Genomic DNA, 56032 nt, shown 5'->3' with positions numbered 1-56032 from the left:
GTTCCAGGTCTGCGGGTTCTGCAGCACCGTGAAGTACTGGCTCCAGCCGCCCGCCGCGGCGCGCGCGACGATGGCCGAGAGCGGCAGCAGCACGAGCAGGCTGAACCAGATCATCGCCACGCCGAGGCCGAGCCCGGCGCCCGGGGTGAGCGTGCTCCGGGGGGTCGTGCGCCGGGTCCGGCCTCCCTGGGGGGAGGCCGGACCGGCGTTGTCGATCGTCGCCCCGGACAGGGCGGCTGACATCAGCTCTCGCCCTCCTTGCCGGTCTCCTGCTGGAGCTCGGTGATGATGCCCAGCGGGTCACCCTCCTCGCCGGTGCCGAAGAACTTCGGCGCGGCCTCGGCCCAGCCACCGAAGTTGTCGTCGATGGTGTAGAGCGTGCCGGGGGTCGGGAACGGGTCGCTCGGGTCGTTGGCGCCCTCGATCTCGGGGATCTCCACGCCGTCGACCACCGGGCGGAAGCCGAAGGACGCGTAGTCGGCCTGCGCCTCGGGGCCGGTGAGGAAGGTGAGGAAGTCCGACGCCTCCTGCGGGGCGTCCGTGGTCACCGCGGCCGGGTTCTCGATGAGCAGGGTGTCGTCGGGGACGACGTAGTCGAGGTCGGCGCCGTTCTGCTTGGCGAGGATCGCCTCGTTCTCGTAGGAGAGGAGGACGTCGCCCGACCCGTCGGTGAAGGCGGTGGTCGCCTCGCGGCCGCTGGCCGGCAGGGCGATGATGTTGCCGAGCAGCGAGGTGATGAAGTCGCGGCCGGCCTTCTCGTCGTCCTGGCCGCCGGTGGCGTGGGCCCACGCGGCGAGGATGTTCCAGCGGGCGGAGCCCGAGGAGCCCGGGTTGGGCGTGATGACCTCGACGCCCGGCTTCACCAGGTCGTCCCAGGTCTGGATGTTCTCGGGGTTGCCCTTGCGGACCACGAACACCACGACCGAGGAGGTGGCGATGCCGTTGGTCTCGTTGTCCTTCCAGTCGTCCGCGACGAGGCCGGCGTCGACCAGGCGGGTCACGTCGGTCTCGAGGGAGTAGTGGACGACGTCCGCGGCCGAGCCGTCGGCCACCGCGCGGCTCTGGTCACCCGAGGCGCCGTAGGACGGCTCGAACTCGACGCCGTCGCCCTCGGACGTGGCCTGGAAGTCCTCGAAGATGCCCTCGTTGGCCGCCTCGAGGATCGAGAACCCGCTCAGGCGGAGGGCGCTGTCGTCGCTGCCGCTGCCGCCGCCCGACCCGTCCGAGGAGCAGGAGGAGAGGGCCAGTGACGCGACCAGGACGGCCGCGAGAGCGGCACGTGAACGGATCTGCATGAGGGGTACTCGTCTTTCTCGATCGGTGAGCAATGTCGAGAAAGATACATGACTTTATTGACCGTGGTGGCATTGTCTGGACAAGTGGCGCGTCGGGGTCGCATGACCCGTGTCACACGTCACGCGGAGGGCCCGTCCCACTTCGCAGGCACGGCCGGTCGGCGCGGGCCCGGCGGCTATCGTTGACGCTTGTGGTAGCCCCCGAGAAGCAGGTCAAGCAGCTCGACCGCGTCATCATCCGGTTCGCGGGAGACTCCGGCGACGGCATGCAGCTGACCGGAGACAGATTCACCCAGGAGACGGCCGCGTTCGGCAACGACCTGGTCACCCTGCCGAACTTCCCGGCCGAGATCCGGGCGCCCCAGGGCACCCTCCCGGGCGTCTCGTCGTTCCAGGTCCACTTCGCCGACCACGACATCCTCACCGCGGGCGACGCGCCCGACGTGCTGGTCGCGATGAACCCGGCGGCGCTGCGCGCCAACCTCGGCGACCTCCACAAGGGCGCCACGATCATCGTCGACACCCACGACTTCACCGCGCGCAACCTGGCCAAGGCCGGCTACGTCGAGAACCCGCTCGACAACGACTCCCTCGCCGACTACGCGCTGCACACTGTCGACCTCACCGGCATGACGGTGGAGGCGGTCAAGGAGTTCGGCCTCTCGCGCAAGGACGCCTCGCGCGCGAAGAACATGTTCGCCCTCGGCCTGCTGTCGTGGATGTACGGCCGCCCGACCGACCCGACGACGACGTTCCTCGCCAAGCGCTTCGCCAAGGTGCCCGACATCCGCGACGCCAACATCACGGCGTTCAAGTCGGGCTGGAACTTCGGCGAGACGACCGAGGCCTTCGCGGTCCAGTACGAGGTCAAGCCGGCCACGCTGCCGCCCGGCACCTACCGCAACATCACCGGCAACCTCGCCCTGGCGTACGGCCTGGTCGCGGGCGGCGTGCAGTCCGGCCTGCCGGTGTTCCTCGGGACGTACCCGATCACCCCGGCCTCCGACATCCTCCACGAGCTCAGCAAGCACAAGTCCTTCGGCGTCACGACCTTCCAGGCCGAGGACGAGATCGCCGGCGTCGGTGCCGCGATCGGCGCCTCCTACGCCGGCCACCTCGGCGTGACCTCGACCTCGGGCCCCGGCGTGGCGCTGAAGTCCGAGGCGATCGGCCTGGCCGTCATGACCGAGCTGCCGCTCGTCGTCGTCGACGTCCAGCGCGGCGGTCCGTCGACCGGCCTGCCCACCAAGACCGAGCAGGCCGACCTGCTGCAGGCGATGTTCGGGCGCAACGGCGAGGCGCCGGTCCCGGTCGTGGCGCCCCAGTCGCCCGGCGACTGCTTCGCGGCCGCGGTCGAGGCGACCCGGATCGCGGTCACCTACCGCACCCCGGTGCTGCTGCTCTCCGACGGCTACCTCGCCAACGGCTCCGAGCCGTGGCGGGTCCCGACGGTCGAGGAGCTGCCCGTGATCGACCCCGCCTTCGCCACCGAGAAGAACCACGGCTCGGGCGACGAGGCGGAGTTCTGGCCCTACCTGCGCGACGAGGCCACCCTGGCCCGGCCGTGGGCGATCCCCGGCACGCCGGGCCTCGAGCACCGCATCGGTGGCCTCGAGAAGGGCGACGGCCACGGCAACATCTCCTACGACCCGGCCAACCACGACTTCATGGTCCGCACCCGCCAGGCCAAGGTCGACCGGATCGCCGACTCCATCCCGCCGCTCGAGGTCGACGACCCGTCGGGCCGGGCGAAGGTCCTGGTGATCGGCTGGGGCTCGACCTACGGCCCGATCGGTGCGGGCGTACGCCGCGTGCGCAAGGCCGGCCACGACGTCGCGCAGGCCCACCTGCGCCACCTCAACCCGTTCCCGTCCAACCTCGGCGAGGTGCTGAAGGGCTACGACAGGGTGCTGGTGCCCGAGATGAACCTCGGCCAGCTCTCGCTGCTGCTCCGCGCGAAGTACCTCGTCGACGCCGTCGGCTACAACCACGTCCGCGGCCTTCCCCTCAAGGCCACCGAGCTCGCCCACGCGATCGCGGAGCTGGTCGGCCAGGCCGAGGGCATCGACATCGACCTCGGCGTGTGGGGCGAGCCCACCCAGAAGGAGCACATCTGATGAGCACCTCCCCCCTGACCGGCACCCCTGTCGCGCTGGGCCTCCCCGGCCTCCGCACCGGCACCGAGCTCGTCCCGACCACCGACGAGAAGCAGACCGGCAAGGACTTCACCTCCGACCAGGAGGTGCGCTGGTGCCCCGGCTGCGGCGACTACGCCGTGCTCAAGGCGGTCCAGTCGTTCCTGCCCGACCTCGGGCTGCGCCGGGAGAACATCGTGTTCGTCTCCGGCATCGGCTGCTCCTCGCGCTTCCCCTACTACCTCGACACCTACGGCATGCACTCGATCCACGGGCGCGCCCCGTCGATCGCCACCGGCATCGCCACGGCCCGCGAGGACCTGTCGGTCTGGGTGGTCACCGGTGACGGCGACGCGCTGTCGATCGGCGGCAACCACCTGATCCACGCGCTGCGCCGCAACGTCAACATGACGATCCTGCTGTTCAACAACCGGATCTACGGGCTGACCAAGGGGCAGTACTCCCCGACGTCCGAGACCGGCAAGGTCACCAAGTCGACCCCGATGGGATCGATCGACCACCCGTTCAACCCGGTCTCGCTGGCGCTCGGCGCCGAGGGCACCTTCGTGGCCCGGACCATCGACTCGGACCGCAAGCACCTCACGTCGGTGCTCGCCGCGGCCGCCGCCCACCGCGGCACCTCGCTGGTCGAGATCTACCAGAACTGCCCGATCTTCAACGACGGCGCGTTCGACGCGATCAAGTCGCCCGAGACCAAGGCCGACGCGATCATCCCGCTCGTCCACGGCGAGCCGGTCACCTTCGGCGCGACGCTCGAGGACGGTCGCGGCGCGAAGGCGCTGGTGCGCGACACCGTCGGCGGCGGCGTGAAGGTCGTCGCGACCACCGACGTCGACGCGTCGGACGTCCTGGTCCACGACGCCCACAACCCCGACCCGACGACGGCGTTCGCGATCTCGCGCCTCACCGACTCGGGCTACCTCAACACCTCGCCGATCGGCATCTTCCGCCAGGTCGAGCGCGCGACGTACGACGACGGCGCGCGCGAGCAGGTCGCGGCCGCGTCCCAGGGCGTCGGGGGCGGGAACGACGCCGCCGACCAGTCCGCACGGCTGGCGGCGCTGATCGGCGGCGGTGACACCTGGACGATCGTCTGACCGAGGGTCAGACGGGTCGGGCGGGTCGGGTCAGTCGAAGTAGAGCGTCCAGACCTTGCCCTTGGTGTTGGCGTAGCCGTTGGAGCCGTCGACCTTCGAGCGCCACTTCCAGCGGCCCTTCGCGGGCGCGAAGAGTCGGGTCTTGAAGGTGCCCGACGCGTCGGTCTTCACCTTCTTCACGACCTTCCACTTGCAGGACCCGCACGCCTTCTTGAGGATCTTCACCTTCTGCTTGGCGTAGGGCAGCACCGTGCCGTCGGCCTGCGGCTCGCTGATCGTGCCCTTGAGCTTGAAGGCGTTGTAGGTGACCTGCTTGGGCGGCTTCTCGTCGATGACGCGCTTGACCCCAGAGCCGGCGCTGGCGCCGGTGCTGAGCGCACCCATGACGAGAACGGCGGCGACGAGCGCTGCCAGGACGGCGCGGAACATCCGCATGATGGAACTCCCCCTCGAGAGACAGTGACGAATGACCCGGGGTCCCAACCCCAGGACGCCCCCCATCGTAGGGGAAACGGCGCACCTAGACTTCGCGAGTGCCAGACTCCCGACGCGGACTGCTCCTGGGCGCGTCGGCGTACACGCTCTGGGGTGTCTTCCCCCTCTACTGGACCGTGCTCGAGCCCGCCGGCGCCGTCGAGCTCCTGGCGCACCGCATCGTGTGGTCGGTCCTGACGATGGTGCTGGTCCTCGTCCTGTGGCGACGGGTGGACGCCTTCCGCGCGCTCCTGCGCGACCGGCGCAAGGTGCTGCTGCTCGCGGCCGCCGCGGTGGTCATCACGATCAACTGGGGCGGCTACATCTGGGGCGTCAACAACGACCGCGTCGTGGAGACGTCGCTCGGCTACTTCATCAACCCGCTCGTGACGGTGCTGATGGGGGTGCTGGTGCTGGGCGAGCGGCTGCGGCGGCTGCAGTGGGTCGCGATGGGGGTGGCCCTCGTCGCCGTGGTGCTGCTGGCCGTCGACTACGGCCGTCCGCCGTGGGTGGCGCTGGTGCTGGCCTTCTCCTTCGGCACCTACGGGCTGCTGAAGAAGCAGGCCGCGGTCGAGGCGGTGGAGTCGATCACCCTCGAGACGCTGGTGATGGCGCCCGTCGCGCTGGCCTACGTCGCATTGCTGGCCGAGACGGGGCGGTCCAACTTCGGCTCCCACGGCCTCGGGCACGCGCTGCTGATCACCACCACCGGCATCATCACCGCCGTCCCGCTCATGCTCTTCGGTGCCGCGGCCATCCGGGTGTCGATGGTGTCGCTCGGGCTGCTGCAGTACCTCGCGCCGACCATCCAGTTCGTGCTCGGCCTGGTCGTCTTCCACGAGGACATGCCCGCCAGCCGCTGGATCGGCTTCTCGCTCGTCTGGGTCGCGCTCGTCGTCTTCACCGTCGAGGCGCTCAACCACCGCCGCCGCCAGCTGCGGCTGGTCGCGCGCGCCAGCGCGGTCTGACCCGGACCTCTCTGGCCGAACCCGCGTCCCGAGCCGACCCCCGGACCTAGGCTCTCCGCCATGGGAGACCTGGTCGCGCACTACGAGGCGCTGTTGGACGAAGTCGACTCGACCTTCCTCACGGACGGCGGCACGGTGCTGGTGGCCAGCGGCGCCACCGTCCCCGAGGTGGTCGAGGCGCTCGGCGGCGTGGGCATCGAGGACGTCCCGGCGCACGAGCTCGACCCGGAGCAGTTCGCGTGGAGCGCGTACCTGCTGACCGAGGTCGAGGGCGGCGTGCTCGCGACCGAGGACACCGGTTACGCGGACCCGCCGACCGCGGTGCTGGTCGCCCTGTCGCGTGACGGCCGCGCGGCCGCCGTCGTGCGCGACAACATCCAGGCCCACCAGCGCTTCGGGTGCGCGCGCGACGGCGTGCTGCTCTTCGACGAGCACGAGTACGTCTACCTCGACGACCGCTCCCGCGTGCCCGCCGAGCTGCGCGAGCTCTTCGACCGGGCCTGGGTCGACCTCGACGACGATGCGGCGGTCGACGACGGCGCCGAGGACGGCACGGCCGTGGGGATGGCGATGGCCGAGGTCGTCACCGGCCTGCACCTGGTCGCGGACGACGCTCGCCGGCTCGCCTCCGACGACGCCACCGTCGTCCTCGTGCGCGTCCTGCAGTACGCCGACGAGCTCGAGGGCTGACGCGGGTCGCCGGTCGGCCGGTCGGCCGGTCGTCCGGTCGTCCGGTCGTCCACAGCGTGCTCATCGGCCTGCTCGGCTGTCGGTGCCCGCCGCTAGAATCGAACACATGAGCGAGGCGCTGGCAGCACCCGAGGGACAGGTCGCAGACGACGACCTGGACGCCTCCGCGCTGCTCGCCTCGATCCGCGACTCACGCCAGCACGAGCATGCCGAAGCGGCCCGGCAGCTCCGTCTCGCTGCCCGGTGGGCCGACCTCCACCCGCCCGAGTCGGTCCACCACGCCGCGACCTTCACCAGCCGCGGCGCCGGCACCGAGCAGGAGGAGCCCATCGCCGGTGACGGCTGCCCGCTGGTCGCGGAGTTCTGCATCCCCGAGCTCGGCGCCGTCCTCGGCATCTCGACGGTGGCGGCCAAGAAGCTCGTCGGGCACTCGCTCGAGCTGCGCCACCGTCTCCCCCGCCTCTGGGACCAGGTCCACGCCGGACGCGTCCCCGCCTGGCGGGCGCGTGCCGTGGCCGAGACCACCATCCACGCCGTGCCCGCTCTCACCCCGGATGCGGCCGGCTGGATCGACGACCAGGTCGCCGCGGTCGCCGGACGTGTGGGTGCCGCGCAGCTCGACCGGCTCGTCGCCGAGGCCGTCACGCGCTACGGCCTCTCCACCGATCCGCGCCCGGACGACGAGGCAGGCGAGGACCACCGGGACTTCGAGGACGACCGCTACCTCGGCACCGACCCTCGCCACGTCACCTTCGACTCCCGCCACCTCCACTACGACGGTGTCATGCGGATGGAGGCCGAGCTCGACCTCGCCGACGCCTACGACCTCGACTCCGCGATCCAGCACGGCGCCGACGTGTTCAAGGCGCTGGGCTCGACCGCGTCACTGGGTGCCCGACGAGCCGCCGCCCTCGGCGACCTCGCCCGCACCCAGACCGCCCTCGACCTCCACACCCAGAACCAGCCGACCCAGAGCCAGCCGACCCAGAGCCAGCCGACCCAGAGCCAGCCGACCCAGAGCCAGCCGACCCCGCCCGAGCCGTCCGACACTTCTGAGCCGACCGAGCCGTCCCAGCCGACGGGCGACGACCTCCCCGCCGCCCGCGAGGTCGTGCTCCACGTCCACCTCGACGCCACCCTCCTCACCGACGACACCGACGACACCGGTCACGTCGTCGAGACCGTGTTCGGCCCGACCGGACGACTCGAGAAGGGTCAACGGCTCGTCCTGCTCGACCAGGTCAGGACCTGGTGCACCACCTCACGCACCAAGGTCACCCTCCGCCCCGTCATCGACCTCAACGCCGAGCTCACCAGCCCCGGCTACCCGATCCCCGACCGCCTCCGCGACCACGTCATCCTCCGCGACCGCACCTGCGTGTTCCCCTGGTGCACCCGCCCCGCCCGCGGCTGCGACATCGACCACATCACCCCCTACGACCACCGTGCCGCCACCGAGGGACGACCCCAACCCGGACCGACGGCCACCTCCAACCTCGCCGCCCTGTGCCGGTCCCACCACCGCCTCAAGACCCACACCCTCTGGCGCTACCAGCAGACCAGCCCCGGCGTCTTCACCTGGACCAGCCCCCACGGCCACCACTACCTCCGCGACCACCACGGCACCACCGCCCTCGACCCACCTGACAGACCCGGCGCAGCGCCAGAGCGACCATGACCCCGCCCCACACCCCGTCACCCACCCGGTGACGGGGCCAGAGGCGTGTTCCGGGGGCTTCGGATGTTTCGCGGCACGCTCCTGCGGAAGGAGTACTCCGTGGCTCGCTCGTGCGCGAGTCCGTGACGTCGAGGAGACCCGTGAGGACCGAGAACCACGCCTTCGTGGACGGTGACGCCGGGCGTTGCGGCGCCATCCTCCGTCACGTGGGGCCCCGGAGCCTCCGGACGCGCACCGTGTTCAGGACGGGCGACGACGCCCCGGTCTACCTGGTGGACCACGTCGTGCACCACGACGGCGACGTCCGCGCGTGGACCGGATTCACCTACGACTCCCCCACGTCCGGCATCCGGCGCGTCGGGACGCGCGGAACGGACGGCACCGTGCACGTCGACGGCAGGCCGCACCCGCACCTGTCGGGTGCCATCGGCGGCTACGGAGAGCACCTGGTCCTGGCGCAGATGCTCGGCGAGCAGCAGGACGCGACGTCCTGGCTCCAGTTCGACGAGAGCGAGCCGGAGGCTGCCGCGCAGCGAGCCATCCTGCGCCGGGAGGGGCTGGAGACCACGACCCTGCTGGACGGCTCCACCGTGTCGGCCGAGCGCGTGCAGCTTGCCGTGGACGGACGCGCGAGCAACGCGCACTGGTGCGTCGACGGCGTGGTGGTGAAGTCCGACTGGTGCGGCGCCCACTCGTACCTGTCCCACGACCTCGACGCACTCCGCGCCGGGCTCGACCCCGGGGTGGCAGCGCGGATCGAGGAGTTCGCGGCCCGCTAGCCCACGACGACGCCGAGACGGGTGGCCGCTGCACGGACCTGCGCCGCCACGTCGTCCGCGTCGACCTCGCGGTCCGTCCGGACCGTGACGAGCTCGCCGACCCCCAGCGGGCCCGGTGACAGCCGGTCCGCCTCCGTGAGGGAGGCCAGGTGGTCGGTCGGAGTACGCAGGTCGTCGAGGTGCCCCGGATGGCGCCGCCGTCCGGCGAAGCGCCCGGCCGCCACCTCGACCGGGCAGGCGCAGTGCACCTCGACCAGGTGATCGGCCGCAGCGCAGAGCCGGTCGGCCGCTCCTGGGTGCCACCAGCTGACGAGCACCGCGAGGCGGGCGTCCGACGCGAGGCGGAACAGCACCTCGTCGCTCGCACGGCTCAGCCGTCGTCGGTCCTCCGGGCCGGCGCAGCCGAGCGAGTCGAAGAGCCCCTCGAGGATCTCGTCCTTGTCGAGCAGCGGCACCCCGAGCCGACCTGCGAGGGCGCGCCCGAGGGTCGACTTCCCGCTTGCCGGGAGACCGGAGACCACGATCAGGAGCCGCGCGACCGCACCCCCATCCTGTCAGCCCCGGCCCCACCCGCGCGGTAGACATGGAGCGTGACGGGGCTGACGGTGGTCGACGAGGCGACGGGTGCGGACGGTGCCGAGGTGTGGTCGGTCTACGACCCGGTCTTCGGCGACCAGCCGGACGAGGCGACCTGGCGCGAGGCCGTGTGGGAGCGCCACACCGCGCGGGAGGGCTTCCGGCTAGCACGGGCGTACGCCGACGGCCGGGCGGTCGGGTTCGCCTACGGCTACACCGGGCGCTCCGGCCAGTGGTGGACCGACCGGGTCCGCCAGACACTCCCGCCCGAGGTCGCGGCCGCCTGGCTGGACGGCCACTTCGAGGTGGTCAGCGTCGGCGTCCTCGCCGAGGCCCGCGGCCGCGGCACCGGCCGCGCCCTGCTGCGGGCGCTGCTCGCCGACCTCCCCCACGACCGGCTCCTGCTGATGACCACCGCCGACGCCGACGATCCCGCACGGCGGCTCTACGCAGCAGAGGGCTGGGAGGTCGTCGGTCCGGGCACCAGCGACGCGACCGTCGTGATGGGACGGCTGACCGGTGCGTGAGGCCGGCACCCGACCTCCTGCCGCTGAGCACCTCGACGGCGGCGCCGGCTGCGCGCTCCGTCCGGCCCGAGACGAGGACGCCGAGATGCTGACCCGGTGGCTGGCCCACCCCGCCGTGCACCGCGGCTGGGGCGGTCGGCCGCTCGGCCTCGCCGAGGTCCGGGCGAAGTACACCGGGCGCCGCGCGCCTGCCGTCCTGTCCTGGATCATCGTGCGGGACGGCGCGCCGTGCGGCTATGTCCAGGCCTGGCGCGGACCCGACCGCCACGGGCTCGACATGTTCGTCTCCGCCGGCGCCCAGGGTCGTGGCACCGGGAGGAGAGCCGCTGCCCTGCTCGCCCGACACCTCGACCGTCACGGCTGGCGCCCCCTCACGGTCGACCCGGCGGCCGACGACCCCGCCGCCTTCGCGATGTGGACCGCAGCCGGGTTCGTCCGATCCCGGGATCGCGACGTCGGTCCCCCGGACGACGCGCCCGCGCGCCTGCTCCTGGCCTGGCCGGACTGCTCGGCAGAGCTGCCCTAGCCGACGGCGGTGCGTCAGGCCGAGCGGGTCGCCACGACGTCGGCGAACGACTCCAGCGCGGTGCGCACCGGGCCCGGGTCGAGGACCTCGAGCAGCTTCTTGGCCTGGGCGGCCTGGCCGAGGACGTGCTCGCGCGCCCGGTCCATCGCGGGGTGCGCCCGCAGCAGCGACAGCGCCTCGGCGTGCTCGGCGTCGTCGGTCAGCGGGCGGCCGAGCAGCTCGAGCAGCCGCGCGTCGGCCGGGTCGCTGGAGGCCTGGGCCATCAGGACGGGGAGCGTGGGGACGCCCTCGCGCAGGTCGGTGCCCGGCGTCTTGCCCGACGTCTCGGACTCCGAGGCGATGTCGAGGATGTCGTCGGAGAGCTGGAACGCCGAGCCGACGATCTCGCCGTAGGCCGCGAGCGCCTCGACCACCTCGGGGCGGGCCCCGGCGAACATCGCGCCGTAGCGGGCCGAGGTGGCGATCAGCGACCCCGTCTTGCCGGCGACGACGTCGAGGTAGTGCTCCAGCGGGTCCTCGCCCGGGCCGGGCTTCACGGTCTCCTGGATCTGCCCCTCGACCAGGCGGGTGAAGGTGCGCGCCTGGATCCGTACGGCCTCGGGGCCGAGGTCGGCGGTGAGCTCGGACGAGCGGCCGAACAGGAAGTCGCCGGTGAGGATCGCGACCAGGTTGTCCCAGCGCGCGTTGGCCGTGTCGGCGCCGCGGCGCAGGTCGGCCTCGTCCATCACGTCGTCGTGGTAGAGCGACGCCACGTGGGTGAGCTCGACGACGCACGCGGCGGTCTCGACCTCGGTGGCCTCCGGGTGCGGACCGGTCTCCGCGGCGAGCAGCACCAGCAACGGCCGGAACCGCTTGCCGCCGGCCATCATCAGGTGCGTGGCGGCCTCGGTGACGTAGGGCGTACGCCCCTGGCAGTGCCGGGCGAGCTGCTCGTCGATGCGGGCCAGCCGGTCGACGAGCCGCTGCTCGAGAGCCGCGTCGACGACGGGGAGGGCGAGGGACGAGTCGGTCACCTGATGAATTCTCCCGCAACCGCGGCCAGGTCGAGCACCGGGCCCGGCAGGACGCCCAGGACGAGGGTCACCGCGGCACCGACGGCGATCGTGGTCGCGGTGAGGACGGACGGGTACGCCACGGTCGGGCCGTCGCCGACGGGCTTGTCGAAGTACATGACCTTGATGACCCGGACGTAGAGGAAGACCGCGATGATGCTGGCCAGGATCGCCGCCACCACCACCGGCCAGGCCCCGGCCGCGAGCGCCACCGAGAAGACCGCCAGCTTGCCGACGAAGCCCGCCGTCAGCGGGATGCCGGCGAGGGCGAGCAGGAAGAACGCGAAGACCGCCGCGACGACCGGCGACTCCTTGCCGAGCCCGGCCCAGCGGTCGAGGGCCGTGGTCTCGCCGCCGCCGTCCCGCACCAGGCTCACGACCGCGAACGCGCCGATCGTGGCGAAGCCGTAGGTCGCGAGGTAGAACAGCACCGCCTGCAGCGAGGTGATCTCCCCGTCGGCGAGCTGCGCCGAGCCCTGCAGGCCGACCACGCCGACGAGGATGAAGCCGGTGTGGGCCACCGACGAGTACGCCAGCAGCCGCTTGATGTCGGTCTGCGTGGTGGCCAGGATCGCGCCGACGAACATCGACAGGATCGCGACGACCCACATCATCGGCTGCCACGACCACCGGTCGGCGCCGAGCGCGACGTAGAACAGGCGCAGCAGCGCGCCGAAGGCCGCGACCTTGGTGCCGGCGGCCATGAACGCCACCACCGGGGTGGGCGCCCCCTGGTAGACGTCGGGGGTCCAGGCCTGGAACGGGACCGCACCGACCTTGAAGAGCAGGCCGACCGACAGCAGGCCGGTGCCGATCAGCAGCAGCGCCGAGCTGCCGACGTCGTTGCGCACGGCCTCGTTGATCGCGCTGAAGTCGAGCGAGCCGGCGTAGCCGTAGATCAGCGCCGCGCCGTAGAGGAAGAAGCCGGACGAGAACGCGCCGAGCAGGAAGTACTTCAGCGCCGCCTCCTGGCTCAGCAGGCGGCGACGGCGCGCCAGGCCGCTGAGCAGGTAGAGCGGGAGGCTGAGCACCTCGAGGCCGACGAACATGGTGAGCAGGTCGTTGGAGGCCGGGAACAGCATCATCCCGAAGACCGCGAACATCATCAGCGGGTAGACCTCGGTGTGCTCGCGCTGGGCGGCGATCGCGGCGGTCTCCGCGTCGGTGCCGGGGACCGTGGCGGCCTGGCCGGCGAAGGCCGAGACGCCGCCGTCGAGGTGGCGCTCGGCGAACAGCAGCACGCCGCCGATGGCGAGCGCGAGGACCAGCCCCCAGAGGAACAGGCTCGGCCCGTCGACGGCGATGGTGCCGCCGACCGCGAGGATGCCGCGCGCGGCGCCGTCCTCGTAGGACTTCACGTCGCCGGCGACCAGCACCACGCCCACGAGGGCGACGACGAGGGCGACCAGCGACAGCGCGACCTGGGCGGGATACCGGGCGGCGCGCGGCGCGAACGCCTCGACCACGACCCCGAGGCACGCCGCACCGAAGACGACGAGCAGGGGCAGGAGCTCGAAGTACTCGACGCTGGGCTTCACGAACTCGATCACTGCTGACCACCCTCCTGGCCGAGGCCCACGCTCACGAGCGAGTCGTGGACGTAGGGGTTGATGACGTCGAGCAGCGGCATCGGGTAGAAGCCGAACAGCACGAGCGCGAGCACCAGCGGCGCCACGATCCCGACCTCACGCCGGTCGAGGTCGACGACCGGCGCCACGTCGACGCGGTCGGGGCCGGTCATCGTGCGCTGGTACATCCAGAGCGCGTAGATGGCGGCGAGCACGATCGCGAGGACCGCCACCGAGCCGACCAGCCAGTGGTGGTCGAAGGCGGCGATGATCACCATCATCTCGGAGACGAACGGCGACAGGCCCGGCAGGCCGCAGGCCGCGAGGCCGGCGATGAGGAACGCGCCCGCGAGCTTGGGCGCGTGCTTCTCCACGCCGCCCATCTCGCGGATCGAGGCCGTGCCGGTGCGGTGGATGAGGAACCCGGCGACCAGGAACATCAGCGCGGTGGCGATGCCGTGGTTGACCATGTAGAGGATCGCGCCGGCCCCGCCGGTGGCGCTGAAGACGAAGATGCCCAGCACGATGAAGCCGAAGTGCGACAGCGAGGTCAGGCCGATCAGGCGCAGGACGTCGTCCTGGCCGATCGCGAGCAGCGCGCCGTAGACGATCGAGATGAGCGCCAGCACCACGACCAGCGGCGTCGCCCACTGCGAGGCGTCGGGCAGCAGCCCGAGGCAGTAGCGCAGCATGCCGAAGGTGCCGATCTTGTCGAGCACGCAGACCAGCAGCACCGAGGTGCTCGGGGTCGCCTTCTCGGAGGTGTCGGCCAGCCAGGTGTGGAAGGGGAACACCGGCGCCTTGATCGCGAAGGCGATGAAGAAGCCGACGAACAGCCAGCGCTGGGTGGTCGGGTCGATGTCGAGCGCCGCGAGGTCGGAGAGCAGGAAGCTGGGGGCTCCCGCGTCGGCCGAGACGACGTAGAGCCCGATGACCGACGCGAGCAGCACGAGGCCGCCGGCGAGCTGGTAGATCAGGAACTTCGTGGCAGCGCGGCCGCGACCCTCGCGGCCGAAGCCGCCGATGAGGAAGTACGCCGGGATCAGCGTGGCCTCGAAGACCACGTAGAACAGCAGCACGTCGGTCGCGGTGTAGACCGCCAGCGACATCGCCTCGAGCGCCAGGACCCAGGCGAAGTACGACTTGGCGCCGTTGTTGCCGGGCTCCTCGCTCTCGCGCCAGGAGGCGAGCATCACCGGCGGCACGATGGCGACGGTGAGCAGGACCATCAGCAGGCCGAGGCCGTCGACGCCGAGGGCGTAGTGGACGCCGAGCGCCCCGATCCACTCGTGGGTCTCGGTGAGCTGCATGCCGGCGCCGACGTCGTAGCGGCTGGCGACGACGAGGCCGTAGACCAGCGCGGCCAGCGCGAAGCCCAGGCCGATGGTGCGCGCGAGGGCGTGGGGCGCGAGCGCGACCACGAGCGCGCCGACCAGCGGCAGCAGGACGAGAACTGTGAGCATCATCCGAGGTTCACCGCCAGGAGAGCGAGGACGACCAGCAGGGCGCCACCGAGGAGGGACAGGGCGTAGGAGCGGACGAAGCCGTTCTGGACGCGACGCAGCGTCCGGGAGATGCCACCGACCGCGGCGGCTCCGCCCATGACGGCACCGTCGACCCCGCCGCGGTCGACGCGCAGCAGGCCGGCGACCAGCGAGGATCCGGGTCGCACCACCACCGCGTCGTTGATCGCGTCGCCGTAGAGGTCGGCGCGGGCCGCGCGGGTCGCGAAGGAGACCTCGGTCGGCGCGGTGCGCGGGACGTCGCGCTTGCCGACGAGGAACCAGGCGGTCGCGACCCCGGCCGCGACGACCGCGGTGATGATCAGCGTGATCACCAGCGCAGGCAGCGGCGGCTCGTGGTGCTCGACGGTGCCGGTGACCGGCTCGAGCCAGGTCTTGATCCAGTCGCCGAGCAGCAGCACGCCGCCCAGGACCGACAGCGCGGCCAGCACGATGAGCGGGAACGTCATCACCTTGGGCGACTCGTGCGGGTGGACGTTCTTCTCCCAGCGCTTCTCGCCGAAGAAGGTCAGCAGCATCAGCCGCGTCATGTAGAACGCGGTGATGCCGGCGCCGACGAGGGCGAGGATGCCGACGAGCAGGTTGTCGGCCAGCGCGGTCTCGATGATCCGGTCCTTGGACCAGAAGCCGGAGAACCCGGGGAAGCCGATGATCGCGAGGTAGCCCATCGCGAAGGTCAGGAAGGTGACCGGCATCGCCGAGCGCAGCGCACCGTAGTGGCGCATGTCGACGTCGTCGTCCATCCCGTGCATGACCGAGCCGGCGCCCAGGAACATGTTGGCCTTGAAGAAGCCGTGGGTCAGCAGGTGGAAGATGGCGTACGGGTAGCCGGCGGGGCCGAGGCCGGCGGCGAGCATCATGTAGCCGATCTGGCTCATCGTCGATCCGGCGAGCGCCTTCTTGATGTCGTCCTTGGCGCAGCCGAGGATCGCGCCCCACAGCAGCGTGACGGTGGCGACCACCACGACCGCGGTCTGCGCGACCGGGGTGAGCTCGTAGATGAAGTTGGCGCGGACCACGAGGTAGACGCCCGCGGTGACCATGGTCGCGGCGTGGATGAGCGCCGACACCGGGGTCGGGCCCTCCATCGCGTCGAGCAGCCACGACTGCAGCGGGACCTGGGCGGACTTGCCGCAGGCGCCGAGGAGGAGCAGCAGGCCGAGCGCGTTGAGCGTCGCCTGGTCGGCCTCGCCGGCGAGCTCGCTGACCGCACCGAAGTCGGTGGTGCCGAAGGTGGCGAACATCAGCGCGATCGCCAGCGTCAGGCCGATGTCGCCGACGCGGTTGATGACGAACGCCTTCTTCGCGGCGGCGGCCGCCGACGGCTTGTGCTGCCAGAACCCGATGAGGAGGTACGACGCGAGGCCCACGCCCTCCCACCCGAGGAACAGGCCCACGAAGTTCGCCGACAGGATCAGCGTCAGCATCGCCGCGACGAAGAGGTTGAGGTAGCCGAAGAACCGGCGGCGGCGCGGGTCGTGCGCCATGTAGCCGATCGCGTAGACGTGGATCAGCGAGCCAACGCCGGTGATCAGCAGCAGGAACAGCGCCGCCAGCGGGTCGTAGAGCAGGTCCATGCCGACGCGCAGCGAGCCGGTCTCGAACCAGGTCCACAGCTGCTGGCCGACCTGGCGCTCCTCGGCGTCGCGGCCCAGCAGCGTGAGGAACAGCGTGAGGCTGAGCACGAAGGAGAGCGCGGCCAGGGCGGTGCCGAGGAGGTGGCCGTGCTTGTCGACCGCGGCGCGCAGCGACGCCGGCAGGAACGGGGCGACGCCGAGCAGCACCACCGCGCCGAGCAGCGGCAGGGCGATGACCAGCCAGAGCAGGTCGAACACGCCGCCGCTGCCCATGTCGGGCGCGACCACAGGGGCGTGCGCGCCCTCGTCGGCCAGGGGCAGGCCGGTGAGGAGCACCGGGTGGGACAACAGGTTCACGAGCGCTCCCTCAGTACTTCAGCAGGCTGGCGTCGTCGACCGAGGCCGAACGTCGGGTGCGGAAGATGGTCATGATGATCGCGAGGCCGATCACGACCTCGGCGGCTGCCACGACCATCACGAAGAAGGCGGTGATCTGGCCGTCGAGGTTGCCGTGCTGGCGGGCGAAGGCGACGAACGCGAGGTTGCACGCGTTGAGCATCAGCTCGACGCACATGAACACCACGATGGCGTTGCGGCGGGTGAGCACCCCCACGCAGCCGATCGTGAAGAGGATCGCGGAGAGAACGACGTACTGGGTCACTTCACGTCCTCCGTCGTGCTCGCGGGAGCGCCGTCCTTGCCGGACGTCTCGGGCGCGGTGCCGGGGTCGCCGATCTGGCGGCGCACCTCGTCGATGTCGTCGGCGAGCGCCGGGGCGGAGCGGACCGTGCCGCGGGCGGCGAGCACGCGCGACACCGACGACTCGGCGGCGGTCCCGTCGGGCAGCAGGGCGGGCGTGTCGACCGCGTTGTGGCGGGCGTAGACACCCGGCGAGGGCAGCGGGCCGGGGTGCTTGCCGTGCTCGGCGTAGTCGCGGATGCGCTGCGCGGCGAGCTCGGCCTGCGTCGCCTTCGGGGTGAGCCGCTCGCGGTGGGCGAGCACCATCGCGCCGAGCGCGGCGGTGATCAGCAGCGCGCTGGTGGCCTCGAAGGCGAAGACGTAGCGCGAGAACAGGATGTTGGCGATCGCCGGCACGTTGCCGCCGGTGTTGGCCTCGTCGAGGCCGACGGCCGTGCCGAGGGCGACCTGGCCGATCCCGATGACCAGCACGGCCCCGAAGACCAGGCCGAGCAGCACCGCCATCACCCGCTGGCCGCGGATGGTCTCCACGACCGAGTCGGAGGCGTCGACGCCGATCAGCATCATCACGAAGAGGAACAGCATGAGGATGGCGCCGGTGTAGACGATGATCTGGACCGCGAAGAGGAACGGCGCGTCCAGGACGGCGTAGAGGAACGCCAGGCTGATCATGACCACGGCCAGGAGCAGCGCGGCGTGGACGGCCTTGCGGACGAACAGGATGCCGAGCGCCGCCGCGACCATGATCGGGGCAAGGATCCAGAAGGTCATCGAGTCGTCCCCCTGTAGTAGTCGCCCTCGTCGTCGCCGAGGCGCATCGGGTGCGGCGGCTGCTCCATGCCCGGCAGCAGCGGGGCGAGCAGGTCGGACTTCTCGTAGATCAGGTCGGCGCGGTTGTCGTCGGCCAGCTCGTACTCGTTGGTCATCGTCAGCGCGCGCGTCGGGCACGCCTCGATGCACAGCCCGCACAGGATGCAGCGCAGGTAGTTGATCTGGTAGACGCGGCCGTAGCGCTCGCCGGGGCTGAACCGCTGGCTGTTGCCGTCGGCGTCGGGGGCGTCGCTGTTGGAGGCACCCTCGACGTAGATCGCGTCGGCCGGGCAGGCCCAGGCGCACAGCTCGCAGCCGATGCACTTCTCCAGCCCGTCGGGCCACCGGTTGAGCTGGTGGCGCCCGTGGAACCGCGGCGCGGTCGGCATCTTCTCGAAGGGGTACTGCTCGGTGACGACCTTCTTGAACATCGTCCGGAAGGTGACGCCGAAGCCGGCGATCGGGTCCCAGAGGGACTCCTTGACGCCCTTCGAGGGCTGGTTCGGGTCACTCATGGTTCTCCTCCGCTGCTGCGGTGACGGTGGTGCGACCGGTGGTGAACGTCAGCGGGGCGGCGCCACCGCGCACGGCTCCGCCGGCGGGCATCGGCGGCACCGGGAAGCCGCCGGCGAACGCGTCGTGCGGCTGCTCGGGCTCGGCGACCGGGGCGGGCTCGTCCTTGCCGTCGCCGAGGAACATCAGCCCGACGGTGAGCACGAGCAGCACGGCGATCGCGGCGACGAGGTAGGTGCGGTTGATGTTGCCCTCGAGCGAGATCACCCGGATGGTCGCGACCGCGACGATCCACGCCAGCGACACCGGGATCAGCACCTTCCAGCCCAGCGCCATGAACTGGTCGTAGCGCATGCGCGGCAGCGAGCCGCGCAGCCAGACGAAGAGGAAGACGAAGCAGAAGACCTTGCCGAAGAACCACAGCAGCGGCCAGTAGCCGGAGTTGGCGCCGTCCCAGATGTTCTCGATGCCCCAGGGGGCGGCCCAGCCGCCGAGGAAGAGCGTCGTGGCGATCGCGGACACGGTGGCGAGGTTGATGTACTCGGCGAGGAAGAACAGCGCGAACTTGAGGCTGCTGTACTCGGTGTGGAAGCCGCCGACCAGCTCGCCCTCGGCCTCCGGGAGGTCGAACGGCGCGCGGTTGGTCTCGCCGACCATCGCGATCATGTAGATGACGAACGACGGCAGCAGGATCAGGCCGAACCACAGCCGGTCCTGCGCGGCCACGATCTCGGAGGTCGACATCGAGCCGGCGTAGAGGAAGACCGCGACGAGCGCGAGGCCCATCGCGACCTCGTAGGAGATCATCTGGGCGCTCGAGCGCAGGCCGCCGAGCAGCGAGTACGTCGAGCCGGACGACCAGCCGCCGAGCACTATGCCGTAGATGCCGATCGAGGCGATGGCGAGCACGAAGAGCACCGCCACCGGCATGTCGGTGAGCTGCAGCGGGGTGCGGTGGCCGAAGAAGTTGACCTCGGGCCCGAACGGGATCACCGCCCAGGTCACGAACGCCGGGACGGTCGCGATCACCGGGGCGATCAGGAAGACGACCTTGTCGGCCGCCTTGGGGACGATGTCCTCCTTCAGCGCCAGCTTGACGCCGTCGGCGAGCGACTGCAGCAGGCCGAACGGGCCGTGCACGTTGGGGCCGACGCGGTGCTGCATCCGGGCCACGACCCGGCGCTCGAACCAGATGTTGAACAGCGTCAGCAGCACGAGGATCACGAAGATGAAGACCGCCTTGAGCGCGATCACCCACCACGGGTCCTGGCCGAACTGGCCCAGCTCCGCGTCGGGGAGGTCGGCCGCGAGGGGCAGGATGCTCATCATGAGGAGGCTCCCTTCAAGGTGACCGTGCTGCCGGGTGAGGCGAGGTCGGCCAGCACGCCGCGTCCGAAGGACCGGGCCGGGACCCAGACGACCTCGTCGGGCAGGTCCGCGACCTCGACGGGCAGCGTGACGCTGCCGCGGTCGCCGGTCAACGTGGCCGACTGCGGGCCCGCGCTGGCGTCGTCGACCAGGCCGAACAGCGCGTCGTACGCCGCCTGGTTGACCCGGGCGACCGGGCGACGGGCGGTGGCGCGCAGGTGCTGCTCGCCGTCCTGCATCGAGCCGAGGTCGACCAGCTGCTTCCAGGTGGCGAGGGCGAAGCCGCCCGCGCGCGCCTTGGGGGCGCGCGGTGCCTTGCCGGCGTCGACCGCGGGACGGGCGCCGTCCCAGGGACCGAGCGCCTCCATCTCGGCGCGCGCCTCCGCGACGGTGCGGAAGCCGAGCGCCCGGCCGGTGCCGAGCGCCTCGAGCTCCTCGGAGATGCCGGCGAGCACCCGCAGGTCGGGCAGCGACGCCGGGTTGCTGAAGACGGCGTCGAACGACCGGGCCCGACCGTCCCAGGTCACGAACGTGCCGGCCTTGTCGGTCACCGGTGCGACGGGGAGCACCACGTCGGCGACGCGGGTCACGTCGCTCTCGCGCAGCTCGAGGCTCACCACGAAGCCGGCGGCGTCGAGCGCGGCGCGGAAGGCGGCCGGGTCGGCGGTGTCGTCGGGGTCGACGCCCGCGACGACCACTCCGCCGAGGTCGCCCTTGGCGAGCGCGGCGACGATCGCGTTGCCGTCGCGACCGGCCTTGGCGGGCAGGTCCACGCCCCACGCGGCGCCGACGTCGACACGGGCCGACGCCTCCGCGACCGGGCGACCGCCCGGGAGGAGGGTGGGCAGCGCGCCGGCCTCGACGGCACCGCGGTCACCGGCGCGCCGGGGCACCCACGCGAGGCGGGCACCGGTCGTGGCGGCCAGCGCGGCCGCGGCCGAGAGCGCACCGTGGGTGGCGGCGAGCCGCTCACCGACGAGGATCACCGCGTCCCGGGTGACGCCGTGCTCGGCGTCCTTGAGCGACTCGATCGCCTCGACCTCGGCGCCGGGGGCGGCGGGGACCAGGCGGCCCTTCATCTTGCGCAGCCCGCGCGAGGTCCACGGCGCGACCGAGACGACCTGCGTACGACCCTTGCGGGCCGCCTTGCGCAGCCGCAGGAAGATCGTCGCCGCCTCGTCCTCGGGCTCGAGGCCGAGCAGCACGACGACGGGAGCCGCCTCGAGGTCGGCGTAGGTGACGTCGCCGGACAGGGCGACGTGGGCGGCGAGGAAGCTGGCCTCCTCGGCGCTGTGCGGGCGGGCGCGGAAGTCGATGTCGTGGGTGCCGAGCGAGACCCGCGCGAACTTGGCGTAGGCGTAGGCGTCCTCGGCGGTCAGGCGACCGCCGGTGAGGACCGCGGACGCTCCCGCGTCGCGCAGGCCGCGGGCGGCGACCGCGAAGGCCTCGGGCCACGACGCCGGGCGGAGCACGCCGTCCTCGCGGACCTGCGGGTAGGTGATCCGGTCCTCGACCTGGGCGTAGCGGAACGCGAAGCGGTCCTTGTCGCTGATCCACTCCTCGTTGACCTCGGGGTCGTTGCCGGAGAGCCGGCGCATCACCTTGCCGCGCCGGTGGTCGACGCGGATCGCGGCGCCGCAGGCGTCGTGCTCGGCCACGGCGGGCGTGGAGACGAGGTCGAAGGGGCGCGAGCGGAAGCGGTAGTCGGCGGAGGTGAGCGCGCCGACCGGGCAGATCTGGATGGCGTTGCCGGAGAAGTAGCTCTGGTAGGGCTCGCGCTCGTAGATCGCGACCTGCTGGAGCGCCCCGCGCTCGGCGAGCGCGATGAACGGGTCGCCGGCGACCTGCTCGGAGAAGCGGGTGCAGCGCGCGCACAGCACGCAGCGCTCGCGGTCGAGCAGGACCTGCGCGGAGATGTTGATCGGCTTGGGGAAGGTCCGCTTCACGCCGCCGTTCTCGGCGAACCGGCTCTCGCCGCGGCCGTTGCTCATCGCCTGGTTCTGCAGGGGGCACTCGCCGCCCTTGTCGCAGACCGGGCAGTCGAGCGGGTGGTTGATCAGCAGGAACTCCATGACGCCCTGCTGGGCCTTGTCGGCCACCTCGCTGGTCGCCTGGGTGTTGACCACCATGCCGTCGGCGACCGGCAGCGTGCAGGAGGCCTGCGGCTTCGGGAAGCCGCGACCGTTGCCGGCGTCGGGGATGTCGACCAGGCACTGGCGGCAGGCGCCGACCGGGTCGAGGAGCGGGTGGTCGCAGAAGCGCGGGATCTGCACCCCGACCTGCTCGGCGGCGCGGATGACCAGGGTGTCCTTCGGGACGCTGACCTGGACGCCGTCGATGGTCAGGGTGACCAGGTCCGTCTTCTCCGGGGTGGTCGTCATGCGTCTGCTCCCACGGGGGTGCTGGTCGGGAAGACGGTCGAGGCGGCCGGGTCGAACGGGCAGCCGCCGTGGGTCAGGTGCGCGAGGTACTCGTCGCGGAAGTGCTGGATCGAGCTCGAGATCGGGCTCGTCGCGCCGTCGCCGAGCGCGCAGAACGAGCGGCCCAGGATGTTGTCGCACTGGTCGAGCAGCAGGTCGAGGTCCTCCTCGCTCCCCTGCCCCTTCTCCAGGCGCGCCAGGGTCTGGGTGAGCCACCACGTGCCCTCGCGGCACGGGGTGCACTTGCCGCAGGACTCGTGCTTGTAGAACTCGGTCCAGCGCAGCACGGCGCGCACCACGCACGTGGTCTCGTCGAACAGCTGCAGGGCGCGGGTGCCGAGCATGGAGCCGGCAGCACCGACGGACTCGAAGTCGAGCGGGACGTCGAGGTGCTCGGGCGTCAGCAGCGGGGTGCTGGAGCCGCCGGGCGTCCAGAACTTCAGCTCGTGGCCCTCGCGCATGCCGCCGGCCAGGTCGATCAGCTGGCGCAGCGTGATGCCGAGCGGCGCCTCGTACTGGCCCGGGTTGGCGACGTGGCCGGACAGGCTGAAGATGCCGTGGCCCTGCGACTTCTCGGTGCCCATCGAGGCGAACCAGTCGGCGCCGCGGGTGACGATCGCCGGGACGGACGCGATCGACTCGACGTTGTTGATGACCGTCGGGCTGGCGTAGAGGCCGGCGACGGCCGGGAACGGCGGGCGCAGCCGCGGCTGGCCGCGGCGGCCCTCGAGGCCCTCGAGCAATGCGGTCTCCTCGCCGCAGATGTACGCGCCGGCGCCGGCGTGGACGATCAGGTCGAGGTCGTAGCCCGAGCCGTGGATGTTCTTGCCCAGGTGGCCCGCGAGGTAGGCCTCCTGCACCGCACGCTGGAGGCGGCGGATGACGTGGAGCACCTCGCCGCGGACGTAGATGAACGCGGTGTGGGCGCGGATCGCGTAGGAGCTGACGATGACGCCCTCGACCAGCGTGTGCGGCGTGGCCATCATGAGCGGGATGTCCTTGCAGGTCCCCGGCTCGGACTCGTCGGCGTTGACGACGAGGTACTTCGGGCGGGGGTTGTCCTGGGGGATGAAGCCCCACTTCATGCCGGTCGGGAAGCCGGCGCCGCCGCGACCGCGCAGGCCGGAGGCCTTGACGGTGTCGATGACCTCGTCGGGCGTCATCGCGAACGCCTTGTCGAGGGCGGCGTAGCCCCCGCGCTCCTCGTAGGCGGCCAGCGTCCAGGAGCGCTCGGCGTCCCAGTCGTCGGTGAGGACCGGAGTCAGGGTGTCGGTCACTTGCTCTCCCCCTTGTCGGACGGGGCCGTCCAGCCCCTCTCCCGGGCGATCTTCAGGCCCACCAGCGAGGCGGGACCGGCGGAGGGGCCCTCGTCCGCGCGGTCGTCGGGGAAGCCGGCGAGCACGCGCTCGGCCTCGCGCCAGGTGCACAGCCGCGGTCCGCGGGTGGAGTGGACCTCCTTGCCCGCGCGCAGGTCGTCGACGACCTGGACGGCCGACTCGGGGGTCTGGTTGTCCATGAACTCCCAGTTGACCATCATCACCGGGGCGTAGTCGCACGCCGCGTTGCACTCGAGGTGCTCGAGGGTGATCGTGCCGTCCTCGGTGGTCTCGTCGTTGCCGACGTCGAGGTGCTCCTTGAGCCGCTCGAAGATGAGGTCGCCGCCGAGCACCGCGCACAGCGTGTTGGTGCAGACGCCGACGTGGTAGTCGCCGACCGGCTTGCGCTTGTACATCGTGTAGAAGGTCGCGACTCCGTTGACCTCGGCGGCGCTGATCCCGAGGATCTCGGCGCAGGCCTCGATGCCCTCCGGCGTCACCTTGCCCTCGACCGACTGCACGAGGTGCAGCATCGGGAGCAGACCGGAGCGCGCCTCGGGGTAGCGGGCCGCGACCTCGCGCAGCTCGGCCCAGGTCTTCTGGTCCAGGGTCATCGGTCGACGCCTCCCATGACGGGGTCGATGGAGGCGATCGCGACGATGACGTCGGCGACCATGCCGCCCTCGCTCATCACGCTCGTCGCCTGCAGGTTGGTGAAGGACGGGTCGCGGAAGTGGGCGCGGAACGGGCGGGTGCCGCCGTCGGAGACCACGTGGGCCCCCAGCTCGCCGCGGGGCGACTCGATCGGGACGTAGGCCTGGCCGGCCGGGACCCGGAAGCCCTCGGTCACCAGCTTGAAGTGGTGGATCAGCGCCTCCATGGACTCGCCCATGATGTGGCGGATGTGGTCCAGGCTGTTGCCCATGCCGTCGCTGCCGATGGCGAGCTGGCTGGGCCAGGCGATCTTCTTGTCGCCGACCATGACCGGCGCGCCCTCGAGCCCGGCGAGCCGGTCTGCCGCCTGCTCGACGATCTTCAGCGACTCCCACATCTCGTTGAGCCGGATCCGGAACCGGCCGTAGGAGTCGCAGGTGTCCCAGGTCTGGACCTCGAAGTCGTAGTCCTCGTAGCCGCAGTAGGGCTGGGTCTTGCGCAGGTCCCAGGCGTAGCCGGTGGAGCGCAGCACCGGACCGGTGATGCCCAGCGCGAGGCAGCCGGCGAGGTCGAGGTGGCCGACCCCGTCGAGGCGCCCCTTGAAGATCGGGTTGGCGTTGCAGAGCGCGGCGTACTCGGGCAGCCGCTTCTTCATCAGGGCGATGAAGTCACGGATCTCGTCGAGGGCACCGGGCGGGAGGTCCTGGGCGACGCCGCCGGGGCGGATGAACGCGTGGTTCATCCGCAGGCCGGTGATCAGCTCGAAGAGGTCGAGCACGAGCTCGCGCTCGCGGAACCCGATGGTCATGACCGTCAGGGCGCCGATCTCCATGCCGCCGGTCGCGATGGCGACGAGGTGGGACGACATCCGGTTGAGCTCCATCAGGAGCACCCGCATGACCTGCGCCTTCTCGGGGACGTCGTCCTCGATGTCGAGCAGGCGCTCCACGCCGAGCACGTAGGCGGCCTCGTTGTAGAACGGCGAGAGGTAGTCCATCCGGGTGCAGAAGGTGGTGCCCTGCACCCAGGAGCGGTACTCCATGTTCTTCTCGATGCCGGTGTGGAGGTAGCCGATGCCGCAGCGGGCCTCGGTCACGGTCTCGCCCTCGAGCTCGAGGATCAGCCGCAGCACGCCGTGGGTCGAGGGGTGCTGCGGACCCATGTTGACCACGACCCGCTCCTCGGCGGACTCGCCGATGCTCTGCGTGACCGAGTCCCAGTCCTGGCCCGTGACGGTGAACACCTTGCCCTGGCTGGTGTCGCCGGGGGCCGCGTAGAAGTCCTGTTCGGTGGTCATGTCAGTTGTAGCTCCTGCGCTGGTCCGGCGGCGGGATGCTGCCGCCCTTGTACTCCACGGGGATGCCGCCGAGCGGGTAGTCCTTGCGCTGCGGGTGGCCCGGCCAGTCGTCCGGCATGAGCACCCGGGTCAGAGCGGGGTGGCCGTCGAAGACCAGCCCGAACATGTCGTACGTCTCCCGCTCGTGCCAGTCGAGGGTGGGGTAGATGCTCACCAGGCTGGGCACGTGCGGGTCGGAGTCCGGCGCGCTGACCTCGACGCGGATCCGCCGGTTGTGGGTCATCGACGTCAGGTGGTAGACGGCGTGGAGCTCGCGGCCCGTGTCGTCCGGGTAGTGCACGCCGCTGACACCCGAGCAGAGCTCGAAGCGCAGCGCCTCGTCGTCGCGGAGCATCTGCGCGACGAACGGCAGGTCCTCGCGACGGACGTGGAAGGTGATCTCGCCGCGGTGGACCACGACGGACTCGATGGCGGTGGTCAGGTCGGTCGCGCCCAGCCGCGCCTCCAGCGCGTCCGCGACCTCGTCGAACCAGCCGCCGTAGGGACGCTGGGTCGGCGCCGGGAACACCGTCGCGCTGACCAGGCCGCCGTAGCCGGACGTGTCGCCCGAGCCCTTGACGCCGAACATGCCGCGGCGCTCGCCGACGGCCCGCACCTCGCCGGTGGGGGCGGGGACGTTCTCCGGCGACTGCTCCGGAGCGGGCTGCTCGACGCCGCTGCCGGTGCCGGTCTCGGCCTTGGCCTTCTCGAGGTTGCGCTCCTCGGCAGGGCGGGCCGACTCGTTCCGGTCACTCTTGTCGTCGCTCACCGCAGCAGGCCCTTCATCTCCGAGGTCGGGAGCGCGCGCAGCGCGGCGGTCTCGAGCTCCGCGATCTCGTTGGTGCGGTTGACGCCCAGCTTGGTGGACTGGACCTGGTCGTGGAGCTTGAGGATGGCGTCGATGAGCATCTCCGGGCGCGGCGGGCAGCCGGGAAGGTACATGTCGACGGGCACGACGTGGTCGACGCCCTGGACGATCGCGTAGTTGTTGAACATGCCGCCCGACGAGGCACACACGCCCATCGCCAGCACCCACTTGGGCTCGGGCATCTGGTCGTAGATCTGGCGCAGGACCGGGGCCATCTTCTGGCTCACCCGGCCGGCCACGATCATCAGGTCGGCCTGGCGCGGGCTGGCGCGGAAGACCTCCATGCCGAAGCGGGCGAGGTCGTACTTCGGTCCGCCGGTCGTCATCATCTCGATGGCGCAGCAGGCCAGGCCGAACGTCGCGGGCCAGAACGAGGCCTTGCGCATGTAGCCGGCGACCCCCTCGACGGTGGTCAGCAGGACGCCGGACGGCAGCTTCTCTTCGAGTCCCATGGGTGCTTCCTCAGTCCCAGTCGAGGCCGCCGCGGCGCCAGACGTAGGCGTACGCGACGAAGACAGTGGCGATGAACAGGACCATCTCGACCAGTCCGAACAGGCGCATCGCGTCGAAGTGGACGGCCCACGGGTAGAGGAAGATGATCTCGATGTCGAAGACGATGAAGAGCATCGCGGTGATGAAGTACTTCACCGGGAACCGGCCACCGCCCACGGGCTGCGGCGTCGGCTCGATGCCGCACTCGTAGGAGTCGAGCTTCGCCCGGTTGTAGCGCTTGGGTCCGGTGAAGGCGCTGATGACGACGGAGAAGACCGCGAACCCCGTCGCGATGAGTGCCAGCGCCAGGATCGGCGTGTAGAGCTGCATCGCTTCCCTTCCGGTGCCTGCGCCCATGACCGGGTGGACATGTGACCTTGTGAATGTCTTCACGAGTGGCGCGTGCCACAGTCTAGGACTCCGGTGCGGCGTGCGTCACGTCGGGGTGGTGACCTGGCTCACGTGTCCTGACCTGCGGATTTAGACAAGAGTGACGTGTGTTAATTCGCCAGCAGGGCGCTGCGCGAGGCGTCGGTGACGACCACCGACGGCAGCGGCAGCACTCCCCCGCCCGGCCGGTGCGCCACGACGAGGTCGCCGCGCCCGCGCAGCGCCACCACCGGCCCCACCGGGACCGTGGCCTCACCCTGCTCGCTGCGCACCAGCAGCTCGGTCCCCCGCCACTCGGCCTCGACGGGGATGCCCGGCGGGAACGCGCGGTCGAACTCGCGGCGGCTCGCCGACGCCTGCACGAGCAGCCCGCCCACGTGCGCGACGAGCACGGTCGCGGCCACCGCCCACGCGCCCAGGAGCGCCATCGCGACGACCGCCAGCCCGGCCGTCCACGAGTCGACGTCGCGCCAGAGCCGACGGGCGACGATCCGGGCGGCCGCACGACGCCCGAGGCCGGGCGGGACGACGACCACGCCGGGGCCCTCCGGCGTCGGCGCCGGCACGCCCGCACGGCTGCGGAGCAGGTGGACGTCCGCGTGCTCGGGCAGGAGGTGCGAGTGGTCCCGGCCGAGGTCGATCCGGACCATCGCGCCCTCCCGCCGCACGCCGGTGACCTGCGGCAGCGCGATCGCACCCTGGACCTGGGTCAGGCGGTGCGGGCCGACGACGGTCTCCACGACCGAGCCGACCGGGTGGAGGGCGCGCAGCTGGCGGCGCAGCTGGACGACCTGGACGACGACGAGCACGACCACGAGCAGCGCCGAGAGGACGGCGCCCCGGTCGAGGGCCACTCCGGTGCCGACCCCGGCCACCGCAGCCGGCACCGCCCACCACGCCATGTCTCGGACGAGGCACCGCGTGCACTGCGACACCAGCGCCCGCTGGTCGTCGGCCGTCAGCTCGTGCGTGGTGCGGACGACTCCCCCGGCGTCGGTCATCCCCGTGGCCCCTCTCAGGCGGTGGCGCGGTGCAGGGCGACGATGCCGCCCGTCAGGTTGCGCCACTCTGGCGCCTGCCAGCCCGCCTCGGCAAGCATCGCGGCCAGGCCGGCCTGGTCGGGCCAGGCGCGGATCGACTCGGCCAGGTAGACGTAGGCGTCGCTCGCCGAGGCGGTGACCGACGCGATCGCCGGCAGCGCGCGCATGAAGCCGTCCATGTAGAGGCTGCGGAACGCCCCGTTGGTCGGGGTGCTGAACTCGCAGACGACGAGCCGCCCCCCGGGTCGCGTGACCCGGCGCATCTCGCGCAGCCCCTTCACCGGGTCGACGAAGTTGCGCAGGCCGTAGGAGATCGTCACCGCGTCGAAGGTGTCGTCGAGGAACGGGAGCCGCGTGCCGTCGCCGGCGACGAACGGCAGCGAGGGCCGGTCCTTCTTCCCCTGCTGCAGCATCCCGACGGAGAAGTCGCACGGCACGGCGGTGGCGCCGACCGCGTGGAACGGCTCGCTGGAGCAGCCGGTGCCGGCTGCGAGGTCGAGGACCAGGTCGCCGCGACGGGCACCGACCGCCGCCACCATCGAGCGACGCCAGCTGCGCTGGATGCCGGCGGTCATCAGGTCGTTGGTGAGGTCGTAGCGCCTGGCCACGGTGTCGAACATGCGTCGGACGTCGGTCGGTTGCTTGTCCAGGTCAGCGCGGGCCACGCGCCGAGCGTAGGCGTCCCGTCCCAGCGGCACGCAACCTGGGGGCGCGGTGGGACGTCCCTACACTCGAGGGCCGCCGGCCCCGAGCCGGCCCGAGGGGGAGGACCCACATGTCACGCCACGACCCGCACCGCACGGTGCACCGCCTCGGCGCACCGCTGGTCGCGCTCGTCCTCGCGCTGGCCTGCACCTCGCTGCTGGTCGTCGCCCCGGCCGGCGCCGGCGCCCCGTCGACGTCCGCCCGCGCGGAAGCCTTCACCCCGATGCGGCTGGGCGACTCGGGGTGGCGGGTGCGGGTGCTGCAGAGCCGGCTGCACCAGCTCGACCTGCACTCGGAGGTGGTGACCAGCCGCTTCGACGTCGAGACGCGCGACGGCGTGGCGACCTTCCAGCGCCGGCGCGGCTGGACCGCGGACGGCGTGGTCGACGAGCGCACCTGGACCAGGATCGTGGCCCGCACCACGGAGCCGACCTCCGACGCGCTCCACAACGTCTACACGCCGGGCCGGGCGCTGCTCGAGCGCGGCGACCGCGGCATGTGGGTGCGCCAGGTCCAGGCGCGCCTCAAGCAGGTCCGCTGGTACGACGGTGACGTGACCGGCCGCTACGCCCGCTCCACCGTGCGGGCGGTCGAGGGGTTCCAGGCCAAGCGCCGGATCCCGGTCACCGGGGAGGTCGACCGCCGGACGCTGACCCGCCTGAAGGACATGACCCGCGAGCCCACGAGGGCCGAGCTGTTCAACATCGTGCCGGCCGGTCCCGCGCTCGACCCGCGCTGCACCACCGGGCGGGCGATGTGCGTCGACAAGACGTCGCGGTCGCTGCGGTGGGTGGTCGACGGCGTGGTGCTGAAGACGGTCGAGGTCCGCTTCGGGTCGGACGAGCTGCCGACCCGCGAGGGAGCGTTCTCGGTCTTCCGCAAGTCGCGCGACCACGTCTCGAGCCTCTACGGCACCTCGATGCCGTTCGCGATGTTCTTCTCCGGCGGGCAGGCCGTCCACTACTCCCCCGACTTCGCCGCCAACGGCTACGCCGGGGCCTCGCACGGGTGTGTCAACGTCCGCGACCGCGCGGCCGTCGCGTGGCTGTTCGACCGGGTCAGGATCGGCGACGCGGTGATCGTCTACCGCTCCTGACCCGGCCCGCCTGCGCTCAGATCTCGAGCTGGGTCGAGAGCGTGGAGAGCTTGTGCCGGGCCATCGCCAGGTTCGCGCGGCTCTTGTCGAGCACCAGGTAGATGAACAGCCCCGGGTGGCCCTTCGGCAGGTTGATCAGGTGGTAGGCCTTACCGAGGGTGATGAGGATGTCGTCGATGGTGTCGTCGAGACCCAGGCTCTCCATGGTGCGCATCTTCGAGCGGACCACGTCGGTGTTGCCGGCGGCGGCCACGTCGAGGTTCAGGGCCGTGGCGTCGCCGGCCTGGCCCAGGGCCATGCCCGACTGGTAGTCCACGAGCAGCGCGGCGACGGCGCCGTCGATGGAGACGGCCTCCTTGAGGATCACGTCAACGTTCATGGTGTCTTCCTTCTCGTTGGTCCCGCCGACGACCGGCGGGGAGCTGTGGAGTGCGGCACCGCGGCGCCTGCTGCGCAGGCGGTGGCGCACGGGGGTCACTGCTGGGCCTCGCGGGCGCGCGCGAGGAGCAGCTGGTCGAGGAACGACTCACCGCCGAAGAGCGGCAGCGAGGGGAGCACGAACGCCGACTCCTCGGGCTCGACGGGCGCCGGCGCCCGGTCGACGGCGAGCCGGAAGTCCTCCCCCGGCTCGTGGCGCGAGCGGCGCGGCAGGTCAGCCGCGTCGCCGAGGACCACCGGGGGCGGCACCGGCAGGTCGGCCGGCGCGAGCCGGACGGCGCCGAGGTCGAGCACCTCCACGCCCTCGCGCTCCAGCACGGCACGGTCGCGGGCGGAGACGCCGGAGGCCACCACGAGCCGCAGGTGGTCGCCCAGCCGCGGCCGCTCGTCCGCCGGCACGGCGCGCCGGAGCGGTCCGCGGCGCGGGCGCGCGACGGGCTCCACGTCGAGGCCCGACACCAGCACCCCGGTCGCCTCGTCCGCCAGCACGAGGACGGTCGGGCGGACCTCGGCGAGCACCGCGCGCAGGTCGGCACCGGGAGGCAGCTGGGCCAGCGTCGCTCCGGCCGCGAGGTGGGCGTCGGCGGCCAGGTGGCCCAGCGCGTCGGCGGGGCCGCACGCCACCAGGACGACGTCGTCGGGGTCGACCACGCCGTCGGGCAGCGCCGCCTCGGCCGGCACGCGACCCATCGGACGACCGCGGCCCAGCACGCGCGGCAGGGCGCCCTCGGGGTCGACGGAACGGTCCACACGAGCGACCGCGTCGGGGTCCATCGTCAGCCGCTCGGCACCCAGCTGGAGGAGGCGGCCCCATCCGCGGCCCCCGTCGAGCGCGAAGAGCTCGGCCGACGGGAAGGACAGGTCGGGGAGCCGGTGCAGGTCGTGCGCGTCCTCGACCACCACGAGGCGTACGTCGACGCCGGTCAGCTCGCGGACCAGGTCCTCGGCCGTGGCGTGCGGGTCGACGTGGACCACGACGGCGCCGATCGACCGGAGGGCCAGGTCGAGCTCGGGGGATCCGTGGCCGGGCGGCACCAGCGAGACCACGACCTGGTCGACGCGGAGGCCGCTGCGCACGAGGCCGGCGGCCGCCTGCTCCACCACCCGCGCGCTCTCCGCCCAGGAGCGCGCCGCGGTCCGGTCGCCCGCCACGAGCAGGTGGGCGGTCCGGTCGCCGCGCTGCCGGGCGTGGTCCGCGAGGGCCGTCCAGCGCGATGACTGCGGGGTCTCCGCGCCTCGGCTCGGCAGAGCCGCGGCACGCGACACGGGCACGTACGCCATGTCGGACCTCCCCCCTCGGCGGCCTACCGTCGGACTGGTTGACCTGTCAAGAAGTCTCGGACGCGGTGTCGCCGCGCGAGACCGTTTTACCTTCGCGTGGATGTTGCGTGCGGATCCTGTGGTGCCGCTCGTCCGGAGGCTGAGACGGGCCTCAGGTCGTCAGCGAGAACGCCGAGTCGAGCTCGGCGCCGCCGCGGCCGCGCCGCGGCAGGGAGGTCGCCGCAGCGACCTCGACGGCCGCCGGCGCCGGGACCGCGACGACCGCGTGCTCGGCACCGAGGTCGAGCCGGACGGCCGGGTGGTGCGCGACGCGCCCGATCCGGAGGCCGAAGGTCGTCGCGAGCGCGCTGACCGTGCGGTTGACCCGGGCGTCGAGCGCGAGGACGCGCAGCCGCCCGCCCCACCACGGGGCCAGGGCGACGACCTCGTCGGCCAGCTTGCGGGCGCGGGACGCCAGCTTCGCGCCGGCCACCTGCGCGGAGGTGGCGTCCAGGACCTCGCGCGGCGTCTCGTGCCACGGGGCGCCGTCGACGGTGCCGGCCTCGACCAGGTCCTCGAGGACCCGGGCGGCCGTGTGGTCGAGCAGGACGTGGGTCGGCCGGACGTGCGCCAGCGCGGCCTCGAGCTGGTCCGGGCCCTCGACCCAGGCCAGCAGGCACCCGGCACCGAGGTGGGCGTCGCGGACGACGGTGGTGAAGCGGTCGGTCGCCTCGCCCGTCAGCAGCACGACGTCGTCGGGCCGGAGGTCGGACAGCAGGCCGGAGGACTCGGGGCGGAACAGCCACGCGTGGCTCTTCTCGCGCGTCAGGCCCAGCACCGCGCCGGACGGCGCGTCGGAGCGCGCCCGGTCGACCCAGGCCAGCAGGTCGGGCTGCCGCTTGCGCCGGTCGAGACCCATCGCCCGCAGCCGCTCCCACGAGCGGTCGTCGCACTCGAACAGCTGGGCGTCGAGCAGCGCCGCCTGTCGCAGCAGCGCCAGCCGGCTCTCCTGGTCGACGACGACCAGGCGTACCTCGACCTCGTCGAGGAGCCGGCCGACCTCCGCGGGGTCCATGTGCTCGGGGAGGAGGAGCGGCACCGCACCCGCGACGCGCACCGCGAGCTCGAGCTCGACCTGGCGGGCGCCGGTCGGCACGCGCAGCACCACGACCTGCCCGGGGTTGACCCCGGCCTCGATCATCCCGGCGGCGCCGTCGATGACCCGGCGGTACAGCTCGTTCCACGTCAGGCGTGACCAGCCGTCGCCGGCCCGCTCGACGAGCGCGACCTCGAGGGCGCGTTCGCGCGCGTGGCGCTCCAGCCGCGCGAGCGGCGAATCCATGACAGGCACGTACGCCTCCCGGTCCTCTCGACTAACCCCAGCGCAACCTAGGTGACGGGCCGACCTCCTGTTTGCCGATTGCCCGATCTCCCGTCGTCCGGTTGCGGGGTCGGGCGTAGGCTTCCCGGTCGTGACGACCCCTGCGTCCGCCTCCACCGCACCGCTCGTGGTGCGCACCGTCCCGGTGGACCTGGCGGATCTCCCGCTCCTGGACCTGCTGCCCGAGCAGCAGCCGGTCAGCTGGCTGCGTCGCGGGGAGGGCCTCGTGGGCTGGGGTGTCGCGGCCCGGCTCGAGACGTCCGGCCCGACCCGCTTCAGCGACGCCGTCAAGTGGTGGTCGGAGACCGTGGGACGCGCCGAGGTCGACGACCTCGTCGGCGAGCCCGGCACCGGCCCCGTCTGCTTCGGCGCCTTCGCGTTCGCCGACGAGCCCGGCGACTCCGTCCTGGTCATCCCGGAGGTCGTGGTCGGACGACGGGGCGACCGCACCTGGCTCACCACGGTCTCGGTCCCGACCCCCGACCTCGTCCCCGCACCCGCGCCCCGCCCGCCGGCGGGCATCACCTTCTCCGACGGCGCGCTCAACGGCGAGGAGTGGATGTCGGTGGTCGCCGAGGCCGTCGCCCGGATCTCGTCGGGCGACCTCGAGAAGGTCGTCCTCGCGCGCGACCTGATCGCCACCACCGACGAGCCCCTCGACGTGCGCTGGCCGCTGCGCCGCCTCGCCGAGGACTACGAGATGTGCTGGACCTTCCACGTCGACGGACTCTTCGGCGCCACGCCCGAGATGCTGGTGCGCCGCGAGCGCGGCCTGGTGACCTCCCGCATCCTGGCCGGCACCATCCGGCGCACCGGCGACGACGAGCGCGACCTCGCCCTCGCCGCCACCCTCGCCCGGTCCTCGAAGGACCTCGAGGAGCACGAGTACGCCGTCCGCTCGGTCGCCGACGCCCTCGAGCCGCACTGCTCCTCGATGAACGTCCCCGAGGCGCCGTTCGTGCTGCACCTGCCCAACGTGATGCACCTCGCGACCGACGTGAACGGCGTGGTCCACGACGTCGCGACGTCGCTGCAGCTCGCCGAGTCGCTGCACCCCTCGGCCGCCGTCGGCGGCACCCCGACCCCGGCCGCGACCGCGCTGATCGCCGAGATCGAGGGCATGCCGCGCGACCGCTACGCCGGCCCGGTCGGCTGGATGGACGCGTCCGGCGACGGCGAGTGGGGCATCGCGCTGCGCTCGGCGATGGTCGTCGACGGCGGCGTGCGGCTGTTCGCCGGCTGCGGCATCGTCGCGAGCTCCGACCCCGAGGCCGAGCTCGCCGAGTCCCAGGCCAAGTTCGTCCCCGTGCGCGACGCCCTCGAGGTGGGCTGAGTCAGTCGACGTCCTCGCCGGGCTCGCGCCGCACGAAGGCGAGGCCCTCGGGCAGCAGGTTCGCCATGTGCGCCGCGACCATGTCGAGGCCGATGTCGCTGTAGACGCGGTCGTGGATCCCGAGCGCGACCGGTGCCCCGACCTCGCGCACGAAGTCGACCGCCTCGGACACCTTGAGCCACGGCGCGCTGACCGGCGCCAGCAGCACGTCGACCGGCCGCGGGGGCGGGGTCAGCGCGTCACCGGGGTGGTAGACGCTGCGGCCCCCGGGCCCGCCGGCCTCGACGAGGTAGCCGGAGTTGTCGAAGCGGTCGTAGTCGGGGTGGATCACCGCGTGCTTCTCCCCGACGACCTCGACGGCGAGGCCGACCACGTCGAGCCGGTCACCGGGGCGTACGACCGTGACCCGGTCGGCGACCTCGGGCGCCTCCTCGCGCAGCCGACGCTCGACCGCGGCGATCGTCCAGACCGGGACGTCGGTGCCCCGGAGGTGGTCGGGGTGGACGTGGTCGGCGTGCTCGTGGGTGACGAGGACCGCGTCGGCCCCGACGAGGACGCCGGGGTCGGTGAACACGCCCGGGTCGACCACCAGCACCGCGCCGTCGTGCTCGAGCCGGACGCAGGCGTGGCCGTGCTTGGTGATCCGCATGCCGCCAGCGTAGGACGACGGGGGCGCCGCACGCACCGCTCGCGACGTCCCGCCCGTCACTCCCGTCACAGCGGTGGGTTCGTCCGAAGAATGCGTGGGATTGGAGCGCCCCGGTTAGGGTGGTGCCGCCTCCGACGGGTGGAGTGCCCGGGGGAGATGAATCGCACCCGACTCGAAAGAGAGTTCACATGTCTGCACGCCGCGTGCTCGCAGGCAGCGTCGCCGCGCTGCTCCTGCCCGCGTCCCTGCTCATGAGCTCCGGGGCCGTCCAGGCCACGGGCTCCACCGGATCCGCGGACAGCCCCGCGTCGACGTCGGTGTTCAAGAAGGCCGGCCAGAAGGTCTCGCTGGAGGTGCTCCCCCAGATCGTCCAGCAGGGTCGGGGCGCCACCAGCGCCGACAAGGCCAAGGCTGCCGTCACCGCGACGATCAAGCCGAAGAAGGTCGGCCGCCCGGTCGTCCTCGAGCAGCTCCAGGGCTCGAAGTGGAAGACCGTCGGCAAGGCCAAGCAGGACAAGGCCGGTCGCGCCGAGTTCTCGGCCCTCGTGTCGAAGGGTGGCCAGGCCGTCACCTACCGCGCCACCGCGATGAAGTTCAAGGGCCTCAAGAAGGTCAGCAGCCAGCCGGCGGACACCACGCAGTGGCTCACGCCGACCTTCAGCGACGAGTTCTCCGGCTCGACGCTCTCGCCGGTCTGGAGCATGCGCGGCCAGGACTACGAGCCGATGAGCAAGCGCAAGTGCTCCAAGGGTGACCCGAAGGCCGTCAAGGTCGGCGGCGGCGCCCTGCGCCTGAGCGTCATCAAGGACAAGTCCGCCAAGGGCAAGTGCACGGCGACCTCGCGCAAGCTGAAGAAGAAGATCTCCTACCGCCTCAACGGCCACGTCGGCACCAGCGGCGCCTTCGACTTCAAGTACGGCGTCGCGGCGGCCCGCATCAAGATGCAGAAGCTCCAGGGCCAGCACGCCAGCTTCTGGATGCAGCCCGTGGGCGAGAACGGCCCCGGCAGCGACGGCCACGAGATCGACGTCATCGAGTACTTCGGTGACAAGCACCCGCAGGGTGGCCTGACCAGCTTCATCCACTGGTACAAGGGCAAGCGCCTGATCAAGACGGGCTCGTGGATCAAGGACTCGACGTCGTTCCTCAAGAACAAGAAGGACGGCTGGTCGAAGAACTACCACGTCTTCTCGGTCCAGTGGACCCCCAAGGCGATCATCATGCGCATCGACGGCAAGGAGACCTGGCGCACGTCGGCCCGCGTCTCGAAGGCCCAGCAGTACCTCATCCTGAGCCTGCTCGCCTCCGACTACGAGGCGCTGGAGATGAACGACAAGAAGCTCCCGCAGCACATGTACGTCGACTGGGTCCGCGTCTGGGAGACGCCGCAGTCCTGACCGGCTGACGACGCACCTCGCACCGCCACGATCCACGGTCCGCGCGCTGGACCTTCCTCAGGGAAGGACCAGCGCGCGGATCTTTTCGTCCAGCTCGCGCCGGTTGTCCCGGCGCACCCGGGCCTCGACGACCTCGATCCCGCCGTTCGGGGAGGCCAGCGCCTGCTCGAGCTCCGGCAGGCTGTCGACCCGCAGGTGGGCGACGCGGGCGGCCGCGCACAGGCTGGCGAGGTCGGTCCCGTGCGGGGTGGCGAAGAGCGTCTCGAAGCGGTCGGCGTGGGCCGGGGCTCCCTGCTCCAGGGTCGCGAAGATCGAGCCGCCGTCGTCGTTGACCACGACGACGGTCAGGTCGGGGCGCTCCTCGCGCGGGCCCAGGAACAGCCCGGTCGTGTCGTGCAGGAAGGTCACGTCGCCCATCAGCGCCAGCGCGCGCGTCGAGCGGCGGGCGAGCGCCGCCCCGACGGCGGTGCTGACGGTGCCGTCGATGCCGGCCAGGCCGCGGTTGGCGATCACCTTGCGGCGGGCGCCGACCTCGTAGGGCGCGACCATCAGGTCGAGGTCGCGCACCGGGTTGGACGCACCGACCACCAGCAGCCCGCCGGGCGGCAGCGCGCGGCTCACCGCGCCGGCGACCTCGTGCGGGGTGAGGTCGGGCTCGGCGGCGAGCAGCCGGTCGAGGGCGCGGGAGGTGGTGCGGTCGGCCTCGCGCCAGGCGTCCAGCCAGCCCGGGGCGTCGGGACCCGCGACGCGTACGCCGTCGGCGGGGTCCACCTCGAGCGCCGTCGCGAAGGGTCGGTCCGGCCACAGCCCGCGCGCCCGGACCGAGACCACCTCGACGTCGTCGCGGGCGAGCAGCCGCGACACCGGGCGGGAGAGCGTCGGGTGACCGAAGACCACGACCCGCTCGACCCTCCGGCCGAGGTCGCCGTCGAGCAGGAGCCGGTAGGTCCGGATGACCGCGTCGCCCGTGCGGCAGCCGCTGCTCGGCTCGGCGAGCAGCGGCCAGCCGGCGCTCTCGGCGAGCTGGCGGGCCGGCGGGCCGGCGTCGTCGCCGGCCACCACGACGGTGCGGGGGCCGACCTCGAGCTCGACCGGGTCGGCCGCACGCCCGACGGCCGGCACCAGCCAGGTGGGCGCCTCCCCCGCGTCCCAGCCGTCGTCGTCCGGCAGCAGCGGGTCGTCGAGCTGGACGTTGAGGTGGACCGGGCGCCGGTGGTCGTGGGTGCGGAGGAACGCCAGCAGCTCGTCGAGGTCCGCACCCGCGACGTCGAGCGTCGTGGCGAAGGCGCCGAAGAGGCCGTCCTGGTGGGTGGTCTGGTTGGCGCCTGTGCCGCGCAGCCGGGCGGGCCGGTCCGCGGTGACGACGACGAGCGGGACGCCTGCGTGGGCCGCCTCCATGACGGCGGGCAGCAGGTGGGCCACGGCCGTGCCGGAGGTGCACGACACGGCCGCCGGGCGGCCGGACACCTTGGCCAGCCCGAGCGCGAGGAAGCCGGCCGTGCGCTCGTCGAGGCGCGCGTGCAGCCGCAGTGCGCCGGCCTGTGCGGCGTCGAAGAGCGCGAAGGACAGCGGGGCGTTGCGCGACCCGGGGGCGACGACGACCTCGCGCACCCCCGCGCCGCGCAGCGCGGTCGCCACGTCACGCGCGAGCCGGGTCGACGGGTTGCTCATGCCGGCAGATCCTTCCGCACCGCGTCCATCCGGGCACGCCAGTGCGCCTCGCGGTCGGGAGTCGCGGCGAGCCGGTCGAGCGACGCGGGGTCGACCCGGGGGCGGCCGACCGGCAGCGTCCCGTCGACGGGCAGCAGCCGGTCGGTGACCACGTCGTCGGTGAGCAGCTGGACGGTCGCCAGGCCGCACGCGTGGTGCAGCTCGGGCAGCGCGGCGGCGAGGGCCACCCCGGCCGCGATGCCGACGCTGGTCTCGAGCGCGCTCGACACGACCACCGGGAGGCCGATGTCCTCGGCGATCCGCAGGCAGGCGCGTACGCCGCCCAGCGGCTGCACCTTGAGCACGGCGATGTCCGCGGCCTCGAGGTCACGCACCCGGTAGGGGTCCTCGGCACGGCGGATCGACTCGTCGGCGGCGATCGGCACGTCCACGCGGCGGCGGACGACGGCGAGGTCCTCGACGCTCGCGACGGGCTGCTCGACGTACTCCAGGCCGCCGGCCGCGCGGTCGAGCGCGGCGATCGCGCGGACCGCGCCGTCGACGTCCCACGCACCGTTGGCGTCGACCCGCACCAGCCCGCCGGGACCGAGCGCGTCGCGCACCGCCTCGAGCCGGGCGACGTCGTCGGCGAGGGACTGGCCGGGCTCGGCGACCTTGACCTTGGCCGTCCGGCAACCGCCCGCCCGGACGATCGCGTGGGCGCGCTCGGGGTCGGTCGCCGGGACCGTGACGTTGACCGGGACGGCGTCGCGCAGCGGCTCGGGCCACCCGACGTCGGCAGCCTCGCGGGCGCAGGCCAGCCACGGACGGGACACGTCGGCGTCGTACTCGAGGAAGGGCGACCACTCGCCCCACCCGGCGTCGCCCCGCAGCAGGACGCCCTCGCGGACCGTGATGCCGCGGAAGCGGGTGCGCATCGGGATCGAGAAGACGTGCATCACACGACCGCCCGGATCGCCTGGCGGTCGACCTTGCCGTTGGGCAGCAGCGGCAGCGCGTCGAGCCGGACGACGCTGCGCGGCGCCCAGGCGCGCGGGTGGACCTGGGAGACCCACTCGCGCAGGTCGGCCTCGGCTGCGGTGCCCACCACCACCGCGACCACCCGGTGCCCCCACTCCTCGTCGTCCACGGCGACGACCTCCGCCGCGTCGACGAGGGGGTGCTGGCGCAGCCGCTCGGCCACCGCGGGCAGCGGCACCTTGACCCCGCCGCTGATCGCGACGTCGTCGACCCGGCCCGTGACCTGCAGGCGGCCGTCCGGGTCGAGCCGTCCGGTGTCGGAGGTGAGGAACCACCCGTCGACGAGCGTCGCGGCGGTGAGGTCGGGGTCGCCGTCGTAGCCCGCGAAGATCGTGGGGCCGCCCAGCCGGATCCGTCCGGTCGTGTCGAGGGCGAGGCCGACCCCGTCGAGCGGGACGCCGTCGTAGACGCACCCGCCGGCGGTCTCGGACGAGCCGTAGGTCGTCACCACGTGCACGCCGCGCTCGTGCGCCCGGCGGCGCAGGTCGGCGTCGAGCCCGCCCCCGCCGACCAGGACGGTGTGCAGGCCGGCGAGGGCCTGCGCCTGGCGGTCGTCGGCGAGCAGCCGGTGCAGCTGGGTGGGGACGAGGGAGGTGAACAGCGGCCCCTCCCCCGCGGCCGTCGCCGCGGCCGCGACGTCGAGGTCGGCGACGACGACGGGGTCGTGCCCGGCGACCAGCGAGCGGACGACGACCTGCACCCCCGCGACGTAGGACGACGGCAGCGCGAGCAGCCATCGACCGGTCGCGCCGAGCCGCGCGGCGGAGGCGGCGACGCTGGCGAGCACCGCCGTGCGGGGCAGCAGCACGCGCTTGGGCCGACCGGACGAGCCGGACGTCTCGATCAGCAGCGGCGGAGGCTCCGGGGCGGCGAGCCAGCCGGCCAGCTGGGCCACGGCGACGGCGGGGTCGTCCGAGGGGCGCAGGGAGCTCACGACGCCCACGCTAGCGGTCGTAGGCTCGGGCCCATGAGCGCCTACTGGATCACCACCTACAAGGCCGTCCACGACCCCGACAAGGTCGCGGCCTACGCGAAGCTCGCCGGTCCCGCGCTGACCGGCGCGGGCGGACGCTTCCTCGTCCGCGGGGTCCCCGAGGCGACCTTCGAGCTGGGCGAGGCGACCCGCACGGTCGTCATCGAGTTCGACTCCGTCGAGGCGGCCGTCGCCGCGCACGACAGCGAGGCCTACGCCGAGGCGCTGCGCGCGCTCGACGGTGGCGCCGACCGCGACATGCGCGTGGTGCCCGGGGCGGAGTGACGATGGCCGACGACTGGCGCCGCGACACCGTCGACCTGCTGCGCTCGCTCGTCCTCGAGGCCGAGCCAGACGCGGTCGAGGAGGCGAAGTGGCGCAAGGCCTCCAACCCCGACGGCGTGCCCACCTTCTCCCTCGACGGCCTGATCTGCACGCTCGAGACCTACCGGGACAAGGTCAAGGCGACCTTCGCCCGCGGCGCGTCCCTCCCTGACCCCTCCGGCGTCTTCAACGCCAGCCTCGACGCCGGGACCCGTCGCGCGATCGACGTCCGCGAGGGCGACGAGGTGGACCGCGAGGCGTTCGTCGCGCTGGTGCGCGCGGCCGTGGCGGCCAACCGCGGCTGACGCGCGGACGAACCATGGTCGACTGGTGCCGCCAGCAGCACGGCTGTAACGCCTCGACACCTCCAGGGTGAGAACATCCAGCGAAGGGGACGGCATGGTCGACGGGCGCACATCTGGTGAGTGGGCGGACGGGCACGCGGAGGCCGTACGTCGTTCGGCACCGGAGGTGCCCGCGTTCTCCCAGAACGAGCGGGACGCAGTGTGGCACCGGGTCTCGACCACCGCGCCCGATCCCCGTCCGCGACACCGATGGCGGGCGACCGTCGTCGCCGTGGTGGCGGCGTGCGCGGTGGGCACCGCCGGGGCGGCCACGGCTGGACTGTTCGGCGCCCACACCGGACGTGTTCCGACGGACGCCGAGGACCTCGAGCTCGGCGGTCCCGGTGAGCGCCTCGACCCGGCTGCGCCCGACTTCGCCGAAGTGGTCGACGAAGTGACGTCCGACATCGAGTTCCCGTCAGCCTCGTCGCGCGCCCGCGCCGTCGCGTGGCAGGTGGACGACCTCTCCGACAGCGGAGCGCTGGTCTCCGAAGGAGCTCTCCGTCTGTGGGTATCGGGCAACGCACTCTGCGCCTGGAGCAACGAGTGGGCGGCCGCCGCGAGGGAGGAAGACACCGCCACCCTGGAGGCCGCCGCTCGCGTGATCCGCGAGGCCCGCAGCTGGCCGGCGATCACCGACACCGACCCGGACCTCGCCGGCGACTCGGAGTTCTCGTGGCTCCCTGCGCTTGAGCAGGCCGTGTCGGACGGCGACACTGATGCGGCTCGGGCGCCGCTCCACGACCACGGGGCGTGCCTGCCCGGACTCGCTCCAGCCCTGGGGCTCGGTCCGCGATGAACCGACGCGCGTCCCGGGAGGACGTGGAGGCACTATTTCGGCAGCACGCGGACGAGGTGCACGCCTACCTCCACCGTCGCGCCGGAGCGGCTGGAGCGGACCTCCTCGGCGAGGTCTTCGTCATCGCCCTCCGCCGCGTGGACGACCTCCCCGGGCCGGACCTGCGCCGGGCGTGGCTGTTCGGCACTGCGCGGCGACTCCTGCTGGCGCAGGCGCGGAACGACGCCCGTCGCACGCACGCGGAGTACGAACGCGCCCGTACGCACGTCCCGGAGCCCACGACGTCAACCGATCACGCCGCCGTTCGCGCGGCCGTCGCGTCCCTTCCCGACGTCGACCGGGAGCTGGTGCGGCTCACCGAGTGGGAGAACCTCCCCGTCAACGAGGCTGCCGCGGTCGTCGGCCTGCGCCCGGGCACGGCGCGCGTCCGGCTGCACCGAGCCCGCCGCCGACTCGCCGCACACCCCGCGCTGCAGGCGTACGTCGCGTCACTCGGCGCGCCAACGTAGACGCGCAGACAGAACTCCGCTGGAGCGCGACCGGTCACGCTCGGCCGGCGCTCGATGTCGGACTTCTGTCCGCGCGTCTCCCGATGGCGTGACCGGGCCCACCGTTAATCGGGCGACGGGTGTCGCTGCGGCGGGAGAGAATGGTCGGCGATGCTCACCGCCCTGAAGAACTACGCCACGCCCCCGTCGACCCTTGCCCGTCGGCTGTCGGTGCAGTCCCTGCTGTTCGCCTCCGGTGACGGCACGTTCCTGGCCGGGTCGGCCGTCTTCTTCACCCTGGTGGTGGGCCTCTCGCTGGGGCAGGTGGGCATCGGACTCACGATCGCCGCGATCGCCAGCTTCGTCGTCGCGGTGCCGATGGGCAAGCTGGTCGACCACTTCGGCCCCAAGCGGATGTGGACGCTCTCCGCCGCTGTCCAGGGGCTGCTGTTCCTGGCGTGGCCGTTCATCGACAGCTTCCCGGAGTACGTCGCGCTGGCGGTCGCGATGGAGGTGGCAGGCACCCTCGGCGGCGCCGCCCACGGCGCCTACGTCATCGACATCCTGCCGCCGTCCGAGCGGGTCGAGTCGCGGGCCTACCTCTACTCGGCGCTCAACGTCGGCTTCAGCATCGGCGCCTTCCTGGGGGCCGGCGCGATCGCGTTCGGCACCGAGGCCCTGCGTTGGGCACCCCTGCTGAGCGCGGTGCTCTTCCTGCTCAACAGCGCGGCCATCCCGCGGCTCCCGGACGCCACCCACGACGTCCGCAGCAGCGAGCCCCGCGTGAAGCCCGAGGGCATCCCGGCGATCCGCAACCGCAGCTGGATCGCGGTCACCTTCTTCACCGGCGTCATGTGGACCAACCAGGTGCTGCTGCACACCGTCATCCCGGTCTGGCTGGTCACCGAGACCGACGCCCCGAAGGTGCTCGTCGCGGTCCTCTTCGGCACCAACACCGTGATGTGCATCGTGCTGCCGCGGCTGGCCTCGCGCGGCATCCGCAACGTCGAGACCGCCCTGCGCGCGGTCCGGCTCTCCACGCTCTTCTTCGTCCTGACGTGCGTGGTCACGCTCGCCACGCACGAGACCACCGGCTGGCTGACCATCGTGCTGTTCTTCGTCGGCCACGTCGTGCTCACCTGGGCCGAGCTGTTCCTCTCCGCGTCCGGCTGGACCCTCGAGGCCGAGCTGATGGACCCGCGCCGTCGCGGCGACTACCAGGGCGTGTCCGAGCTGGGCGGCACCCTCGGCAGGTTCTGGGCCCCGGCCGCCTACGGCTTCCTCGCCATGGAGTGGGGTGCGTTCGGCTGGCTGACGATCGCGGTGATCGTGGTCCTCGCCGCGACCGGGCTGCACGCGTCGGCGCACTCGGGCCGGCGCTGGCTCGAGAAGCACGTCCCGGCCGACGTCCTCGCCGACGCCCGGGCCGACGGCCCCGCACCGGCGGAGGTCGCCCCCGCCGGGCCGCCCACGATGCTGGAGCCCGGCGCTCCCCTGCCAGAATCCACCGGTGACCTCCTCCGCTGACTGGATCGCCGGTGCCCGGCCGCGCACCCTGCCCGCCGCCGTCGCGCCCGTCCTCGCCGGCACCGGCGTCGCGGCGCACGCCGACGCCGCCGTGTGGTGGAAGGCCGCCCTGGCCCTGGTGGTGAGCCTGGCCCTCCAGGTCGGGGTCAACTACGCCAACGACTACTCCGACGGCATCCGCGGCACCGACGCCGACCGGGTCGGTCCGATGCGGCTGGTCGGCTCGGGCGCGGCCACGCCCGGCGCCGTGAAGACGGCCGCGTTCGCGGCGTTCGGCGTCGCGGCGCTCGCCGGCCTGGTGCTCGCCGCCACCACCTCCTGGTGGCTGGTCGCGGTGGGTGCGGTCTGCGTCGTGGCGGCCTGGTACTACACCGGTGGCGAGCGGCCCTACGGCTACCTCGGCCTCGGAGAGGTCATGGTCTTCGTGTTCTTCGGGCTGGTCGCGGTCATCGGCACCACGTACGTCCAGACGCAGGCCTGGGAGTGGGCCGCCCTCTATGCCGGGATCGGCATCGGCGCCCTCGCGTGCGCGATCCTGGTGGCCAACAACCTGCGCGACATCCCCACCGACACCGTCGCCGGCAAGCGCACCCTCGCAGTCCGGCTGGGCGACGAGCGCACCCGCTACCTCTACGCCTTCCTCGTCCTCGTGGCCGCCGCGGCGGTCGTCGCGGTCGCCGCGGCTACGACGTGGTGGGCGCTGGTCGGCCTGGGCTTCCTCGCCCGCGCCGCCGCCCCGACCCGCGCGGTGCTGCAGGGCGCGAGCGGTCCGGCGCTGATCCCCGTGCTGGGCGGCACGGGCGCCAGCGAGCTGCTGTGGTCGGTGCTCGTGGCCGCTCCCCTGCTGCTCGCCTGAGCGCCGCGGACGCCCTGATAACCCGTGGCCGGTCGCCACGCGCGCTGACTAGGTTGGCGCCCGTGGACTACCAGCACGCGACCCTCGACTTCTCCGACGACTCCGAGCAGGCGAAGGCCCGCCGTCGCGGCTGGATTACCGCGGTGCTGCGCGGATTCCGCGAGGAGAGCCCCGGGGACGAGCTCATCGAGAAGTGGGTGACCCACTACCGCGCCGACGCGGTCACGGTGCGCGGCGCCTGGCTCCCCGAGGGTGAGTTCGCCGCCGGCCCGATGCCCGTCGCGACCTATGCCAGCTTCGACAAGACCCTCAACGCCGGCCGCGGGCTGGTGCCGCTGCGGATGATCACCGACGTCACGACCAGCGCCAGCCACCGCCGCCGCGGGCTGCTGCGCCGGATGATCGAGGACGACCTCGCCGACGCCGTGGCCCACGACGTGCCGGTGGCGGCGCTGACCGCGTCGGAGGCCACGATCTACGGGCGCTGGGGCTTCGGCCCCGCCACGTTCAACACGGTCGTCGAGCTCGACACGACGCCCGGCTTCTCGCTGCGCTCCTTCGACGACCCGGGGCGCGTCGAGGTGCTCGAACCCGCCGACGCGTGGCCGCACGTCCGGACCGTCTTCGACGCCTTCCACGCCCGCCAGCGCGGCTCGGTGGAGTGGCCGGTGCAGTACGGCGACATCCACAGCGGCGCCTTCGACTACGACGCCGGCGGACCGAACCGCAAGATCCGCACCGCCGTCCACCTCGCGGCCGACCGGACGGTCGACGGGTTCGCGGTGTTCAAGCACGGGGAGGACTACTCCCTCGTCGTGCAGGAGATGATCGCGCTCACGCCGCAGGCCCAGCTCGGGCTCTGGGACTTCCTGGCCCGGACGGACCGGGTCAAGAAGGTCACCTTCAACCTGGCCCACCCCGACGACCCGCTGCGGTGGGCACTGGACGACCTCGGCCGGCTCGCGGTGACCGGACAGCGCCACTTCCTGTGGCTGCGCCTCCTCGACGTGCCCCGTGCCCTCGCGGCGCGCCCCTGGGCGAGCGACGGCGCGGTCGTGCTGGAGGTCGAGGACGCCCAGGGATGGGCGGCGGGACGGTTCGAGGTCACCGCTCGCGGCGGCGTCGCGACGGTCACCCGCACGGAAGCCGACCCCGACGTCGTGCTCGACGCCGAGACGCTCGGCGCGCTCTACCTCAGCGGCGTCGAGGTCGGTGCGATGCGACGGGCGGGCCGGGTCGCGGGCTCCGACGACGCGGTCGCCCGCTGGGCGGCCATGGCCGACCTCGCGGACCCGCCGTACTGCCTCACCGGGTTCTGAGGCGCCCGGGGAGCGCGCCGGAGGGTCAGTCCTGGTCCTCGCGGGCCTTGCGCTCCTCGAAGGCGGCGGACGCCTTCGCGGCGCGCGCCTCGACGCGGCGGGCGAACGCCTCGCGCTGGCGGTCGAGGACGAAGAAGGACGCGATGCCGGAGATCAGGAACGCCAGCACGACGGCCCAGAACAGCTGGACCTGGCCGTCGAAGACCAGCGCCATCACGCCGAGCACCACGCCGAACGAGGCGAGGAACAGCACGATCCGCAAGGCGGTGTAGACGACGAACTCCTTCACGCCCCCAGCCTAGGCCGGGCTGGCTACATTGGAGGAATGCTGAAGGTCCTGCTCGTGGTGGTGCTCATCGCGATGGTGGTGTGGGTCCTGGTGCGGCTGGCGCTCCGCCGCATCGACGGCGGCGGCGGGTCGCAGGCCCGCCCGCCGCGGGTCGTCGGCCCGGACGACGACCCGGACTTCCTACGGGGTCTCGACCGGCGCCGTCGCGACCCGGAGGACGACTGACCGCTCGACCTCGGCGCCGTTGGCGTACGAGTGCTGGCTGCTGGTGCTGAAGAAGTTGATGCCGATGAAGTTGAACCACAGCGTCGCGGCACCGACCAGGGCCAGCAGGGCGGCGTTGCGGCCGCGCCACCCGGCCGTCGCGCGGGCGTGCAGGTAGGCCGCGTAGACCACCCACGTGATGAACGCCCAGACCTCCTTCGGGTCCCAGCTCCAGTACGACGACCAGGCCTGGTGGGCCCAGATCGGACCGGAGATCAGCACGCCGAAGGTCCACACCGGGAAGCCGAAGGCGTGCATCCGGTAGGAGATGCGGTCCAGGGCGGGCAGCTCGGGGAGGCGCGCGAGGTAGCCGGTCTCCTTGGTCGAGCGGGCCTTGAGGAGGTAGAGCGCCGAGGTGATCGCGCCGAGGGTGAAGGCGCCGGTCGCGATCACGGCGGCGACCACGTGGATCACCAGCCAGTAGGACTCCAGCGCCTCGGTGAGCGGGGCGACGGGCTCGTAGAGCCACAGCACGTCGGCCAGCAGCACGCACAGCACGAAGCCCACGACGACCGGGCCGAGCCACGACAGCCGCCAGCGGCGGGTGGTGGCCAGGAACAGCGCGACCACGACGAACGTGCCGCTGAGGGTGAACTCGTACATGTTGCCCCACGGCACCCGGTTGGGGTCGGCGGCCATGCCGCGCCCGACGAGGGCGACGAGGTGGGCGAGCGCGGCGACGCCGGTGAGCAGGAGGCCGAGCCGCTCGAACATGTCGGAGCGCTCGGCGCTGCGCACCACGTCCTGGTCGGCGACCACGGTGTCGTGCGGCTCGGGGCCGGCGGCGCCGACGCCGGCACCCACCCGCTGCGCCTCGCGCACGGGCACGTCGCGCAGCGTCGCCCACTGGACGGCGTAGGCGAGGAGCGCCAGGAAGTAGACGACTCCGGCCGCGGCCACGCCCTGGTTGCTGAGCGTCTCCCACTGCAGGTCGGTCACGATGCCACCTCTCGGTCCTGTCTGAGTGCTGCGATGATCGCGGCGAGCTCGTCGCGACCGTTCTCCGGGTCACCCGCGGAGGACCGGTCGAGCCGGGCGACCTCCACCAGTGTGCTCCCGTCCTCCTGACGGCGGGCACGCACCCACAGCCGTCGAGGCCGCACGAACAGCGACCCGAGCAGGCCGAGCAGCGCCAGGACGACGCCGGTCAGCGCGACCATCTTGCCGGGGGTCCGGCTGACCTGGATCTTGTTCCACCGCTGGAGACCGTCGAAGGTGACGGAGCCGAGGCCGTCCGGGAGCTCGATGGTGTCACCGGGTCGCAGGTCGAGACGGAGCGGCTGGCCGTCGTCCTTCATGACCTGCGTGGTCTTCGCCTTGTCGAGCACGTAGACCGACGAGCCGGTGCCGTCGTCGAGCCCGACGTCGCCGGTGTAGACGAACAGCGACACCAGCGGGTCGAGGGAGTCGCCGAACACCGAGACCGGCGGGATGAGCTCGCCGTCGGGACCGCGGGCGCCGCCGAAGGTCGGGTAGAAGGAGCCCTCGAGGCCGATCTGGGTCGGCTTCGCGTCGGGCGCCTTGACCACGCCGAAGGACTCGAAGGTCTGCGGGTTGGTCGGCAGGAACACCGACGGCCCGGACTGGGCGATGTTGCCGTCACCGTCGCGGACGGTGAGGACGGGCGCGTAGCCGTGGCCGATGAGGAAGACGTCGGTGCCGCCGATGGACAGCGGGTGGTTGACCCGGAGGTCGTACTCCTGGCTCTCCGCGTCCGCGTCGGTCCGGTAGTCGAGGTGGGAGACGAACTTGCGGGCCATGCCGACCCGGCGGCTCTCGGGATCGGTGATCCAGTCGACGTCGAAGTCGGTGATCTTGAAGGAGAAGGGCTCCATCACCGACGGGTCGAACAGGCTGCCGGGCGCGAAGTCGTCGTACTGGGTGAGGGTGTTGGAGAAGCCGTAGTCCTTGCCGACCAGCAGGATGACGCCGCCCTTGTAGCCGAACAGGCTGCCGACGGCGACGCCCACCAGCACCACGATGACGGCGAGGTGGAAGACCAGGTTGCCGGCCTCGCGCAGGTGGCCGCGCTCGGCCGCGACCGAGTCCGAGCCCTCGAGCAGGTCGACCCGGTAGCGCCGCCGGCGGATCACCTTCGCGGCACGGGCCAGGACGACGTCGGGGGCCTCGTCGGTCTCGTACGACGCCGACTCCGGCAGGCGCATGAGGTGGCGCGGGGCCTTCGGCGGGCGCGCCCGCAGCGCACGCGCGTAGACGAACAGGCGCGGGATGATGCACCCGACCAGCGAGATCATCAGCAGGATGTAGATCGCGGAGAACCACACCGAGCCGTAGACCGAGAAGAGGTCCAGCCGGTCCCAGATGGGCGCCAGCCGCGGGTGGTCCTCGCGCCACTGCGAGACCTTCAGCGAGTCGATGTTCTCCTGCGGGATCACCGACCCGGGGATCGCGGCCAGCGCGAGCAGGAGCAGCAGCACCAGCGCGGTGCGCATCGAGGTGAGCTGGCGCCACGACCAGCGCACCAGCTCGCGCGCCGTCATCTCCGTGGGCATCGGGGTCGCCTGGCGGTCGTCGGACGACCGCTGCTGGAGGTCGGTCACACCGGCACCGTGAATCCGACGACGTAGCCCTGGAGCGAGTCGGCGAGCCGCTGCCACCAGCCGGTGACGAGCAGCAGCCCGATGAGGATCATCATCGCGCCGCCGAGGCGCATCAGCAGCATCTGGTGGCGGCGCAGCACCGCGAAGGCGCGCATCGAGCGCCGGTAGGCGACCGCGGCGGCGATGAAGGGCAGGCCGAGGCCGAGGGCGAAGACCGCCGCGAGGAGCGCCCCGCGGCCGGCGGTCGCCTCGTTGACCGAGAGCGCGTTGATCACGCCGAGCGTCGGGCCGACGCAGGGGGTCCAGCCGACGCCGAAGAGGAAGCCGAGCAGCGGCGCCGCGGCCAGCCCGACGGCCGGCACCTTGTGGATGCGCCAGTCGCGCTGCAGCACCCCGAAGACCCCGAGGAAGGCCAGGCCGAGCACGATGGTGATGACGCCGAGGACGACGTTGAGCTCGTCGCGGTGCGTGAACAGCGCGCCCGCCGCGCCGGTGAGGCTGCCGATGATCACGAAGACCACGGCGAAGCCCAGCACGAACAGGACCGCCCCCGTGACCAGCCGGCTGCGCCGGGCGCTGTCGAGCTCGGCCGCCGAGAGCCCGGTGGCGTAGGACAGGTAGCCCGGCAGCAGCGGGATCACGCAGGGGCTGAAGAACGAGATCAGGCCGGCCACCAGCGCGACCGGGAGGGCGAGGACCAGCGACCCCGACAGCGCCGTCTGCTGGAACCAGTCACTCATCGAGCACCGCCTCGACCAGGTCGAGCAGCGTGGTGGTCGTCGGCACCCGCCCCTGCACCGACGCCGCGACCCGGCCGTCGGCGTCGAGGACGACGGTGCTCGGGATCGAGCGCGGGGTCAGCGTGCCGGCGAAGGGCAGGATGGCGGTGCCGTCGGCGGAGTAGATCGAGGGGTAGGGCACGTCGAAGCCGCGGACGTAGGAGCGGGCGGACTCGACCGAGGAGTCGCGGATGTTGATGCCGACGAAGGAGACCCGGTCGCCGAGCTCGGCGGCGGCCTCGTTGAGGTCGGGCTGCTCGACGCGGCAGGGCGGGCACTGCGACCACCACAGGTTCACCACCACCGGCTTCCCGCGGTAGTCGGCGAGGTCCACGTCGTTGCCCTCGAGGTCGGTGCCGGTGAGCTCGATCGGGGCGTCCCGGTCGCCGATCGCGACCTCCGTGGGGACGCCCTCGCCCGTGATGTAGCCCTTGTCGCCGGTGCCGGACAGGCTCGAGCAGCCCGCCAGCGCGAGGAGGCAGGCGAGCGCGACCAGGGGGACCGCGAGACGGCGCACGAGCGTCAGGACCGGTCCTCCTGTGCGGCGCCGCCGGAGGAGAACGGGGCGGAGCGGTCGCCGACCGGGATCAGGTCGCCGGCGGGCTCGGAGTAGCGCACCTGCACCACGCGCTCGTCGTCGAAGACGATGCTGGTCAGCGAGCAGAGCGTGCACTGGCGGGTCCGGGGGTGGTGCAGGTAGCTGCGCTTCTCCAGGAACAGGCGGGTCGTCCAGATCGGCAGCTGGTGCGACACCACCACGGCCTCGTGGCCCGCCGCGACGTCGCGTGCGTCGTGGACGGCCGCCAGCATCCGGCCCGCGATCTCGTCGTAGGGCTCCCCCCACGACGGCTTCATCGGGTTGTACATGTGGCGCAGCAGGCCCGGGTTCTTGAGGAACGTCTTCGCGCCCGCCCCGAAGTTGACGCCCTGGAACTTGCTGCCCGACTCGATCACGCGGGTGTCGACGACCGGCTCGAGGCCGAGCACGGCGGCCAGCGGCGCACCGGTCTCGCGCGCCCGCTCGAGGGGCGAGGTGCGCACGTGCACGATGTCGCGGTCGCCGATCGAGTCGGCGATGCGCTGGGCCATCCGCCGGCCGAGGTCGGAGAGGTGGAAGCCGTCCATCCGGCCGTAGAGCACGCCCCGCGGGTTGTGCACCTCGCCGTGGCGCAGCAGGTGGACGATCGTCTGGGTCCCCACGTCAGCGACCTCCTGCCGCGGCGGCGGCCGCGGCAGCGGCCGGGAGGGCGTCGAGCACCGTCGTGACGGCCCGCTCGTCGTGGGCGGCGGAGACGAACCACGCCTCGTACGCCGACGGCGGGAGGTAGACGCCCCGGTCGAGCATCGCGTGGAAGAACGCCGCGTAGGCGGCCGTGTCCTGCGTGGACGCCTCGGCGAAGTCGCGCACCGGGCCCTCGCGGAAGAACACCGAGAACATGGTCCCGGCGGTCTGCACGGCGTGCGGCACGGAGGCGGCGGTGAGCGCGTCGGAGGCGGCCTCGCGGATGGTGCGCGCGGTGGCGTCGAGGTGGTCGTAGACCTCCGGCGTCGCGAGGCGCAGCGTGGCCAGGCCGGCGGTGGTCGCCACCGGGTTCCCGGACAGCGTGCCGGCCTGGTAGACCCGGCCCTCGGGGGCGAGGTGGGCCATCAGGTCCGCGCGACCGCCGAACGCCGCCGCCGGGAAGCCGCCGCCCATCACCTTGCCGAAGGTCATCAGGTCGGGCACCCAGCCCTCGGCGGCGCCGTCGAGGCCGTAGCCGCCCTGCGCGGTGGCGCGGAAGCCGGTCATCACCTCGTCGCTGACGAACAGCGCACCGTGGGCGCGGCAGGTCTCGGCGAGGAAGGCGTTGAAGCCGGGCTCCGGCGGGACCACGCCCATGTTGCCGGGCGTGGCCTCGGTGATCAGGCAGGCGATCCGCGGGCCGTGCGCCTCGAACGCGGCGCGGACGGCGTCGCGGTCGTTGTAGGGCAGGACCAGGGTCTCGCCGGCGGAGCTCGCGGGCACCCCGCTCGTCCCGGGGACGGCGAGCGTCGCGACGCCCGACCCGGCCTCGGCGAGCAGCGGGTCGACGTGGCCGTGGTAGCAGCCGGCGAACTTCACGACCAGGTCGCGGCCCGTGGCGCCGCGCGCGAGGCGGATCGCGGACATCGTCGCCTCGGTGCCGGAGGAGACGAAGCGGACCCGCTCGACCGGCGTGCGGGCGACGATCTCCTCGGCGAGCTCGACCTCGGGCTCGGTGGGCGTGCCGTACGAGGTGCCGCGCCCGACCGCGGACACCACCGCCGCCTGCACCTCGGGGTGCGCGTGGCCGAGCAGCATCGGGCCCCACGAGCAGATCAGGTCGACGTACTGGTGCCCGTCGGCGTCGGTCAGCCAGGCGCCGCTGGCCGAGGTGATGAAGCGGGGCGTGCCGCCGACCGCGGTGAAGGCCCGGACGGGTGAGTTGACGCCTCCCGGGGTGACGGCTCGCGCGCGCTCGAAGAGGGCTGCGCTGGCCGCGGTCGTGGGACGTGTCGTCGCGGTGGTCACGGCCTCATTGTCGCCCAGCCGGGCAAGGAGCACCCATTCGGCACCGCGCCCCCGGTGCCCCCGTGTGGACTGGGCCACACGAGGCGCGCGCGTAACCTCCACGTCGCCGTCCCGTTGGTGGTGTATCGGAGCCCGGAGGGGGCATCATGGGAGCGGCACCACACAGGGGGGACCACCACATGTCGACATTCGGACGGCTCCATCGGGCGACCGCGATCGTCCCGCTCGCGCTGCTGTCCGTCGCGTGGACCGCCAGCCTCTCGGGCGTCGGCACCGGCACCGCCAGCGCGGACGCCGACGGGTCCGGCACGCTCCCCGACGGCACGGTCCTGCCGAGCGAGGCCGTCGAGGCGCCTGCCAGCGTCGGCGACGCCGTGACCCGTGCCGCGGCGCTCTCCCCCGGCAGCGCCAGCAGCATCGCGCAGGCCGCGCTCGCGGCGTACCAGCGCGCGGAGACGGTCATCAACCAGGCCGACCGGGGCTGCCGGCTGCCGTGGGAGCTGATCGCGGCGATCGGGCGCGTGGAGAGCGACCACGGCCGCTACGACGGCAACGTCCTCGACGACCAGGGCGTCGCCCGGCCGGGGATCTACGGCATCGCGCTCGACGGGACGAACGACACCCAGGACATCGCCGACACCGACGGCGGGCAGTACGACGGCGACGCGCGCCACGACCGTGCGGTCGGTCCGATGCAGTTCATCCCCTCCACCTGGTCGGTGGTGGGGGTCGACGGCGACGGCGACGGCACCCGCGACCCGCAGGACATCGACGACGCGGCGCTCGCCACCGCGGTCTACCTCTGCTCCGGCGACGACGACCTCTCCTCGGAGAAGGGCCAGCGAGCCTCGGTCTACCGCTACAACCACTCCAACGACTACGTCGACCTCGTCCTGGAGGTCATGCAGGCCTACCTCGACGGCGACTTCGAGGCCGTGCCCGGGTCCACGCCCACCGGCACGCTGCTCCCCGAGACCCAGGGTCCGCGCGGCGGGAAGGCCGGCGGCTCGGGCAAGGGCGGCGACAAGGAGGGCACCTACGGCGAGTCCGGCGGCGGCAAGGGCGGCAAGGGAGGCAAGGGCGGCGGCAAGGGCACGCCGACCCCCACGCCCACCCCGACGCCCACCCCGACCAAGACTCCGACGCCCACCCCGACGCCGACCAAGACGCCGACGCCGACCCCGACCGCCACGCCCACGCTGCCGATCCCGACGACGCTGCCGCCGCTCCCGACGGTCACCGTGCCGCCGATCACCGAGACGCTGACCTTCGCCCAGGCGCAGGCCCAGTGCCTGGCCAGCGGGATCTCCGGCCTCGACCTCGCGGCGCTCAACGCCTGCATCAACAACCTGATGAACCCCTGACCCTCGCCCGCTGGTCGAGGTCCCCGATGGTCGAGGAAGGACCGTCGCCCCGCTGGTCGAGGAAGGACCGTCGCCCCGCTGGTCGAGGAAGGACGAAGTCCTGTCACGAGACCATGGCCGGGGGGTCTCGTGACGGTCGCAGAGCGACCTCCTCGACCAGCGGGACGAGGCGACCTCCTCGACCAGCGGGACGAAGCGACCTCCTCGACCAGCGGGAGGGGCGACCTCCTCGACGAGCGGGGTGCGCGGAGCGTTCAGGCGCGGAGCAGGCGAGCGGCCTCGGAGGCCCAGTAGGTGAGGATCACGTCGGCGCCGGCGCGGCGGATCGAGGTGAGGGTCTCCAGGATCGCGGCCTCGCGGTCGATCCACCCGTGGGCGGCGGCAGCCTCCACCATGGAGTACTCGCCGGAGATGTTGTAGGCCGCGACCGGGACGTCGACGGCGTCGCGGACCCGGCGGATCACGTCGAGGTAGGCCAGAGCCGGCTTCACCATCACGATGTCGGCGCCCTGCTCGATGTCGAGCAGCACCTCGCGCACGCCCTCGACCGCGTTGGCGGGGTCCTGCTGGTAGGTACGGCGGTCACCCTGCAGCGAGGAGTCGACGGCCTCGCGGAACGGGCCGAAGAAGGCCGAGGCGTACTTCGCCGAGTAGGCGAGGATCGAGACGTGGCTGTGCTCGGCGGCGTCGAGCGCGTCGCGGATCACCGCGACCTGCCCGTCCATCATGCCGCTGGGGCCGACCATGTCGACGCCGGCCGCAGCCTGCGCGAGCGCCATCTGGGCGTACGCCGCGAGCGTCTGGTCGTTGTCGACCTCGCCGTCGGGCGTCAGCACCCCGCAGTGGCCGTGGTCGGTGAACTCGTCGAGGCACAGGTCAGACATGACCGTGAGCTGGTCGCCCACCTCGGCGACCACGTCGGTGATCGCGAGGTTGAGCACGCCGCCCGGGTCGATCGCGCCCGACCCGGTGGCGTCCTTGTGCTCGGGCACGCCGAAGAGCATGATGCCGCCCAGACCGAGCTCGGCGGCCTCGGCGGCAGCCGCCTTGAGGGAGTCGCGCGAGTGCTGCACGACGCCGGGCATGGAGGAGATCTCCCGCGGCGCGTCGAGCCCCTCGCGGACGAAGACGGGGAGGACGAGCGAGCTCGGCACCACGTGGGTCTCCGCCACCATCCGGCGCAGCGCCGGCGTACGGCGCAACCGCCGGGGTCGGACGAGCGGGCCCTGGACGTTGATCTCGTCTGTCACGGCATCCATCCTCTCGCAGCGCTGGTCAGAGCGGTGGCCCACCCACGTTCGGGGCGCTCGGACTGTGGGTCCACCACCGCCGGGCGGAGTGTCACCCGCGACACACCGAACGAGCGGTGGCCCACCCACATTCGGGACGTACGAAATGTGGGTGGGCCACCGCTCGTGTGCGGCTGTGCGACTGTGCGGCTGTGCGGCTGTCCGGCGCAGCGCGCTCGGGTGGCGGCTACTTCGCGGCGCGGCTCTTGCGGCGGCCCGAGGCGGTCCGCTCGCTGGGCCGGGTGACGACCTCGCCGTTCTCCAGCATCGCGAGGCGGCGGGCCGCACCGAAGTCGGCGAGCGCGTCGACCAGGACCTCCACGTCGGGCGTGGGCGCCAGGACGTCGACCCGCAGGCCGTGCTCCTCGGCGGTCTTGGCGGTCTGCGGGCCGATGACCGCGATGATCGTCGACGGGTGCGGCTTGCCGGCGATGCCGACGAGGTTGCGCACCGTCGAGGACGAGGTGAAGACGACGGCGTCGAACTTGCCGGTCTTGATCGCGTCGCGCACCGGCGCCGGCGGCGGCGTGGCGCGCACGGTGCGGTAGGCGGTGACGTCGTCGCACTCCCAGCCGAGGTCGACCAGGCCGGCGACGAGGTTCTCGGTCGCGATGTCGGCGCGGGGCAGGAAGACCCGGTTGATCGGGTCGAGCACCTCGTCGTAGGGCGGCCAGTCCTCGAGCAGGCCGGCGGCGGACTGCTCGCCGGACGGCACCAGGTCAGCACGCAGGCCCCAGTCGGCGATCGCCTGGGCGGTCTTGTCGCCGACCGCCGCGATCTTCAGCCCGGAGAACGCGCGGGCGTCGAGGCCGTACTCCTCGAACTTCTCGCGCACCGCCTTGACGGCGTTGACCGAGGTGAAGGCGATCCACTCGTAGCGGCCCTCGACGAGGCCGCGGACGGCCTTGTCCATCTGCAGCGGGTTGCGCGGCGGCTCGACCGAGATGGTCGGCACCTCCTCGGGGACCGCGCCGTACTCGCGCA

57 protein-coding genes (2 of these 57 cut by a window edge) are annotated in these 56032 nt (G+C 72.5%); 20 read left to right on the top strand and 37 right to left on the bottom strand.

Annotated elements, in window-relative coordinates; genetic code table 11:
* Together cysT and LN652_RS16280 are read right to left on the bottom strand one after the other, a co-directional pair.
* Positions 1-243, bottom strand: the beginning of a protein-coding gene (cysT, locus tag LN652_RS16285; protein ID WP_230441651.1) for a sulfate ABC transporter permease subunit CysT. It extends 630 nt beyond the left edge of the window; the window shows 243 of its 873 coding nt (coding positions 1-243); its start codon is at positions 241-243; its stop codon lies beyond the left edge, outside the window.
* Positions 243-1295: a sulfate ABC transporter substrate-binding protein gene (locus LN652_RS16280; RefSeq protein WP_230441650.1), complete on the bottom strand. Its 1053-nt coding sequence runs from the start codon at positions 1293-1295 to the stop codon at positions 243-245. Before LN652_RS16280 ends, cysT begins: the two co-directional genes overlap by 1 nt.
* A gap of 191 nt (positions 1296-1486) precedes the next feature.
* Between LN652_RS16280 and LN652_RS16275 the strand changes: the two genes are divergently transcribed.
* Both LN652_RS16275 and LN652_RS16270 read left to right on the top strand, forming a co-directional pair.
* A complete protein-coding gene (locus LN652_RS16275) occupies positions 1487-3412 on the top strand; it encodes a 2-oxoacid:acceptor oxidoreductase subunit alpha (protein ID WP_230441649.1) in 1926 nt (641 codons plus the stop codon).
* A complete protein-coding gene (locus LN652_RS16270) occupies positions 3412-4548 on the top strand; it encodes a 2-oxoacid:ferredoxin oxidoreductase subunit beta (protein ID WP_230441648.1) in 1137 nt (378 codons plus the stop codon). Before LN652_RS16275 ends, LN652_RS16270 begins: the two co-directional genes overlap by 1 nt.
* 30 nt (positions 4549-4578) lie before the next feature.
* On the opposite strand, the gene LN652_RS16265 is transcribed toward LN652_RS16270, so the two are convergent.
* Entirely contained in the window at positions 4579-4977 is a 399-nt protein-coding gene (locus tag LN652_RS16265) for a hypothetical protein (RefSeq protein ID WP_230441647.1), read from the bottom strand.
* Positions 4978-5081: 104 nt separating this feature from the next.
* On the opposite strand from LN652_RS16265, the gene rarD reads away from it, so the two are divergent.
* The 4 genes from rarD to LN652_RS16245 all read left to right on the top strand — a co-directional run bounded on the left by rarD (position 5082) and on the right by LN652_RS16245 (position 9137).
* Complete coding sequence (gene rarD, locus LN652_RS16260) at positions 5082-5990, top strand: EamA family transporter RarD (RefSeq protein ID WP_230441646.1); 909 nt, start codon at positions 5082-5084, stop codon at positions 5988-5990.
* A 60-nt stretch (positions 5991-6050) separates the two neighbouring features.
* Positions 6051-6680 (top strand): DUF6461 domain-containing protein, encoded by a 630-nt coding sequence (locus tag LN652_RS16255; RefSeq protein WP_230441645.1) that lies wholly within the window; start codon positions 6051-6053, stop codon positions 6678-6680.
* A gap of 106 nt (positions 6681-6786) precedes the next feature.
* Entirely contained in the window at positions 6787-8358 is a 1572-nt protein-coding gene (locus tag LN652_RS16250; RefSeq protein WP_230441644.1) for an HNH endonuclease signature motif containing protein, read from the top strand.
* A 236-nt stretch (positions 8359-8594) separates the two neighbouring features.
* On the top strand, positions 8595-9137 hold the full coding sequence (locus LN652_RS16245; protein ID WP_230441643.1) for a hypothetical protein: 543 nt from the start codon (positions 8595-8597) through the stop codon (positions 9135-9137).
* On the opposite strand, the gene LN652_RS16240 is transcribed toward LN652_RS16245, so the two are convergent.
* Positions 9134-9658, bottom strand: coding sequence for an AAA family ATPase (locus LN652_RS16240; RefSeq protein WP_230441642.1), 525 nt, complete (start codon positions 9656-9658; stop codon positions 9134-9136). The two genes, LN652_RS16245 and LN652_RS16240, sit on opposite strands and share 4 nt — an antisense overlap.
* A gap of 69 nt (positions 9659-9727) precedes the next feature.
* Between LN652_RS16240 and LN652_RS16235 the strand changes: the two genes are divergently transcribed.
* Together LN652_RS16235 and LN652_RS16230 are read left to right on the top strand one after the other, a co-directional pair.
* Positions 9728-10240, top strand: a complete 513-nt coding sequence (locus tag LN652_RS16235; protein WP_230441641.1) for a GNAT family N-acetyltransferase — start codon at positions 9728-9730, stop codon at positions 10238-10240.
* The gene (locus tag LN652_RS16230; RefSeq protein WP_230441640.1) at positions 10233-10766 is read left to right on the top strand and encodes a GNAT family N-acetyltransferase; all 534 of its coding nucleotides are present in this window, start codon (positions 10233-10235) and stop codon (positions 10764-10766) included. The genes LN652_RS16235 and LN652_RS16230 overlap by 8 nt, the downstream gene beginning before the upstream one ends.
* Before the next feature lie 14 nt (positions 10767-10780).
* On the opposite strand, the gene LN652_RS16225 is transcribed toward LN652_RS16230, so the two are convergent.
* The 17 genes from LN652_RS16225 to LN652_RS16145 form a co-directional block, all read right to left on the bottom strand.
* Entirely contained in the window at positions 10781-11779 is a 999-nt protein-coding gene (locus LN652_RS16225; protein WP_230441639.1) for a polyprenyl synthetase family protein, read from the bottom strand.
* Complete coding sequence (gene nuoN / locus LN652_RS16220) at positions 11776-13365, bottom strand: NADH-quinone oxidoreductase subunit NuoN (RefSeq protein WP_230444763.1); 1590 nt, start codon at positions 13363-13365, stop codon at positions 11776-11778. The genes LN652_RS16225 and nuoN overlap by 4 nt, the downstream gene beginning before the upstream one ends.
* Complete coding sequence (locus tag LN652_RS16215; RefSeq protein ID WP_230441638.1) at positions 13365-14849, bottom strand: NADH-quinone oxidoreductase subunit M; 1485 nt, start codon at positions 14847-14849, stop codon at positions 13365-13367. The genes nuoN and LN652_RS16215 overlap by 1 nt, the downstream gene beginning before the upstream one ends.
* Positions 14849-16759, bottom strand: a complete 1911-nt coding sequence (gene nuoL / locus LN652_RS16210; protein WP_230444762.1) for an NADH-quinone oxidoreductase subunit L — start codon at positions 16757-16759, stop codon at positions 14849-14851. Before nuoL ends, LN652_RS16215 begins: the two co-directional genes overlap by 1 nt.
* A gap of 94 nt (positions 16760-16853) precedes the next feature.
* Positions 16854-17147: an NADH-quinone oxidoreductase subunit NuoK gene (nuoK, locus tag LN652_RS16205; RefSeq protein ID WP_056907095.1), complete on the bottom strand. Its 294-nt coding sequence runs from the start codon at positions 17145-17147 to the stop codon at positions 16854-16856.
* A complete protein-coding gene (locus LN652_RS16200; RefSeq protein WP_230441637.1) occupies positions 17144-17956 on the bottom strand; it encodes an NADH-quinone oxidoreductase subunit J in 813 nt (270 codons plus the stop codon). The genes nuoK and LN652_RS16200 overlap by 4 nt, the downstream gene beginning before the upstream one ends.
* Entirely contained in the window at positions 17953-18510 is a 558-nt protein-coding gene (gene nuoI / locus LN652_RS16195) for an NADH-quinone oxidoreductase subunit NuoI (RefSeq protein ID WP_230441636.1), read from the bottom strand. Before nuoI ends, LN652_RS16200 begins: the two co-directional genes overlap by 4 nt.
* Positions 18503-19834 carry an NADH-quinone oxidoreductase subunit NuoH gene (gene nuoH / locus LN652_RS16190; protein ID WP_407941508.1) on the bottom strand — a complete coding sequence of 444 codons (1332 nt, stop codon included), beginning with the start codon at positions 19832-19834 and terminating at the stop codon, positions 18503-18505. Before nuoH ends, nuoI begins: the two co-directional genes overlap by 8 nt.
* A complete protein-coding gene (locus LN652_RS16185; RefSeq protein ID WP_230441634.1) occupies positions 19834-22257 on the bottom strand; it encodes an NADH-quinone oxidoreductase subunit G in 2424 nt (807 codons plus the stop codon). Before LN652_RS16185 ends, nuoH begins: the two co-directional genes overlap by 1 nt.
* Entirely contained in the window at positions 22254-23573 is a 1320-nt protein-coding gene (gene nuoF / locus LN652_RS16180; RefSeq protein ID WP_230441633.1) for an NADH-quinone oxidoreductase subunit NuoF, read from the bottom strand. The genes LN652_RS16185 and nuoF overlap by 4 nt, the downstream gene beginning before the upstream one ends.
* Positions 23570-24226: an NADH-quinone oxidoreductase subunit NuoE gene (gene nuoE / locus LN652_RS16175; protein ID WP_230441632.1), complete on the bottom strand. Its 657-nt coding sequence runs from the start codon at positions 24224-24226 to the stop codon at positions 23570-23572. The genes nuoF and nuoE overlap by 4 nt, the downstream gene beginning before the upstream one ends.
* Complete coding sequence (locus LN652_RS16170) at positions 24223-25563, bottom strand: NADH-quinone oxidoreductase subunit D (protein ID WP_230441631.1); 1341 nt, start codon at positions 25561-25563, stop codon at positions 24223-24225. Before LN652_RS16170 ends, nuoE begins: the two co-directional genes overlap by 4 nt.
* Position 25564: 1 nt before the next feature.
* Positions 25565-26371 (bottom strand): NADH-quinone oxidoreductase subunit C, encoded by an 807-nt coding sequence (locus tag LN652_RS16165; RefSeq protein ID WP_268932191.1) that lies wholly within the window; start codon positions 26369-26371, stop codon positions 25565-25567.
* Positions 26368-26922 carry a NuoB/complex I 20 kDa subunit family protein gene (locus LN652_RS16160; protein WP_230441630.1) on the bottom strand — a complete coding sequence of 185 codons (555 nt, stop codon included), beginning with the start codon at positions 26920-26922 and terminating at the stop codon, positions 26368-26370. Before LN652_RS16160 ends, LN652_RS16165 begins: the two co-directional genes overlap by 4 nt.
* Before the next feature lie 10 nt (positions 26923-26932).
* A complete protein-coding gene (locus tag LN652_RS16155) occupies positions 26933-27292 on the bottom strand; it encodes an NADH-quinone oxidoreductase subunit A (protein ID WP_121141932.1) in 360 nt (119 codons plus the stop codon).
* A 170-nt stretch (positions 27293-27462) separates the two neighbouring features.
* Positions 27463-28353 (bottom strand): hypothetical protein, encoded by an 891-nt coding sequence (locus tag LN652_RS16150; protein WP_230441629.1) that lies wholly within the window; start codon positions 28351-28353, stop codon positions 27463-27465.
* A 14-nt stretch (positions 28354-28367) separates the two neighbouring features.
* On the bottom strand, positions 28368-29057 hold the full coding sequence (locus LN652_RS16145; protein WP_230441628.1) for a demethylmenaquinone methyltransferase: 690 nt from the start codon (positions 29055-29057) through the stop codon (positions 28368-28370).
* A gap of 110 nt (positions 29058-29167) precedes the next feature.
* On the opposite strand from LN652_RS16145, the gene LN652_RS16140 reads away from it, so the two are divergent.
* A complete protein-coding gene (locus LN652_RS16140) occupies positions 29168-30193 on the top strand; it encodes a L,D-transpeptidase family protein (protein ID WP_230441627.1) in 1026 nt (341 codons plus the stop codon).
* Between the two features lie 16 nt (positions 30194-30209).
* Here the strand turns inward: LN652_RS16140 and LN652_RS16135 are convergent, their stop codons facing one another.
* From LN652_RS16135 to LN652_RS16125, 3 genes are all read right to left on the bottom strand, one after another.
* Positions 30210-30572, bottom strand: a complete 363-nt coding sequence (locus LN652_RS16135; RefSeq protein ID WP_230441626.1) for a hypothetical protein — start codon at positions 30570-30572, stop codon at positions 30210-30212.
* Between the two features lie 95 nt (positions 30573-30667).
* Positions 30668-31912 (bottom strand): AMP-binding protein, encoded by a 1245-nt coding sequence (locus LN652_RS16130; RefSeq protein WP_230441625.1) that lies wholly within the window; start codon positions 31910-31912, stop codon positions 30668-30670.
* 151 nt (positions 31913-32063) lie between these two features.
* Positions 32064-33233: an AMP-binding protein gene (locus tag LN652_RS16125; protein ID WP_230441624.1), complete on the bottom strand. Its 1170-nt coding sequence runs from the start codon at positions 33231-33233 to the stop codon at positions 32064-32066.
* Positions 33234-33363: 130 nt separating this feature from the next.
* Here LN652_RS16125 and LN652_RS16120 point away from each other — a divergent pair, with 130 nt between their 5' ends.
* Positions 33364-34605: an isochorismate synthase gene (locus tag LN652_RS16120; protein WP_230441623.1), complete on the top strand. Its 1242-nt coding sequence runs from the start codon at positions 33364-33366 to the stop codon at positions 34603-34605.
* A gap of 1 nt (position 34606) precedes the next feature.
* Here LN652_RS16120 and LN652_RS16115 read toward each other — a convergent pair whose 3' ends face one another.
* Positions 34607-35254, bottom strand: coding sequence for an MBL fold metallo-hydrolase (locus LN652_RS16115; protein ID WP_230441622.1), 648 nt, complete (start codon positions 35252-35254; stop codon positions 34607-34609).
* Between the two features lie 188 nt (positions 35255-35442).
* On the opposite strand from LN652_RS16115, the gene LN652_RS16110 reads away from it, so the two are divergent.
* The gene (locus LN652_RS16110) at positions 35443-36651 is read left to right on the top strand and encodes a glycoside hydrolase family 16 protein (protein WP_230441621.1); all 1209 of its coding nucleotides are present in this window, start codon (positions 35443-35445) and stop codon (positions 36649-36651) included.
* A gap of 57 nt (positions 36652-36708) precedes the next feature.
* Here LN652_RS16110 and menD read toward each other — a convergent pair whose 3' ends face one another.
* The 3 genes from menD to LN652_RS16095 are packed head-to-tail and all read right to left on the bottom strand — an operon-like array spanning position 36709 to position 40276.
* Positions 36709-38322: a 2-succinyl-5-enolpyruvyl-6-hydroxy-3-cyclohexene-1-carboxylic-acid synthase gene (menD, locus tag LN652_RS16105; protein ID WP_230441620.1), complete on the bottom strand. Its 1614-nt coding sequence runs from the start codon at positions 38320-38322 to the stop codon at positions 36709-36711.
* The gene (locus LN652_RS16100; protein ID WP_230441619.1) at positions 38319-39260 is read right to left on the bottom strand and encodes an o-succinylbenzoate synthase; all 942 of its coding nucleotides are present in this window, start codon (positions 39258-39260) and stop codon (positions 38319-38321) included. The genes menD and LN652_RS16100 overlap by 4 nt, the downstream gene beginning before the upstream one ends.
* On the bottom strand, positions 39260-40276 hold the full coding sequence (locus LN652_RS16095; RefSeq protein ID WP_230441618.1) for an AMP-binding protein: 1017 nt from the start codon (positions 40274-40276) through the stop codon (positions 39260-39262). The genes LN652_RS16100 and LN652_RS16095 overlap by 1 nt, the downstream gene beginning before the upstream one ends.
* A 33-nt stretch (positions 40277-40309) precedes the next feature.
* Here LN652_RS16095 and LN652_RS16090 point away from each other — a divergent pair, with 33 nt between their 5' ends.
* The 7 genes from LN652_RS16090 to LN652_RS16060 all read left to right on the top strand — a co-directional run bounded on the left by LN652_RS16090 (position 40310) and on the right by LN652_RS16060 (position 45972).
* Positions 40310-40600, top strand: a complete 291-nt coding sequence (locus LN652_RS16090; protein ID WP_230441617.1) for a DUF1330 domain-containing protein — start codon at positions 40310-40312, stop codon at positions 40598-40600.
* 2 nt (positions 40601-40602) lie between these two features.
* Positions 40603-40944: a DUF1801 domain-containing protein gene (locus tag LN652_RS16085; protein ID WP_230441616.1), complete on the top strand. Its 342-nt coding sequence runs from the start codon at positions 40603-40605 to the stop codon at positions 40942-40944.
* Positions 40945-41038: 94 nt separating this feature from the next.
* Positions 41039-41782 carry a hypothetical protein gene (locus LN652_RS16080; RefSeq protein WP_230441615.1) on the top strand — a complete coding sequence of 248 codons (744 nt, stop codon included), beginning with the start codon at positions 41039-41041 and terminating at the stop codon, positions 41780-41782.
* Entirely contained in the window at positions 41779-42291 is a 513-nt protein-coding gene (locus tag LN652_RS16075) for an RNA polymerase sigma factor (RefSeq protein ID WP_230441614.1), read from the top strand. Before LN652_RS16080 ends, LN652_RS16075 begins: the two co-directional genes overlap by 4 nt.
* 150 nt (positions 42292-42441) lie before the next feature.
* The gene (locus LN652_RS16070) at positions 42442-43797 is read left to right on the top strand and encodes an MFS transporter (RefSeq protein WP_230441613.1); all 1356 of its coding nucleotides are present in this window, start codon (positions 42442-42444) and stop codon (positions 43795-43797) included.
* Positions 43781-44653 (top strand): 1,4-dihydroxy-2-naphthoate polyprenyltransferase, encoded by an 873-nt coding sequence (locus LN652_RS16065; protein ID WP_230441612.1) that lies wholly within the window; start codon positions 43781-43783, stop codon positions 44651-44653. Before LN652_RS16070 ends, LN652_RS16065 begins: the two co-directional genes overlap by 17 nt.
* 62 nt (positions 44654-44715) lie before the next feature.
* The gene (locus LN652_RS16060; RefSeq protein WP_230441611.1) at positions 44716-45972 is read left to right on the top strand and encodes a GNAT family N-acetyltransferase; all 1257 of its coding nucleotides are present in this window, start codon (positions 44716-44718) and stop codon (positions 45970-45972) included.
* A gap of 25 nt (positions 45973-45997) precedes the next feature.
* Here LN652_RS16060 and LN652_RS16055 read toward each other — a convergent pair whose 3' ends face one another.
* Complete coding sequence (locus LN652_RS16055; RefSeq protein WP_230441610.1) at positions 45998-46261, bottom strand: DUF4229 domain-containing protein; 264 nt, start codon at positions 46259-46261, stop codon at positions 45998-46000.
* 36 nt (positions 46262-46297) lie between these two features.
* On the opposite strand from LN652_RS16055, the gene LN652_RS16050 reads away from it, so the two are divergent.
* Entirely contained in the window at positions 46298-46486 is a 189-nt protein-coding gene (locus LN652_RS16050) for a hypothetical protein (RefSeq protein ID WP_230441609.1), read from the top strand.
* Here the strand turns inward: LN652_RS16050 and ccsB are convergent.
* Genes ccsB through hemL form a run of 6 tightly spaced genes read right to left on the bottom strand, consistent with a single transcriptional unit; the run spans position 46442 to position 52395 of the window.
* Positions 46442-47464, bottom strand: a complete 1023-nt coding sequence (gene ccsB, locus LN652_RS16045) for a c-type cytochrome biogenesis protein CcsB (RefSeq protein WP_230441608.1) — start codon at positions 47462-47464, stop codon at positions 46442-46444. The genes LN652_RS16050 and ccsB overlap by 45 nt on opposite strands.
* Positions 47461-49086: a cytochrome c biogenesis protein ResB gene (gene resB / locus LN652_RS16040; RefSeq protein WP_230441607.1), complete on the bottom strand. Its 1626-nt coding sequence runs from the start codon at positions 49084-49086 to the stop codon at positions 47461-47463. The genes ccsB and resB overlap by 4 nt, the downstream gene beginning before the upstream one ends.
* Positions 49083-49826, bottom strand: a complete 744-nt coding sequence (locus tag LN652_RS16035) for a cytochrome c biogenesis CcdA family protein (RefSeq protein ID WP_230441606.1) — start codon at positions 49824-49826, stop codon at positions 49083-49085. Before LN652_RS16035 ends, resB begins: the two co-directional genes overlap by 4 nt.
* The gene (locus tag LN652_RS16030) at positions 49819-50382 is read right to left on the bottom strand and encodes a TlpA family protein disulfide reductase (RefSeq protein WP_230441605.1); all 564 of its coding nucleotides are present in this window, start codon (positions 50380-50382) and stop codon (positions 49819-49821) included. Before LN652_RS16030 ends, LN652_RS16035 begins: the two co-directional genes overlap by 8 nt.
* 5 nt (positions 50383-50387) lie before the next feature.
* The gene (locus LN652_RS16025; RefSeq protein WP_230441604.1) at positions 50388-51065 is read right to left on the bottom strand and encodes a histidine phosphatase family protein; all 678 of its coding nucleotides are present in this window, start codon (positions 51063-51065) and stop codon (positions 50388-50390) included.
* Between the two features lies 1 nt (position 51066).
* Positions 51067-52395: a glutamate-1-semialdehyde 2,1-aminomutase gene (gene hemL / locus LN652_RS16020; RefSeq protein ID WP_230441603.1), complete on the bottom strand. Its 1329-nt coding sequence runs from the start codon at positions 52393-52395 to the stop codon at positions 51067-51069.
* 179 nt (positions 52396-52574) lie between these two features.
* On the opposite strand from hemL, the gene LN652_RS22055 reads away from it, so the two are divergent.
* On the top strand, positions 52575-53759 hold the full coding sequence (locus LN652_RS22055) for a lytic murein transglycosylase (protein ID WP_329958436.1): 1185 nt from the start codon (positions 52575-52577) through the stop codon (positions 53757-53759).
* Positions 53760-54013: 254 nt separating this feature from the next.
* On the opposite strand, the gene hemB is transcribed toward LN652_RS22055, so the two are convergent.
* A complete protein-coding gene (gene hemB / locus LN652_RS16010; RefSeq protein WP_407941505.1) occupies positions 54014-55018 on the bottom strand; it encodes a porphobilinogen synthase in 1005 nt (334 codons plus the stop codon).
* Positions 55019-55235: 217 nt separating this feature from the next.
* Positions 55236-56032 carry the 3' portion of a bifunctional uroporphyrinogen-III C-methyltransferase/uroporphyrinogen-III synthase gene (locus tag LN652_RS16005; RefSeq protein WP_230441602.1) on the bottom strand. Its footprint extends 865 nt past the window's final position, so the window shows 797 of its 1662 coding nt (coding positions 866-1662); its start codon lies beyond the right edge, outside the window — the gene reads right to left on this strand; its stop codon occupies positions 55236-55238.

It is taken from the genome of Nocardioides okcheonensis, from assembly GCF_020991065.1.
In the GTDB taxonomy this organism is placed as follows: Bacteria; Actinomycetota; Actinomycetes; order Propionibacteriales; family Nocardioidaceae; genus Nocardioides; species Nocardioides okcheonensis.
This window is presented reverse-complemented; position numbering and strand designations above follow the sequence as displayed.

Bases quoted from the DNA above. Each gene is read 5' to 3' on its own strand.
- nuoL (WP_230444762.1), bottom strand. From the start codon at position 16,759: ATGGGCAGCGGCGGCGTGTTCGACCTGCTCTGGCTGGTCATCGCCCTG.
- LN652_RS16255 (WP_230441645.1), top strand. From the start codon at position 6,051: ATGGGAGACCTGGTCGCGCACTACGAGGCGCTGTTGGACGAAGTCGAC.
- LN652_RS16200 (WP_230441637.1), bottom strand. From the start codon at position 17,956: ATGACCTTCTGGATCCTTGCCCCGATCATGGTCGCGGCGGCGCTCGGC.
- LN652_RS16150 (WP_230441629.1), bottom strand. From the start codon at position 28,353: ATGACCGACGCCGGGGGAGTCGTCCGCACCACGCACGAGCTGACGGCC.
- LN652_RS16170 (WP_230441631.1), bottom strand. From the start codon at position 25,563: ATGACCACCGAACAGGACTTCTACGCGGCCCCCGGCGACACCAGCCAG.
- LN652_RS16265 (WP_230441647.1), bottom strand. From the start codon at position 4,977: ATGTTCCGCGCCGTCCTGGCAGCGCTCGTCGCCGCCGTTCTCGTCATG.
- LN652_RS16270 (WP_230441648.1), top strand. From the start codon at position 3,412: ATGAGCACCTCCCCCCTGACCGGCACCCCTGTCGCGCTGGGCCTCCCC.
- LN652_RS16185 (WP_230441634.1), bottom strand. From the start codon at position 22,257: ATGACGACCACCCCGGAGAAGACGGACCTGGTCACCCTGACCATCGAC.
- LN652_RS16100 (WP_230441619.1), bottom strand. From the start codon at position 39,260: ATGCACGTCTTCTCGATCCCGATGCGCACCCGCTTCCGCGGCATCACG.
- LN652_RS16135 (WP_230441626.1), bottom strand. From the start codon at position 30,572: ATGAACGTTGACGTGATCCTCAAGGAGGCCGTCTCCATCGACGGCGCC.
- LN652_RS16215 (WP_230441638.1), bottom strand. From the start codon at position 14,849: ATGCTCACAGTTCTCGTCCTGCTGCCGCTGGTCGGCGCGCTCGTGGTC.
- nuoI (WP_230441636.1), bottom strand. From the start codon at position 18,510: ATGAGTGACCCGAACCAGCCCTCGAAGGGCGTCAAGGAGTCCCTCTGG.
- LN652_RS16080 (WP_230441615.1), top strand. From the start codon at position 41,039: ATGGTCGACGGGCGCACATCTGGTGAGTGGGCGGACGGGCACGCGGAG.
- hemB (WP_407941505.1), bottom strand. From the start codon at position 55,018: ATGGATGCCGTGACAGACGAGATCAACGTCCAGGGCCCGCTCGTCCGA.
- LN652_RS16140 (WP_230441627.1), top strand. From the start codon at position 29,168: ATGTCACGCCACGACCCGCACCGCACGGTGCACCGCCTCGGCGCACCG.
- LN652_RS22055 (WP_329958436.1), top strand. From the start codon at position 52,575: ATGTCGACATTCGGACGGCTCCATCGGGCGACCGCGATCGTCCCGCTC.
- LN652_RS16050 (WP_230441609.1), top strand. From the start codon at position 46,298: ATGCTGAAGGTCCTGCTCGTGGTGGTGCTCATCGCGATGGTGGTGTGG.
- LN652_RS16070 (WP_230441613.1), top strand. From the start codon at position 42,442: ATGCTCACCGCCCTGAAGAACTACGCCACGCCCCCGTCGACCCTTGCC.
- LN652_RS16125 (WP_230441624.1), bottom strand. From the start codon at position 33,233: ATGGATTCGCCGCTCGCGCGGCTGGAGCGCCACGCGCGCGAACGCGCC.
- LN652_RS16130 (WP_230441625.1), bottom strand. From the start codon at position 31,912: ATGGCGTACGTGCCCGTGTCGCGTGCCGCGGCTCTGCCGAGCCGAGGC.
- LN652_RS16110 (WP_230441621.1), top strand. From the start codon at position 35,443: ATGTCTGCACGCCGCGTGCTCGCAGGCAGCGTCGCCGCGCTGCTCCTG.
- menD (WP_230441620.1), bottom strand. From the start codon at position 38,322: ATGAGCAACCCGTCGACCCGGCTCGCGCGTGACGTGGCGACCGCGCTG.
- nuoE (WP_230441632.1), bottom strand. From the start codon at position 24,226: ATGACCCTGGACCAGAAGACCTGGGCCGAGCTGCGCGAGGTCGCGGCC.
- LN652_RS16085 (WP_230441616.1), top strand. From the start codon at position 40,603: ATGGCCGACGACTGGCGCCGCGACACCGTCGACCTGCTGCGCTCGCTC.
- LN652_RS16160 (WP_230441630.1), bottom strand. From the start codon at position 26,922: ATGGGACTCGAAGAGAAGCTGCCGTCCGGCGTCCTGCTGACCACCGTC.
- LN652_RS16280 (WP_230441650.1), bottom strand. From the start codon at position 1,295: ATGCAGATCCGTTCACGTGCCGCTCTCGCGGCCGTCCTGGTCGCGTCA.
- LN652_RS16075 (WP_230441614.1), top strand. From the start codon at position 41,779: ATGAACCGACGCGCGTCCCGGGAGGACGTGGAGGCACTATTTCGGCAG.
- LN652_RS16155 (WP_121141932.1), bottom strand. From the start codon at position 27,292: ATGCAGCTCTACACGCCGATCCTGGCGCTGGCACTCATCGCGACGGGG.
- nuoH (WP_407941508.1), bottom strand. From the start codon at position 19,834: ATGAGCATCCTGCCCCTCGCGGCCGACCTCCCCGACGCGGAGCTGGGC.
- LN652_RS16115 (WP_230441622.1), bottom strand. From the start codon at position 35,254: ATGCGGATCACCAAGCACGGCCACGCCTGCGTCCGGCTCGAGCACGAC.
- LN652_RS16090 (WP_230441617.1), top strand. From the start codon at position 40,310: ATGAGCGCCTACTGGATCACCACCTACAAGGCCGTCCACGACCCCGAC.
- LN652_RS16035 (WP_230441606.1), bottom strand. From the start codon at position 49,826: ATGAGTGACTGGTTCCAGCAGACGGCGCTGTCGGGGTCGCTGGTCCTC.
- LN652_RS16250 (WP_230441644.1), top strand. From the start codon at position 6,787: ATGAGCGAGGCGCTGGCAGCACCCGAGGGACAGGTCGCAGACGACGAC.